Raw genomic sequence first — 54589 nt, 5'->3', positions numbered from 1 at the left:
GATAGGGTGCTGCGAAGCTCCATTCTTCGTCGGACACATCGGTCGGATACCCTTTGCGATCTGCTCTTTTCATCCCGCCAGGATACTAGGTCTCCCGCAAAGTGCCTAACACGCTCTAGGCCGCAAGCATCCAGCGCAGCGTATCCATGAACGGAATCGCCTCGACTTTCGGCACGAGCGTGCGCAACCTGGCGGGCGATCCGGCCAGCATCTTCACATCGGTTTGCCGCACGAAGGCGGGGTTGATCTGGATCTCGAGCTCGTGCCCGGTCAGGTCGCTTGCCGCTGAGAGGATTTCGCGCAATGTGAAGGGAGTGCCGGTACAGACATTGACTGTCTCGGCGGCGGCTTCGGAGTCGAGCAGCGCTTCATAGGCGCTCGCCACGTAGCGCACGTCGGAGAAATCGCGCGCAACATCGATATTGCCGAGTTCAATCGCCGGTTCACGGCGCGCAAAGTGCTCGACGATCTTCGGCACGAGGAAGTTCGATGCCTGGCCGCGGCCGGTGTAGTTGAACGGCCGCACGATCAGGATCGGCAGCCGGTCGAACCAGGTCCGCACCATAGTTTCCATCGCCGCCTTGCTGGCGGCGTAGTGATTGACCGGCGTGACCGGAAAACTCTCGTCGATCGCGTCGCTCGTCACATTGCCGTAGACGTTCGCGCTGCTCGCAATCAACAGCTTGCGCGGCGTGTGACCCACGGCGGCGCAAGCCTCCAGCAGATTCAACGTGCCGAGCACGTTGACGCGGTAAAAGTCGAGCGGATCGTTATGGCCCACGAAGCTGATTGCAGCCAGATGGACGATGTAGTCGGGGCGCGCGATTTCGATCGCGCGCTGGCAGGCGTCCGGCGACGTGATGTCGAGCCTCACGCGAGTGGGCGTTTCGGGCTCGTTGCGCCCGGCGACCGTTTCGATCACAGTGTGGCCTCGGCCGAGCAGGTTATCGACCAGATAGCGGCCAGTGAAGCCGCTCGCGCCGGTTACGAGCGTACGGATGGGTTGCTGCGCATGAAAAGACGACATGCTGTTCTCCGTTCACGAGGGTCATCGTGTTGTGCTGCAATATCGCGCGCGCCGCTCGCCGGGGCGCTTGCCGGCGGCGTCTTGCGCCGCCTGACGCGATACGGGCACTTCAAACGGGCTATTATGTCACGCTAGCATGCTGCACTGCCCAACGCGGCACGCCTCGTGCGTAACAGCATGTATCAAACCGCACTTACTTCCTCGATGACACCCGCCACTCCGTCTTCCGCTTCCTCCGCCCAGCACCCGGTCCCGCTCGCGTTCGGGGATCTGCAAGGTTGCCGCACGCCGTTCCAACAACTGCTCGCCAAGGCCGCGCCGCCGGCCGGCACGCCGCTGTGGTTCGCGGGCGACCTGATCAACCGCGGCGCAGAATCGCTCGCCACGCTGCGCGACGTGATCGCGCTGGGCGAGCGCGCGGTGCCGGTGCTGGGCAATCACGATCTGCACCTGCTGTCGGTGTCAGCGGGGATTCGCAAGTCGAAGAAAGGCGACACGATCGACGAGATTCTCGCCGCGCCGGATGCCGCCGACCTGCTCGAATGGGTCCGGCACCGTCCGCTCGCCCACTTCGACAACGGCATGCTGATGGTCCATGCCGGCGTTCTGCCGCAGTGGGATGCGACCATGACGCTCGAACTCGCCGACGAATTGCAGCGCGCCCTGCGCGCGCCGAACTGGAAGGAGACGCTCGCCGGCTTGTACGGCAATGAGCCGAACCGGTGGAAGCCGGGACTGAAGGGTATCGAGCGGCTGCGCCTGACGTGCAGCGCGTTGACGCGACTGCGCTTCTGCAACGCCGAAGGCACGATGGATTTCAGCAGCAGCGGCGGCCTGAACGCGGCGCCGCCCGGTTGCATGCCGTGGTTCGATGTGCCGTCGCGCGAGACTGCCGACGTGACGGTCGTGTTCGGTCATTGGGCCGCGCTCGGCTTGACCTTGCGCGACAACCTGATCGGACTCGACTCAGGCTGCGTGTGGGGTGAAAAACTGTCTGCCGTGCGACTCGCGCGGAATCCCGCGGAACGCACGCTGACGCAGGTCGATTGCGGTAATTGTCGTGCGCCGGGTGGCGGCAACTAAGGCAGTCACGAAGCGCGGTCACTAAGCGCCACAATTACGCGCGGACAAGTGAGGAAGACAACCAGGAGGGGCAATTGAGCGCGCCAACCAAGGGCGCGACATAAGCGCAGCGACCCGGCCCAACGCCGTTAGGCCGAACGCCCTGATTGATCGACCTCAGTAACCTGATTCGCCTGGTCGGCCACTTCGATCGGCGTTCCCGTGGAGGCGGGTGTGGCGGCCCGCTCCACGATCACCGCACCGCTCAGCGCGGCGCCGCTTTGCATCTGCCGCAACGCCTGCGCGATCACGCCTTCCGCCTCCGCCGCCAGCGTGCGACGGTCCGCCCCCGGCGCGAGCGGCGCGCCCACGTAGACATGCGCGGTCAATGGTCCGCCACGCAGCAGCAGATTCAACGAATCGGCGAGCGACAGATCGTCGATATAGGCCGGCGCGGTGGACTGCCGGCCCTGCGCGTCCTCATACATGATGCACAGCGGCTGCACCGGCACGGACGCCGACACGGCAGCCTGAAACATGTTCGCGTGAAACGGCAGCACCGCGAGTCCATTGGACGTGGTGCCCTCGGGAAACACGCACATCAATTCGCCTGCACCGAGACGGTCGGACAGTTCGTGCATGATCCGCTTCGCGTCGCTACGCTTCTCGCGCTGAATGAACACCGTGTCCAGCTGCTGCGCGAGCCAGCCGACCACCGGCCATTGCCGGATTTCGGCCTTCGAGACAAACGGCGTGGGACGCCACGCGTTGATCACGTAAATGTCGATCCACGAAATGTGGTTGGCGACCACCAACGCGCCGCGGTCGAGCCGCTCGCTGTCGTTATGCACCACGAGCCGCATGCCGCACAGGCGCAACATCTTCAGCGACCATTTGCGATTGAGCGCGTGCCGCGCGTCGGCGCCGGCTTTGGGAAAGCGCGTCGCCACGATCCACATGCCGTGCAGCAGATGAGCGACGAGGCGGGCCTTGCGTAACGCGAGCTTCATGGTCGGGGCGTTCCTTAACGTGCCAATGAGGGGGCCGCTGAACGGCCCGATGCTGCGGACATTAGCGCTGTTCGAATGCGACGTGACCGGACACGATGGTCGCACGCACGCGCGCCGGCAACTCGTAGCCGAGGAACGGCGTGTTGTGCCCCTGGCTCTTCAACGCACGCGGCTCGACGCGCCAATGCGCGTTGCGATCGAACACGCAGAGATCGGCCGCGCCGCCCACGGCGATACGCCCCGCCGCTTCCAGCTTGAGCACGTCGGCCGGCGCCGTGGTGATGCGGTTCAGCGCTTTGGCGAGCGGCACGCCCGCTTCGTCGGCCCACTTCACCGTCAGCGACAGGAACAGCTCCAGGCCGGTCGCCCCGGGCGTCGCTTCGGCGAACGGCAGCAGCTTTTCGTCGTCGTCGACCGGCGTGTGGTCGGAGCAGATCGCGTCGATCGTGCCGTCGACCAGACCCGCGCGGATCGCTTCGCGATCGCGCTGTTGGCGCAGCGGCGGATCGAGCCGGAACTGCGCGTCGAAGTAACCGATATCGAGATCGATCAGATGCACGTGATTCACGGTGACATCGCACGAGACCGGCAAGCCCTCCGCCTTCGCGGCACGCATCAGCGCAATGCCCGCCGCCGACGAGACGTGCGACAGATGCACCCGCGCGCCCGTCACACGCACCAGCTCGAAGATGGTGTGCAGAGCGATGGTTTCCGCCGACACCGGCACGCCCGACAGCCCCAATCGCGACGCCAGCGCGCCGCTCGCGGCCACGCCACCCTTGCCGAGATACGCGTCCACCGGACGCAGCCACACGGTGTAGCCGTAGGTCTTCGCGTATTGCAGCGCGCGCATCAGTACCTGCGTATCGACCACTGGCACGTCGGCCTGCGAAAAGCCGATGCAGCCCGCCTCCGTCAGCTCGACCATCTCGGTGATCACCTGGCCCTTCAGGCCGACCGTGAGCGCGCCGAGCGGATAGACGTGCGCCTGGTTCAGATTGCGCGCCCGGAACTTGAGCATCTCGACGAGGCCCGGTTCATCGAGCGTCGGATCGGTGTCTGGCGGACAGACGAGGCTCGTCACGCCGCCGGCGAGCGCCGCGGCCATTTCGGATTCGAGCGTCGCCTTGTGTTCGTAGCCTGGTTCGCGCAAACGCGCGGACAGATCGACCAGACCCGGCACGACACAGAGGCCGTGGGCGTCGATCGTCTTCGCCGCGTTGAAGTCCGCGGGCGCGTTGCCGATGGCGACGATCTTGCCCGCTGCGATAAAAATGTCCTGCTGCTGTTCGGTGCCCGCTGCCGGATCGATCAGCGTGCCGCCTTGAATATGAATCGTCATCAAATTTGCTCCGGGAAACCCTGCCCCTCACGGGCAAGGAGTGAGAGAAACGCAGCCGCAAGCCTGCGTATCCCGATTATTTATCTCACACAAACATATGATACTGTGTGAAGCATGAACATTAAGCGTGCGTACCGATTCCGGTTCTACCCGACACCCGAGCAGAAAGTGATTCTTGCCAAGACGTTTGGGTGCGCGCGTTTTGCCTACAACCACATGCTTCGGTTGCGTACGGATGCGTGGTATCAGCGTCAGGAACGAGTCGGTTATCACGAAACTTCCGCAGTGCTAACGGCGCTCAAAAAAACACCTGAGCACGCATGGCTGAGTGAAGTCAGTTCGGTCCCGGTGCAACAGGCCTTGCGCCACTTGCAAACGGCATTTACGAACTTCTTCGCCAAACGCGCGAAGTATCCGAATTTCAAGCGCAAGGACGGTGCGCAATCTGCCGAGTACACGACGAGCGCTTTCAAGTGGGATGGTGAGTCATTGAACCTCGCAAAGATGGATGCGCCGCTTGCAATTCGATGGTCACGTACTATCCCGAAAGGTGCAAAGGTGACGACCGTCACGGTTTCGAGAGACCAATCAGGCAGATACCATGTCTCGATGCTGTGCGATGACGCAGTAACCGCGAAGCCAGAGGTATCCGGCAAAGTTGGCATCGACTTTGGTCTCACGCACTTCGCAATCCTTTCTACCGGCGAGAAGATCGCGGTCCCTAACACGTTCCGGAAGAACGAGGCCAAGCTCGCCAAGCTGCAACGGAGTCTAGCGAAGAAGCAAACGGGCTCCGCCAATCGCATGAAGGCGAAGCTTAAAGTTGCACGAATCCGTGCGAGGACAGCAGATTCCCGAAGAGACTTCCTGCACAAACTTTCGAGCCGGCTGATAAACGAAAACCAAGTGATCGCCGTCGAAAGCCTTGCCGTCAGCAACATGAAGAAGAATCGTTGCCTTGCAAAGTCGATCAGTGACGCTAGCTGGTCTGAGTTCACCCGGCAACTAGAATACAAAGCACAATGGTACGGACGCACGTTGATCGGCATCGACAGGTGGTACCCGTCAAGCAAACGATGCAGTGATTGCGGACATGTAGTGCTCAAAATGCCGTTGAATGTCCGCGCGTGGACCTGCCCGGAATGCAGCAGCATCCATGATCGCGACATCAACGCTGCGCGCAATGTTTTGGCCGCCGGACTGGCGGTGTCAGCCCATGGAGAAGGCGTAAGTCCCATGTCTCTGTGAGATGAAGTTGGGTTGCCGTCTGTGAAGTGGGAATCCCCTCCCTGTTTAGAGAGGGGAGCAGTCAAGCGCTGCCTTATGTTCAGCCAAGTTGTGCCTGATTTGTCGAGTGCTTGCCGCGAACGGCTTGTTTGCCGCGGCGAGATCAATCGTGATTGCCCGCGACGATCCCCATCACCGCCATGCGCACCGCAATGCCGAAGGTCACCTGGTTCAGAATCACCGATTGCGGGCCGTCGGCCACTTGCGAATCGATTTCGACGCCGCGATTCATCGGGCCCGGATGCATCACGATCGCGTCGGGCGCGGCGAGCGCGAGACGCTCGGGCGTCAAGCCCCAGCTCTTGAAATATTCCTGCGCCGACGGCAGCAATGCGCCGCTCATGCGCTCGTTCTGCAGACGCAGCATGATGATCACGTCGACGTCCTTCAGGCCTTCGTCGAGGTTGTGAAACACGCGCACGCCCATCTGTTCGAGGCCGCCCGGCAGCAGCGTGCGCGGACCGATTGCGCGCACTTCCGGCACGCCGAGCGTGGTCAGCGCGTGAATGTCTGAACGCGCGACCCGCGAGTGCAGAATGTCGCCGACGATCGCCACGCGCAGCTTCGTGAAATCCTTCTTGTAGTGGCGGATCGTGTACATGTCGAGCAGCCCCTGCGTGGGGTGCGCATGACGGCCGTCGCCGGCATTGATCACGTGCACGTGCGGCGCGCAATGCTGGGCGATCAGATACGGCGCGCCGCTCGACGCGTGGCGCACGACAAACATGTCGGCGTGCATTGCCGAGAGGTTGTTGATCGTGTCGAGCAGCGACTCGCCCTTGCTGGTCGACGACGCGTTGATGTTCAGATTCAGCACGTCGGCGGACAAACGCGTCGCGGCGATCTCGAAGGTGGTGCGGGTGCGCGTCGAGTTCTCGAAGAACAGGTTGAACACCGACTTGCCGCGCAATAGCGGCACCTTCTTCACTTCGCGATCGGTCACGCTGACGAATTGGTCGGCGGTGTCGAGAATGTGATTGACGATCGCCTTCGGCAAGCCCTCGATCGACAACAGATGTTTGAGCTCGCCGTTTTTCGTGAGCTGCGGGTTGCCCTTCAGGAAGCCATAACGGAAGCGCTCGGTGGCGCTATCGGCGGAATCCTTGGGAGCCTGGGTGGCGGTGTTCATGATTTACCTGCTTCTCAAATACGGGCTTCAACGTGATCGGTGTCGATGCTGACTGCGTGTGACGATCCCGAACCGGTCTTCGCGCGCGAGGCTGCGACGACCGGCTCGAAAAATCCTGTTTGCGTGGCGTGGGATGGCTCGATGCATGCGCCAATGGCCACGGGTTCGATGCGCGGCTCGCGCACCTCGCGCCGCATTCAATCGACGCGTGCTTCTGTGTGAAAAGTAAAACGTTGCGAATGAGGCGCGCCGCCTGCTTCGCCGCCGTCCGTGCGGGCCAGCACGAGCGTGGCGTCGGCAGGAACGTTCACCACGCCGCCGACAAAGCGCGCCGCCACCGGCAATTCGCGCCCGCCACGATCGGCGAGCACCGCCAGTTCGACCGACGCTGGGCGGCCGTAGTCGTACAGCTCGTTGAGCGCCGCGCGAATCGTGCGGCCGGTGTACAGCACGTCGTCGACCAGCACGATATGGCGGCCGTCGACCGAAAACGGCAGCGAGGTCGGGCTTGCCTGCGAATGCAGGCCCTTCTTCGCGTAATCGTCGCGATGCAGCGCAACGTTCACCACGCCGAAGCTCGGCAGGTTCAGGTCGCTCGCGAGCCGTTCGGCAAGCCACGCGCCGCCGCTATAGATGCCGGCCAGCACGGCGCCTTCAGCGCCGTCTTGTGCGGCGCCGAGCCTGTCGCCGTACACCGCGCGAATCTGGTCGAGCAACGCGCGATAAAGCGCTTCGGCGTCAATGGAACTCATGATCGTCGGAAAGTCCGTCTAGATATTGCTGGAGGATGATGCTCGCGGCTTCGGCGTCGAGCATGTCGGCGCGGCCGTTGCCGACGCGGATCTCCGCCTTCGCCTCGACCGACGAATAGCGTTCGTCGATCCACGTGACCGGGAGATTGAAGCGGCCGTTCAGCTGATTGCCGAAGCGCTTCGCGAGTTGCGTCATTTCGTGCGGCGTGCCGTCCGGATGCATCGGCAAGCCGACAATCAAGGCGTCTGGCTTCCATTCGGCGATCAGTTTGCCGACCGCCTCGAACCGGTATTCGCGGCTGCGATTCTGCACGATCACGAGCGGCCGCGCGCTCTTCGTCAGCGAATTGCCGACCGCCACGCCGATGCGTTTTTCACCGTAGTCGAACGCAAGCAGCGTCGCCTCACGTCCGGCCGGCAGACTCATGCGTGACCCGCCTCGCCCGAGAGCATGGACAGGTTGATGCCGAGAAGCGCCAATGCGGCTTCGAGACGCTCTTCGGCGGGCACGTCGAAGACGATTTTCGGGTCGGCTTCGACCGTCAGCCAGCCGTTTTTCGAAATCTCTTCTTCGAGCTGCCCCGCTCCCCAGCCGGCATGGCCGAGCGTGAGCAGGAAACGTTCGGGACCCGTGCCGCTCGCCACGGCTTCGAGCACGTCTTTCGACGTGGTCATCTCGAGACCGCCCGGCACCGACATGGACGAGGTGTAAGCATTGCCGTCTTTCGGATCGTGCAGCACGAAGCCGCGCTCGGTTTGCACCGGGCCGCCGAAATACACGGGCACATGGAGAAGGGGTTCGATCTCGAGCTTGAGATCGATGCGACTGAAGAGCGCTTGCAGGTCGATATCGGTCGGCCGGTTGATCACGAGGCCGAGCGCGCCGCGCTCACTGTGATCGCAAAGGTAGACCACCGTTCCTGAAAACGTCGGATCCGCCATGTTCGGCATGGCGATCAGGAACTGGTTGGTCAGATTGATGCGATCGGTACTCTTGGACATAGTTCGGATTTTAGCAAAGACGATGCAGGATGGCGGGCTTTGAGCGTGGAACCGCGATGTGTGCCATGGAGCGTGCCGCGAGCCATCGACGGCGAATCAAGTTGCACTCTATCACGCACGCGGGCGCTCGCCACGGTGCGGCTTCGCGCTGTTTTGCGGCACGGCTGTTGCGTGCCGCCGGGTTGCGCCATGGCGGCCCTGTGCGGGCGCTTACCAACGGGCCAGCGCGCCGAACCTGCGACGGCGGCCGCTCATGCGCCGCCCTGTTCGATCGAACGGGTCAACGCGGCCAGCGCGGCAGTGCCGCCAGCCGGTGCGACACCCGCCGCCACTTTGTGCAGCGTGGCACGCAGCGCCTCCGCGGCCTGCTCGAGCGTGCTCGCCGCCGGTGCGCCGACGATCACATGCGCGCGCACCGCGGGCGTTGACACACCGGCATGCGCGCGACGCCGCCACGCGAGCCCCAGCGCGTCGGCCAGCAGCGCGACATGGCCGAGACCCAGCGCGCACGCGGCGGAGCCGAGACGGTAGGCGGCGTCGCCGGCTTGCAGCGCTTCGCTGGGGTCGGCCTTCTCCGGCTGGTCGGCCGCACGGGCATGCTCGGTCAGCGCGGCGATCGAGGCGTCCGCCGTCTGCAGAAAATCTTCGTACGCGTTCGCATTGACGGTCAGCACGCCCAATTCGCGCGTCAATGCGCTGCGGGTCGCGCTGATCGCCTGCGCCTGTACCGCACCCGCCTCCCAAAGCATTTCCGACGCCTGGGTGCCCGCGACGTGCCAGTCCACCGTCAAGCCATAGTCGTGCAGCACCTCGACCTGATCGGCGTCTTCCGCCGCGGCGCCAAACAAGGCGTAATCGCGCCACAGCAGCGCGAGCGTGGCGCGCACGAGAGAGCGTGGCGCAAGCTGGATCCCGCGCGCATGATCGGCCAGCGCGAGATTGCAACGCGCGTAGAAACGCCGCGCGTCGGTTTCCGCCGCGGCACGGCCGCTGACCCGCAAGGCCTTGGCGCAGGCCTTGGCGAGGCGCCAGAAATCGTAGGGATCCGGGCCGGCCAGTTCGCTGAAAACGGCGTCCAGTTCGTCGAGCGCCGCGTTGGTGACGGCAAGCGCCGCCGCACTGCCGGTATTCGCCTGCGAGCGCAGCACCGGCAAGAGCGCGCGCTCATAGCGTGCCCGCAGATGCGCCAGTTGGTCAGCGGACTGCGCGTGAAGCGAGACGGGCGGCACCGGCCGAGCGGTCAACACAAGATCTTCGAACGCGACGGTGGTGCCGGGCGTGTGCTCGGACAGGTGCGTGCAAAGTGACCGGTAATGGTTGAACAGAACGGGCGAACAGGACAGCTCGCGCAGATTGTGACGCTCCAGCGCGCCGCGGAACTCGCGTAAAGCCGCGCCGAAGACGGGCCGCGCGCTTGCCGCGTCGGACGGGTCGCCCTCCGCGAGGGGAGAAAGCCGCACCAGCGCGTCGGCGAAGCGCTGCGCGCTGAGCCAGCCGGCTCCACGCAATGCATGTGATGCACGCAGCAGCGCCGAAGTGCTCTCGCTGTGCTGTTCGAACGCCAGCAGCGCCTCGGCCAGGGCGAGTTCGGCGGGACGGACGGCGCCGCCGCGCGGATTCGGCAAAGCGTCGAAGGAAACGGGTGCAGCGGATCGAAGGGTCATGGGCAGGCGACACGAAGCTGACGGGCCGTCGCTTCGCGCCGCGCGCCGACTGATCGGCTAACGCGTGAACCGGCGACAGGACAATGACAGACTAACGTTGCGACACGGCGCGCCCAGGGACGTTCCGTATCGACGCATTGGGGCACACTTCAGAGCACGCCTCGCGCGTTCGATCCGGCGCGACGCGCTGGCCGCGAAACACCTGCCAACGCCGCGCCGCAGACACGCGGCGCGCCCCCCGAGGCCGACATGCCGGCCGCCCCCGAACTTCAGATCTGGACCATCTCGAAGTCTTCCTTGCGCGCACCGCACTCCGGACAGGTCCAGTTAATGGGAACGTCTTCCCAGCGGGTGCCCGGCGCAATGCCTTCGTCCGGCAAACCGGCTTCTTCGTCGTAAATCCAGCCGCAAATCAGGCACATCCAGCTTTGATATTCCATTCTTGTGTCGCGTCGTAAAGTCCGTGGAAACGGGAGCCACGATGATACCGTGTTGCCGCCCCAATGCCTAGCATTGACATCCTCCCTGTCATGAGCGACAGGGATTCCTACAGCGCTCAGGCGGTTTCTGCCTGAGTCGCTTCGGTGGGTTCCTGATTCACGGAGCGGCCTGACTGCGCCGTCTCTCCACAGGCTAACAAGCGCTGTCCGCGCTCTAAAACGTTGATCGCGCCGACCACGTCGGCTTGATTCTCATATCCACATGACGTGCACGCAAACCGTGATTGCGTCTGGCGGTTGTCCTTTGACACATGGTTGCAGCGAGGGCACGCCCGACTCGTGTTCTGCGGCGGCACGGAGATGAGGAAACCGCCATTCCACACCAGCTTGTAGTCCAGCTGGCGGCGAAACTCGAACCACCCCTGATCGAGAATGGCCTTGTTCAGGCCAGACTTGGCCCGAACGTGTGTGCCCGGCCGTTCGGCGCTCCCTGCTGCCGATCTGGACATGTTCCGAACCTGCAGGTCCTCGACGCTAACCATCGCGTAGTTTTGGCTGATTGTGGTCGTGGTCTTATGCAGGAAGTCGCGACGGGCGTCACCGATACGGCTATGAATGCGCTGGACACGGGCTCTTGCTTTCTTCCAGTTCTTGCCGAACTTTGCCTTGCGGCTCATGGCGCGCTGGGCCTTACGAAGCCGTAGCTCGTGCCGCCTGAAGCTGTTGAGCGGGGCGTAAAACGTGCCGTTGCTCAGGGTCGCGAAGCGGGCGATGCCCATGTCGATACCAACCATGCCTGCCGCCTTCGGCACAGGTTGTCCAACCTCGCGTTCGGTCTGGATCGACACAAACCACTTGCCGCATGACTGGCTGACGGTAATATTCTTTGCTGTGCCTAGCGCGTGCCGACTATTGCGGTAGCGTAACCAGCCAAGTTTGGGTAGAAAAATGCGGCTATTCGCTTGGTCGATTCTGAATTGTTTCGAGTCCGGATAACGGAAACTGTCTGACCGCCCCTTCTTCCTGAAACGGGGGAAACCTGCGCGCTTATAGAAGAAATTCTTGTAGGCACGCTCAAGGTCTTTTAAGGCGTGTTGCAATGGATGAGTCGGAGCATCCTTGAGCCACGGCGTGTCAGCACCGTTGCGCCATGCCGTAAGTTGCTTCGCCATATCGACATAACTGATGAATTTTCTGCCTGCTTCGTAGTTCTCCTTTTGCAACATTAGCGCCTTGTTAAACACGAACCGGCATGAGCCAGCAAATCCGCACATAGCACGCGCCTGCCCGGCAGTGGGCATGAGTTCGTATTTGTAGGCTTTGAGTCGGTTCATAGCCACGACTATATTACTGGTCAATGAGTACCCACAACGACCTTGGGCATGGCAAGCATTAAATTTTTACGAAGCAGGTGTATCTGGTCCGCCAGACCAAGCACCGGCATGGCGCTTTCAACATGAGACTATTGACGACACCCGCACCGTTTTGGCAACGTGTACGAGTTCGACGGTGAGTCGAGCTCGCGCACCTCTCTTGATGAACTATTCACAGAAAGTGGTTGCGTCAATGCTGACGCAAAGCCTGAGAGGAGCGTCCAGTAGAAAACTCCGAAAAGCTCTCGGCCGATGCATTGCGTCATGGTTCCCGCCCTACTGTGTGGGTCGTAAGTAGTGACGGTGCGCACATTGTCGTCTAGCGTCAGCAGCAGACGCCAACCTTACAGGCGTCGCGACGGTTGCGAAGTCCGCACTAAACCTACCCGGCCTGAATGCGAAGATTTGTGCCGCACTGGATCAGGGGCCGCTAAACATATGACGCGACGACCACATCCTATCCGAATCGTGTCAATCCATATCACAATTCGACTCAATCACGCCCTCGCTGCCGACGAATAGGAAAATGCGCCTTTCCAACGGTTTAGGCCGCATAATTGAGCCGATTGCGCACCCTCCGCGCCCAAATTCAGCTCTTTTTTGTCAATCTTCATGCCCAGCGATACGCCTCCGATCGTCCTCACCTTCGGCCTTTCCGATCCCACCGGCGGCTCCGGCCTGCAAGCCGACCTGATGACCCTTGCCAGCATGGGCTGCCACGGCGTCTCCGTGCTGACGGGCTACACCGTGCGTGACTCGGCGAGCTGCGACGAAGTCACCGGGCTCGACCCCGAAGTGGTCGCGACCCAGGCCCGCATGCTGCTCGAAGACATGCCAATCGCCGCGTTCAAGGTGGGCGCCTGCACTCGCGCGGAAGTGGTGAGCGCGATTGCCGAAGTCGTCGCCGACTACGACGATATTCCCCTGATTCTCGCCCCCGACTTCACGCTCGACGACGAACACGTCCTCTCCGCCGACGAACTGCGCGAAGCAATCGCCGATCTGCTGGCGCCGCAAACCACCTTGCTGGTCGCCGACGCGGCCACGCTGCTCGCGCTCGCCCAGCCGGACGGCGACGCGGAGGCGCCGAGCCTCGACGCCGCCATCTCGCATCTGCTGTCGCAAGGCTGCGAATATATTCTGTCGACGGAGACCGGCACGCACCGCCACGTCAACACGCTTTTCAGCGAAGACGGCCAGTTGCGTCAGGACATGTGGGACCGTGGTAGCCACCGGATCATGGGGCTGACGGATACGTTGGGCTCGGCGATTGCCGCATTGCTGGCGAACGGCCAGGAGCCTGCTGAAGCCGTGCGCGAGGCGCAGGAGTATTTGTACCAGGCCGTGCGCAACGCGTTCCGGCCGGGCATGGGTGCGTATATGCCGGACCGCTTCTTCTGGGCGCGCAGCAGCGACGACGAAACGCCGCCCGCGGCTGGCAAGGACGCGGCGCCGGGCGAAGCGCGGCATTGAGTTTCCTTCGAAGGGTATTGCCCCCACACGGTAAGCGCTTTGGAGGCTATTCAACCTAGCTTATCGGCGCACGAACAACCTGCAACTCAGCAGGTTTTTTCTTTCAGAAATTTTCGGTCGGCGCTGGCGGGCCTGCTCCCGCAGGGTTAACGCGCGCTCAATTGTGTAATTTACCGTTACAACGTCAGTCTTAGCGCCCAGCTAGACTTACGATTCGTAATTCTGTCATATAACACTATGTCCCTGCGGGTTCCATTTCTCTTGCCTGTCCGTGCATGGGACAGCCTCCATGCCATGGCCGCACATTTACAAAGGCGTCTGCAAAATGCAGAGGTCCGACAACAGAGTGCACACTGCGACAGAAATCCAGGGGTATAACCATGGGACAGTCCCACAGTTTTCTACAACGCGTTCACGGCAAAGTGACTACCCGCGACAGGATGCAAATATTCCGCCAAAAGCCAGTCACGATCTGGCTCACCGGGTTGTCGGCGGCGGGAAAGTCAACCATCGCATTCCAACTCGAGCAGCAACTTCTATCACTAGGCCATGCGTGTTACGTGCTCGACGGCGACAATATTCGTCACGGCTTGGCGTGCGACCTCACCTTCGACAAAAAAGATCGACGAGAAAATATTCGACGGGTTGCCCACGTCGCGCAATTGATGAATGACGCGGGTCTCATCGTCATCACGGCTCTTATCTCACCCATGCGCGAAGACAGAGCGATGGCGCGCGACATCGTTGGCCCCGGCAAATTCGTCGAGACATATCTTTCCGCCTCTGTCGAGACATGTGCTCACCGCGACCCCAAAGGTCTTTATGCCAAAGCCCGGGCCGGAGAAATCACTTCATTCACGGGAATATCGGCGCCCTACGAGGCCCCAGACGATCCTGAGTTGAAAATAGACACGGCGATGGAGACGCCGGCAGAGAGCGTCGCGAAAATACTAGCCTACTTGCACGATAACGGCCTAGCGGATCCCGGTCAGGCGGAGTGTTCGTAATATCAGATCGCGTCACGCCAACCCCAAAAGAAAAAACCCGCATTGCGGGTTTTTTCTTTTGGGAAGCACGCCTCGCGGCGCACTTCCCCATGTGTTCCCAACCGGGCCCCGAAACGAGGCCCAATCCGGAATTACATGTCCATGCCCATGCCGCCCATGCCGCCGGGCATGCCGCCAGCCATCGGTGCATCTTCCTTCGGCAGTTCGCAAACAGCTGCGTCGGTCGTCAGCAGGAGACCTGCGACCGAAGCTGCGTTTTGCAGCGCCGTGCGCGTCACCTTCGTCGGGTCGACAACACCAGCGTCGACCAGGTCGACGTACTCGCCGGTTGCTGCGTTGTAGCCGTAGTTGCCTTGGCCAGCAGCAACTGCTGCCACCACGACGCTGGCTTCTTCGCCACCGTTCGTGACGATCTGACGCAGCGGCTCTTCCATCGCGCGCAGCACGATCTTGATACCTGCGTCCTGATCGGCGTTAGCGCCCTTCAGGCCAGCGATAGCCGTACGTGCGCGGATCAGCGCGACGCCGCCACCCGCCACGATGCCTTCTTCCACAGCTGCGCGCGTTGCGTGCAGTGCGTCTTCGACACGTGCCTTCTTTTCCTTCATTTCGACTTCGGTCGCAGCGCCGACCTTGATCACTGCAACACCGCCTGCCAGCTTGGCAACGCGCTCTTGCAGCTTTTCACGGTCGTAGTCCGACGTTGCTTCTTCGATTTGCGTGCGAACTTGCTTCACACGTGCTTCGATGTTCGCAGCTTCGCCAGCGCCGTCGATGATCGTGGTGTTTTCCTTACCCACTTCGATACGCTTCGCCTGGCCCAGTTCAGCCAGCGTTGCCTTTTCGAGCGTCAGGCCGGTTTCTTCAGCGATGACTTGACCGCCGGTCAGGATCGCGATGTCTTCCAGCATGGCCTTACGACGATCGCCGAAGCCCGGAGCCTTGACAGCAACAGTCTTCAAGATGCCGCGGATGTTGTTCACAACCAGCGTTGCCAGTGCTTCGCCTTCGACGTCTTCTGCAATGATCAGCAGCGGACGGCCAGCCTTCGCGACTTGTTCCAGGACCGGCAGCAGATCACGGATGTTCGACACCTTCTTGTCGTGCAGCAGCACGAACGGGTTCTCCAACACGGCAACTTGCTTGTCCGGGTTGTTGATGAAGTACGGCGACAGGTAGCCGCGGTCGAATTGCATGCCTTCGACAACGTCCAGCTCGTCTTGCAGCGACTTGCCGTCTTCGACGGTGATCACGCCTTCCTTGCCGACCTTGTCCATCGCTTCAGCGATACGATCGCCGATCGACGAGTCGCTGTTTGCCGAAATCGCGCCAACTTGTGCGATTTCCTTGTTGGTCGTGCACGGCTTGCTGATCTTGCGCAGCTCTTCGATTGCGGCCGTCACAGCCTTGTCGATACCGCGCTTCAGGTCCATCGGGTTCATGCCCGATGCAACGTACTTCATGCCTTCGCGGACGATCGACTGAGCCAGGACCGTTGCGGTCGTGGTGCCGTCACCTGCGTTGTCGCTGGTCTTGGAAGCCACTTCCTTGACCATTTGCGCGCCCATGTTCTGGAGCTTGTCTTTCAGTTCGATCTCTTTCGCGACCGACACACCGTCCTTGGTGACCGTCGGGCCGCCGAAGCTGCGTTCCAGCACAACGTTGCGACCCTTCGGGCCCAGCGTGACCTTCACAGCGTTCGCGAGGATGTTCACGCCTTCAACCATCTTGGCACGGGCGGAATCACCGAATACGACGTCTTTAGCTGCCATCTTCTAACTCCTTGAATTCTTTGGGATATGACCGGGAAAAGTAGCGGCTTGCGCTTACTTCTGCACCACGGCCATGATGTCTTCTTCGCGCATCACGAGCAGTTCGTTGCCGTCGACCTTGACGGTCTGGCCTGCGTACTTGCCGAACAGAACGCGGTCACCAACCTTCACGTCGAGTGCGATCTGGGCACCCTTATCGTCACGCTTGCCCGGGCCGACTGCCAGGATTTCGCCTTGATCCGGCTTTTCCGCTGCGGCTTCGGGGATCACGATGCCCGACGCAGTCTTGGTTTCTTGATCCAGACGTTTGACGATCACGCGATCATGCAAAGGACGAAGGTTCATACATACTCCTCTCTTGATTGAGACTGAAGAACGCTGAGAAAACCCGGCTGGCTGAGCCAACCGGCGATGTTGTTAGCACTCTCGTGCAGCGAGTGCTAATTATATGGACGGGTGGTGACAAATTCAAGAAGGGAGGGTGCGGAGATTCAGTTAACTTTGAACGCTGTTGGTTGGAGCGTGCATTCCCGAGCAGATCCGGACCACGTCTCGAGCGGCGATTTTCTGCAAAAACAGCGACTTAGGGACGAATCGGTTATCACCCATGTCGCGTGCGCAGTACAACGCAATGCGCTGACTAACTGCATTCGACCGCGCGTTACGGCGGCTTCCCTAGGGAAAGCCCTAGCCAGACCATACGCAAAGCTCCCCGCCGACACGGCAGTCGCTTCAGCCGTTCGACGCCGCAGCATTGTGACGATTGAATGGAAGGAGACGCAACATGGAAAACCTCCTGGAAAAGTGGCTGCACCTTTCCGCGCTGGCTTTGTTGCTCGCTGGCTGCGCGGCGGGCAGCAGCCCGCAAAGCGAAGCGCATCTGAGCACATCGCAGTGCCGCGACCTGGCCGCGCTCAGGAATAACGCCCCTCCGACCGCGGTGCGAAACCGCAGCGAACTGGCTGCTCTCAGGAAAGCGGGCTACGACCCGTCACCGTGGTTCGACCCGCACTACCCGGAGGATCTACAAGCGGCACAGCGCCAGGTCGATAGCTGGTTCCAGGCGGAATGCCAGCAGGCCCCGCCCGCTTGACGGCCAGTTCATTTGAGCTTTAGTTCACCCGACGCGCTTTGGCCGACCTCGCGAAGCGAAAAGTCTGCCGTTCAGGACGCTTAACGGACGTTCGCCGACGCGAGGTGGTTAGCTCACCGCAGCAGGGTCATCTGCACGACTTTAGCGATGACGAGGCAGACAGCGACAATGAGATAGCCGCGCAGCACACCCATCCAGATGCGGCTGGACAACGTCAGCCGCGGCGCCGGCAACTCGTTCAACGGTGGCATGCGCCACGTGTCACGCGCCTCCTTCGGATCGCCCGACACATCGCCGTGAGTTTCGCCATCTGCCGGCTCCTGGCGAAGCTTGCGAAACCCGGTCGTTGCGGCATAGCCCGCGATCGCAAGCAGCGTGCCCCCACCGAGCACCTCGAGGATGGTCTGGCCGGAGATATCTGGGTACATGACCGAAGCGGTGAGGATAATCGACAGCATCACCAGAACCCAGATGACGGCGCCCGTGAACAGGTTCAGCTTCCTCGAATTGACCCACGGACCCAGCACAGCCTTGTCGTTACACAGAAGCAGCAGGAACACCGTCGCACTGGGGAGCAACACGCCAGCAAGCGTTTGCACGGCTTCTGTCAGGAGTCCGAGTGGGCTTCCGGGAATCAGAACGAGCGCCGCAGCCAGCATGACAATGCCAAAGTACACCAGGTAAAAGCCCTTCGCGTCCGTCACGCTGCGGTGAAGCGAGTGGCGAATCTTGAACACGTCGCCGATGGCATATGCGGTCGATAGCGATACCGCCGCCGCGCCGATGATGCAGGCATCGAGCAGCGCCACGGCGAAGATGACGGCCGCCGTGCGCCCCACGTATTTGTCCAGGCCGGCGATGACGCCACCCGCGTCCGTGAAATTGCCAAACTCGGGCTTCCCGGCAAACAGCGCGGCACAGAACGAAATCATCGCCACCGCACCGATCAGCACGAACACAATGCCAATCCACAGGTCTGCTTTTTCGTACTTCATGAAACGCGGCGTGATGCGTTTGTCGACTATGTAGCTTTGCTGGAAAAACAGCTGCCACGGCGCGACGGTAGTACCGACAATGCCGATGACGAGCAGCATCACGTCGCTCAGTTTCGAGTGGGCAGGCCAGTTGGGAATCAGGAAGTCTCGCGTTATCTGGGCAACCGGCGGGTGAACCGACACCAGCACGGGCACCAGCAACAGACTCAGCAGGCACAGCACCAGGGCGAAGCGTTCGAAGCGCCTGAAATTGCCTGTGCTGACAGCAGCCATGGTCAGCGCCGCAGCAATGCAGACGCCCAGAACCTTGGAGACGCCGAAGAATTCGAGCACGAAGGTGATGCCGATGAACTCGGTCACGATAGTGAGCGCGTTCAGGATGAAGAGGTCGACAACGCTGAACGCGCCCCAGAATTTACCGAATCGTTCGAAGATGAGGCGCGCGTGGCCGACACCAGTGACGGCGCCGAGTCGCAGCACCATCTCCTGGTTGACGAAGAGGACTGGCACCAGCAGCAGCATGGTCCACAGCAAGGTGGTCCCATAGTTCTGCCCGGCCTGGGTGTACGTACCAAAGGCGCCGGCGTCGTTATCGCCGACCATCACGATAAGGCCGGGGCCGAGAATGGCAAGCAGCGTACGCAAGCGTGCCCACCAGTTGGTGCGCGGCGCAGTGTCGTGGTGGGCGATCGTGCCCAACGCACCCTTGATGTCGCCAATGTGCGCAGAGTCGAGCACGGCGCTGCGTGGCGGTGAAACGTTAGCTGGAGTGGCCATTTTGTTTTCTTTCCCAATTCTGATTATTAAAAGGAAATTGCGCGCCTCGGCCATACGTCTGGGCGTGCACAGTCGAACGACGGAGCCGCGTGGGTATGGCGGAAATAGTGCAGTGGCTTACGAAACGAGAGCTTTGAGGCGTTGCCAGAATGCAGCGAACCTGTGCGATTCATTGGCATGCAGCGCCAGCATGGCGTCGTAGTGGACGCGCGACTCTTCAACGTGCGGCAGTTTCGACAGAAGGAGGCCGAAGTTCATGATATTTCTCCAGGCGTTGGCTCAACGCGGTTCTCGGAAAGCCAGCGGACATGGAGGTCGGGCGCACTATGCGCGCATCGACGAACGTCTACTCGCTTTCCTCAGGCAAAGGTAAAGGTGAGTGGCATAAGGGATAACTGTCACTGTCCGGCATGGCGGCTCCTTATCGGCGTTCTGGTACGCGTGTTTGCGACACGCGTGCTTATCCACGCGTTGGTTCTCGCCTGAATCGAACAGGCACGAACGAACGCTGCCACGAGCCAACGCTCGCGGCGCGGTGCCATGTAGACGCGCACAAACGCTGCGTCCACATGGCGCTAATCAAGGTGCACGGGAGAGGGATGCTACGGCGCGCACCGTCTGCCTGAAGGCAAGACGGCGGCTGGAAAAAGAGAGCGCGGACGTCCTGCCAGTCAGGCAGCGAAACTATTCGAAGGTCGACTACTGCAGGTGTCCAAGGCATTAGCCCCGTTTGTGAAGATGCGCGAATTTTAGGCGGCGCCTTAATCCAAAGTCAACATGATTTGCTAAGCACCACCAATATAATTTCCCCGCACCACTCAGCCTTTCCGAATGACAGGAACGACAGGCATACGAAAGAAAATACCTGCTTCTGCGGATGTGAAGCAGAACCGTTTGCCCGCTGTATTGGCGGGAGATTCGGAGTGCGCTTTTCGTCACGGTTTTTTTACTTGCGGTTTGCCACGCGTGCCGAATACAATCCGCCCGTCTCATCGAAAGGAGTCCCCCGTGGACACATGCTCTAGTAGTGAAAGTACGCTGCCGGCCCAGGCCGGCGTAGTCACCGCGAGATAGCCGCCGCAGGATCACTCCTTCGCCGCTAACTCGCTTTTGTCGGGTTAGCGCGCTTCATTTACTGACTGGCTTTGCGCCGGTCTGTCAGTAGCACGCTCCCTTTGTTTGGCCGCTTATCGCAAGTCCGCTTGCGAGACGCAGTCACGTCGTCACACGTCGTCCGGCTTGGCCGGGCAGGACGGGGGTGCGCTTATGTTCATCAAATCATTCGTTACGTTTTTCGGCAGCGGCATGCCGGGCCGAAAAACCAGCCGTGCGTTCCGCACTTCGGGCACCTATACAGGCAACCCCCTCACGCCTATCGGGTACGCGATTGTCGCCGTCACGGTCGCTGCTTTCGCGTTGGTCGCGATGTTGTGCACTTCCTCTGTCGGCAATGAACTTGGGCGCTCGTTACGGCTGAGCTGGTGGTTCTCCTGAACCAGGGCAGGTCACGGCCCTGCCTCACATGGTGCGTCATATCGATCAAATAAGCGGATTCATCCGCCTGACAAATCTCGACTCCACTTGTTATGAAGAAAACCCTCAAGACCACATTGCTGATGTTCAGCGCGCCCCTCAGCTTGAGCTGCCTGCTCTCTCTGGGCATTGTGCAGCCCGCGCTAGCCCAGGCGAGCGGCGAAGCCTCGCCTGTTACGACGCCGGCCGAGTCCGCGCCGTCGTCGTCGCCGCTCGCAACGGACGCGATTCAAGCGGAACAGACCCCGCCGGCGCCGACCGGTTTCTGGGACCGTGCGGCACTTTTCGGTGACATGGGTGGCTTGCGGCCCTGGCTCGGCGACTACGGTGTGACCTTAAGTCTGCAAGAAACCAGCGAATACTTGAATAACCTCTCCGGGGGCGTCAAACGCGGTGGCGCCTACGACGGGCTGACGCAACTTGCTGTCGTGGTGGATACGCAAAGGGCGATCGGGCTGCCGGGTGGGACGCTCAACGTTTCGGCACTGCAAATTCATGGCACCAACCTCACCCAGCGCAATTTGCTGACGCTGCAGAGTGCGAGCGGCATCGAAGCCGATGCGACGACCCGCCTGTGGGAACTCTGGTTTCAGCAATCGCTGTCCGGCGGCAAGGTGGATGTCAAAGTCGGTCAGCAAAGTCTCGACCAGGAATTCATGGTGAGCCAGTTCGCGACGCCGTTCATGAACGCGACTTTCGGATGGCCCGTGCTCCCCTCGGTCGACATGCCGGCGGGTGGCCCGGCTTACCCGCTTTCGTCACTGGGTTTGCGGGTACGCGCCAAACCGTCCGACTCGTGGACAGTGCTGGCCGGCGTGTTCGACGGTAATCCCGCGGGCAGTGATGTCGGCGACCCGCAGAAACAGAACAGTCACGGCACGAACTTCAACCTGCATAACGGCGCGCTGTTCATTGGTGAAGTGCAGTACGCGCTCAACCCGGCGCCGTCTGACCCTTCTGACCGGAAATCTGCCGGCCTCCCCGGCACCTACAAACTGGGCTTCTGGTACAACACCGGACAATTCGCCGACCAGCGCCTCGACAACACTGGTGTTTCGCTTGCGAGCCCGGCGACCACGGGTGTCCCGCAGCCTCACCGGGGCAACTACAGTTTCTACGCCGTCGCCGACCAGATGATCTGGCGCCCGAGAGCGGACAGTCCGCAATCGGTCGGCGTGTTCGCCAGAATCATGGGCGCGCCGGGCGACCGTAACCTCGTTGACCTTGGCGTGAACGCCGGCGTGACGTTGAAGGCGCCGTTCAAAGGACGCGACAACGACATTGTTGGGCTGGCGGTGGGCTACGCGCAAATTGGCTCGCACGCGCAGGGCCTTGCCAGCGACACGGCCACGCTGACCACGCCGGGCTATCCGTCGCGCAGCGCCGAGACCATCATTGAGGCGACCTACCAGTTTCAGGTCACACCGTGGTGGCAGATGCAGGCCGACTTCCAATATGCGTTCCGTCCGGCGGGTGGCATCCCGAATCCGGAGAAACCTTCGGAGCGGGTCGGCAATGAAGCGGTCGTGGGCGTGCGCACCACTATCGTGTTCTGACTCGCTGCAATTGGGGCCTTCCGAGTTGTACGAAAATCTCGCGAGAGACGAGAAGGATGACACCCCGAAAGCAGGTGCTCGACGACTAGGCCAGGCCGGAGCTTGCCCGTCGTCAGGGAAATCCCTTGATAATCTGAAAACGAATGACTGCGATCGTCATACCGCTTTCAAAGCGGGCAGCAGCCGGTCGAATTCGCGCCTCACCACGCCGTAGCATTCGCACACACGTTTTTCGAGTCCCGGCCTGTCCAGCACCTCGATATGACCATGGCTGTAGCGAATCAACCCCGCGTCCTGCAATTTCAGCGCGGCCTCGGTGACGCCGGATCGGCGCACGCCCAGCATATTGGCAATCAGTTCCTGCGTCATCTTCAGTTCGTTTGAAGAGAGGCGGTCGATGCTGAGCAGAAGCCACCTGCACAACTGCTGATCGATCGAGTGGTGTCGATTGCATACCGCCGTCTGCGCCATCTGCGTGATCAACGCCTGTGTATAGCGCAGCAGAAGGCGCTGCAAAGGGCCGGCGCGATGAAATTCATCTTTCAGTATCTGGGCGTCGAGGCGATACGCCTTGCCTGCGCTTTGCACGACTGCCCGGCTGGGTGTGGTCTCGCCGCCCATGAAAAGCGCGATGCCGATGAGCCCTTCATTGCCGACGATCGCGATTTCGGCGGATGCACCGTCCTCCATCACATACAGCAGCGACACGATACAGGTGGTCGGAAAATAAACGTAATTGAGCCGATCGCCTGATTCATAGACGACGTTGCCAAGCGGCATATCCACGAGCACCAGATGCGGCGCCAGTCGCTCCCACTCGAGGTCAGGCAGCACGGCCAGCAGATGATTTTCGTTTTCTTGACGACCTCGTGCCATTTCACACCCTCCGCAACTCGCCCGGAACCGCGCCGCTTTCGCCGACGATTTCCTGACGGTAAATATCGATAAAAGGAGAAATGCTCCAACGCCTTGACGGACAGTGCCGAAGCACGAAAACGGGCGGCAAGCTTCACGCGCCCGAAGTCTGGCCGGTATGCAATGGATTATAAGTCGCGTCGAGATGACGGCGCAGATCCGCGCGTTGACGGGACATCGCGTGACGGCGCACGCCTGTCTAATTTCAAAATCGTGCCCGCCAAGATCAACATAAATTGTGCGTTCGAACATAGACCGCGGTCTGTACGTTGTCGTACCGCATTTCTGCGCGCGTTCGCGTAGCATTTACGTTCGAGGGGCCTACATGAGACCGCGAACGCAGCATCGACCATGTATCGGATTTCATCTACGCCGACACCGACTGCGCGATTCGCTATCTGGTCGTGCAGGCCCACACCGGGTGGTCTGGCGGCAGAACCAAACAATTCCCGACGGACTGAGGCGCCGTGCGGACCGCCGCCCTCGTCGAGTCCGGACAGCACCGGATCGATCGGAAGCAAAAGCCTTCAAAAGCACCAAAGGCAGGAGCAGGTCATGAGACAAAACATTCAGAAGTTATATCAAGCGCGCGTCCACACATTCACTCCCGAATGCCTGGAACTGCAGGACGGCACATTTGAATTTCACCTTCGGCATGCGGTGGAAGGCACGCTTCCTTCAGCCGACGAGCACTACGAGGTGGGCATTTTTTCAACGAGCGAGGAAGGCTATGCGGCCGCACTTGCCTATGGAGACAAATACATTGCGGAACATAAATTCGGCATGTAGCAGCGCCCACGCTTATCGGTGACCCGCAAGCCTCAACCAGCACGGACGACAACCAGTTTGGCTGTCGTTCGATCAGACGGACGGCGCTATGGCAGAAAGAATCATTTCAAGCAAGACACACGACGCGTACATGAACGTCACGGATCATATAGCCGATGGCTGGGTGGCAAGTGTACGTATCGTTCCGAAGGGTGCATCGAAGGGCGGCGAGCGCATCGAACTCGACACTGTCTTCGAACGTGAAGATCTCGCATGGGAATCCGTCGAGACGCTAGCGCGTGCCGAGCTCAACAATCTGAAGTAGCGCGCCGCCGCACTTCCAGACCTCGGCATGCACGGCGCAGCGCCCGATGTTGCCGTGCAAAAGCTGATCGACATCAAACTTCTGATGGGTTTTGACCGGCTGTCACGCTGCCGATGTTCAGACCGGGGCCGGCGGAATAAACTGTCGGATGAAACGCGCCATCGTCGGCAGCAAGGTTCACGCTGCGGCGCTTTGAGCGCGGACAATCCAACCCCACGGCGGGGCTCGCCGTCCTGGCGAATTCCTGGAGGCCGACATGTATCAACGCATTCTGGTAGCGATCGACGGCAGCGAGACGTCCGAACATGCATTCGCCAGCGCGCTGCAACTCGCTCGCGACAACGGCGCACAGTTGCAGCCGCTCTATGTGATCGACAACCCATTGATGCCGTACAACGCGTCCGGCTACGATCCGACCATCTTGCGCGACGCCTGCATGCAGGAAGGCCAGCGGTTGCTCGCGGACGCTCTGGCGCGGATGAAGCATGAGAACGTGGCCGGCGAGCCGAGAATCGTCGACGTCGCACCGATCGGCGAAGACATTGCTGAACGGATTCGCATCTCGGCCGACGAATTCAACGCGGACCTGCTGGTGCTAGGCACACACGGGCGGCGGGGATTCAAGCGCATGGTTCTGGGCAGCGTGGCCGAACGCGTCGTGCGCGACGCGCACCTGCCAGTGTTACTGGTGCCGAACCGGCAAGCGCAAACCACCGTCGCGCCAACCGCCAAACGCGGACACGCCGACGTCGCCGCAGCGATGTACGAATTGCGCCGCTAACCGCGGCGCGGCCACTGCGACAAGCCAGGACCGCACGGCCCCTTTTTGCGTCTCGACCCATGAGTAATCCGTACCCTGACACCAGGCGCGAATGCCTCGCCGGCAACCCTTTTCGAAAGCTCACTTCGGGCTACGAATCGTCATAAGTGGCGAAAGTGCCTGCGTTTAGCGGCAGTCAGGAGTGGGGTCTGACCGTTGCGGCTGCAACCTTCGTAAATGAATGCGTGCTTGCGCCGATCGAAGGGTATACAGTCAGTGTACGGGTCGCGTTCGGCGCCCCTTGTTCTGGAATGACCATGCGATCACAAATCAAAGTTGCACCACGTACGAGCGGCACGATGAGCGAATATGCTCTGTCTCGTCAGGCACAAGCACTTCTGCTCGAACAGGCGGACCGGGCACGCGCGGAACAACGGCGGATCAATGACGCGCGCATTGATTCCAACGCGAGCAAGTGGCGCTATTCAGTGGCGTTGGCAGGGAGTTGACCCGGACAGCCGAAGTTGAGGAGGGAAAGATGACCACAGCCACGTGGGGCGTTCTTGTCGGGTGATGTTAATCATCACAGTATCCCATTACAGGTATCGGCAAATTCCGGTGGGAAAGTAAAAAGCAGGCTGGCTGAATAAGAATGAGATGGTCGGCGAAATCAGACCACGTTATGCAGCAAGGCTCTGTGCGCGCAGCGGCGGAGGGACCGGTCCGACATTGGCCGAAACATCAGAATTGCGGAGACTCTCTTCCATACAAAGGACCGATGTGTCGCACCATCAACTCGAACAAGATCTCGTTCATCTCGAACACATATTGCCGCAACTCGTTGCCAACAGTGCGCTCGGCATGGTCTATTGGCGCCAGCGTATTACCGCCCTCGAAACCGCGCAGTCATCGCTTCCCGATGGCGCTCGCAGAGTGACGCGCCTGCTGTCGATGATCAACCATATAGACGGCGCGACGCGCCCATCCTGACGACAGCGTACTGCAGTCTTTGTACCGATAGCGTCGTGCACTCGACGACCCGACTGTCTGCAAACTGAATGCCCCTCAAAGAGTTGGCGGTAACGTGCCAAGTTGCCGGAACACGGATAGCCAGTCCTCCAGGTGCCATGTTTTCGCAATCAGACTTCCGCGCATCTGGTGAAAAGAGTGAATGGCGAATCTGATGTGTTTAGCACTCGCGGCAATGCCAAGCAATGTTCCGGTTTGAGTGCCGCTGATCTCCGCGCGAACGCCTGCGCGGTCGCCGTGAACGAGCACGTCGAGAATAGTCACCTTCATATCAGGCAGCGCTTTGGCGATGTCGTCGAACAGTTGCACCATCTGGTCGGGTCCTGCAATAGCCCCGACGGGCTCGGGAATATATTCCCAATCCGGCGTGACGACCTGCCGCAGCAAGGCAACGCTCTTCTGCTCGAATGCGCGATAGAACCCTTCAATCGCTTGGCGAGCAAGAAGTTCATCGGCGGGCAATGTCATCTCCAATACTCCTGACGAATGTGCGGTAAAGCGTCGACTGACGATACTACACTCTTTCCCTGTCTAATTCAGCGACGTGCCGGCGAGCGGACATGGCAGTGCAAATGCCCGCGACACATCTGTCTTGCCGAAACAGTGATAGTCGCGACACGAATGCTTTCCTGAGGGCCTGCTTGTGCGGCATTGGAGATACTCGCTTGCTCACCCGCCCTGAAATGGATGCGCATGGCACCTAAAAGACAAGCGCAGAAAAAAGAAGGTATTCTTCCTGATCGACATGCCGCATTGAGCCGGGAATGAACGCATGATAATGATGTGACAGAGATTGAGAAGGTGCCGCATGCGATATGAAGCATCGGAAATGTGGATTAACGTCGCAATGCGATACCGACAAAACGCGCTTATAGAAATGGAACGCCAAAACCTTGATGAAGTTTCATAAACTGCCTGGGCGGTATAAGATCTGTGAAAATTTTGAACGTCAACTGTGTCGCCCAGCGGTGCTTCTCATCCTGGTGAGGTGAGGCTAAATGGTCGCGCGAAGCGGCACAACAGCCGACCTGCTTCAGTCATTCGAACCAAAGATTCCCGCTTGCCTCGAGCAGGCAATCGCGCAGTCGCAAAAGCATTCGCTGTACTGCTGTCGGAATTCGCAACGATTCATTCATACTCAATCCGATGCCCAACGACATCCCAGAGCCGCAAGCCATTTGTAACGACGTCACCCGCAGCGCGATCTTTATCGTCGCGACAATCGAGGCCGGCAATGACCAGGCAGAAAAGGTACGCGCATGGTGCGGCGACATCGCCGCTCTCGTGCGCTCTGTCGGCAAGCGGGTTCCCGCCGGCAATCTGTCGTGCGTGTGCGCCTTCGCCTCCGACGCGTGGGACACCCTGTTCGGCGCCCCTCGGCCCGCCTCCCTGCATCCGTTCCGGGAGTTCGGCTCGGGTGAGCGCCGGGCGGTCGGCACGGCGGGAGACGTGCTGCTGCATATTCGCGCCGACCACATGGATCTCTGTTTCGAGCTCGCCACACAGCTACTGGGCGCACTCGGCGACGCAATCACCGTGATCGACGAAGTTCACGGTTTTCGCTACTTCGATATGCGCGCCATGGTGGGATTCGTCGACGGCACGGAAAACCCGACGGGTCGCGCCGCCAATGAATTTACCTTGATCGGTGACGAAGATCCGGAGTTCGAGGGCGGCAGTTATGTTGTCGTGCAGAAATACCTGCACGACATGACGGGCTGGAACGCGCTTTCCGTCGAGACTCAGGAACGCATTATCGGTCGCACGAAACTGTCCGACATCGAACTCGACGAAGCGGTGAAACCGTCGTGCTCGCACAGTTCGCTCACCACCCTCACCGAGAACGGCAAGGAAGTGAAGATACTGCGCGACAACATGCCGTTCGGCAAACCCGGCTCGGGCGAGTTCGGCACCTACTTTATAGGCTATGCCCGCTCGCCCGCGCCGATCGAGCAGATGCTGGAAAACATGTTCGTTGGGCGGCCGCCGGGCAATTACGACCGGCTGCTCGACTATAGCCGCGCGGTGACGGGCGGCCTCTTCTTCGTCCCGTCGGCGACCCTGCTTGAAGAACTCGCAGACCGCGACCCACAAACCGCCGCTGCTGCCGATGTCGAACAGCAGACCGATATGTCTTCGTCCGCAGAGCCGCATGAAGCCGGCTCGTTGAACATTGGCTCTCTCAAGGGAACGTCCCAATATGAATAACCTGCATCGCGAGCTCGCCCCAATCTCCCGTGCTGCCTGGTCGCAGATCGAAGACGAAGTGGCGCGCACCTTCAGGCGCAGCGTCGCCGGCCGTCGCGTGGTCGACGTCAAGGGTCCCGGTGGCACCGAGCTGTCGGGTGTCGGCACCGGGCATCAGATCGCGATCGCCGCGCCGCAGCAGGGCGTCGTGGCGAAACTGGCGGAGGTCAAGAGCCTCGTCGAGTTGACCGTGCCGTTCGAATTGCAGCGCGAGGCAATCGACAGTGTCGTGCGCGGCGCGAAAGATGCTGACTGGCAGCCCGCGAAAGAAGCGGCAAAACAACTCGCCTACGCCGAAGACCGCGCGATTTTCGACGGCTATCCGGCTGCGGGCATAGGCGGGATTCGCGATGGTTCTTCCAATCCGCCGCTCGCCCTGCCGGCCGACGTTAGCGACTATCCGAACGCCATCAGTAACGCGCTCGAACAACTGCGGCTCGCCGGCGTGGACGGCCCCTATTCCGTGCTGCTCGGCGCCGATGCGTACACCGCATTGGGCGAGGCACGCGACCAGGGTTATCCGGTTATCGAGCACATCAAGCGGATTGTGAACGGCGACATCATCTGGGCGCCCGCGCTCGCTGGCGGCAGCGTGCTGTCCACACGCGGCGGCGACTTCGAGTTACACCTCGGCGAAGATCTGTCTATCGGCTACACGAGCCATACCGACACCGTGGTGCGACTTTATCTGCGCGAAACACTGACATTCTTGATGCTGACGAGCGAAGCATCGGTTTCCGTGACGCAGGTGGAATAGGCGGTGGAACGAGCGGATTGAGCCACTCGCTGTTCCGGTAATGGCCTCCCCCGGCTGAATGCCGTTCTGGTCCGGCATTCAGCGCCTTCCTTTGCGCAGTGATGCAATCACAGCATGGTTAGCATAACGAACCCTGAATCCGTCCGTGCATTTCATGAACGGACTGCGCAGAAGGAAATATTGATTTTCCAGTGTTAAGCATTGGCGGATCGACCCGACACGTATCACCGGAACGCCGTCACTTGCCGGCCTCGCGACGACTCTGTTCCTCGACAGTGAAAATAGCTTCCGGCGTGACTTCGAGCCGAGCTTTCGGTATCGGAAGACCGCTCCCGTCGGAAAGACCGTAGGTGCCTTCCTTGATCTTCTGCAACGCGCGCTCGATGTCCGCGATGCGGTGGTCGTTCACGTCACGCAGCGCCTGGTTGACCTCCTTCTGGGCCATTGACTGCGCTTCGTCCTCGTACTCCTCCGCTTCATCGCCATGCTGCTCCTGCGTTGCCTGCTCGTCCGCGAGCGTGTTCTCCTCCCCGCCCAGCAGTTCCCGGCGAAGCGCCTCGAGGCGCTCGCGCTGCTGCGCGATGAACCCCTCACTCAACTCACCCTGTTGCTCCGCCATGATTCTCTCCCTTGCGTCGATTCGCTTTGCACGCGGTAGCGTGAAGCGTCACTCACCCGACTCCCGAAATGCGTGGCCATTCAGCTTCCCGTCTTGAAGTCTACGAGCAAGTCATGCCCAAGTGAAGCTGGGCTTCGCCGATGAGAGCGATTGATGGCATGCGCGCGGCGCTTTGCTGTTCAGGCTGAATATCCCGCTGTCGGCATGGTGGAATTACGGCATGATGGATTCTTATGAGAAGCATGCGCGCTGAATGCGGGCGGATGTCGATCACGAACGCTGCAAAGGAGAAAACGATGCCAACATGCACAGTTTCTTACGGCGAGTTTGAAATCGTGGTGCGGCCTGAACTTAACAAGCGCGGCGCCTGGGTTGCGAGTGTGAGCGTCAGCCGAGGCGCGGGAGCCGCAGTCTACGACCGTCCGATGACGACCCAACCGGAATGGCTGACTGAAGAGGAAGCCACGAGAGACGGAGTCGAATGGGCTTACCGGTTCGTCGATCAAGACTTGAACGCGCGACAACCCCACTCCAGCGTTGCCGAGCGCTCCCGAGCGGAAACCTGGTTCCGTGACGTCGAGCAATCGCGCAGCGCCAAGCCCACCCCATAGCAACCACAGGGACGGAACATCGTGCCCGGTGGGCTTGCGAAGCTGGCGTGAGACCAGGGGCACTTAAAATACGCGCCCGTCTTCCGTCAGCCACGACAAGCCAGGTAAGGTTGGTCATCATGCACCGCCAGAACAGGAATTTCCCGGGTTTGACGACGCCCGCTTCGACTAGCCCGCCGCTCCCGGCACCGCCGGCATGCCCAGGGATAGCCCTGACTTTCCCGCCAATTCGCGCCGACGTGTCTTGATTCGACTGCAGGATGGCGGTTTCGCGCGCTATGGCAGTGTATTGCGTCGACAATACACGGTGTTACGCTCAGGAAAGCAGCCTTCGCGGCAGTGAGCCGCCGTTCAGCGGCAAAATCAGCAGCTATCAGAACATACCGCGAAGCGCGATTGCCTACGAGAGGCGAAACATCGCTGCGGGAGCGACTGCGATGCAAATCAAAACATATACCGTACTGACGCTAGTGGTGTGTAGCAGTGCTGCCTTCGCATGGCAGCCGCTCACCTATCCGATTCGAAGTCAAAGCCCTTACCAGCGCAGTATCGACAACGCAACGTGTTACGCGGCGGCGAACAAGCAGACCAAGGTCAACATCACCCGGGAACCGCAGATTCCGCCACGCAAGCCGGCTGCGACCAAGACCTCGTCGACGGGTGTGCCGTCGCGACCGCCATTGCCCTCCAGCAGTTTCTCGAGCGCGCCGATTGGCGCGAGCATGCCGGCGGCGGCCGCCGCAACAGGCGCAAGCGCGCCCGCCGCGACCACGGCTGCTACGGCGCCGACCAAAGGTGCTTCGGCGCCCAAGGCGGCGAGCGCTCCGGTGGCGGGAACCACGACCACGGCGGCTACGACGGCATCGTCGACATCTGCGACAAGCGCGGAAAACGGCGCCTCGGAAACGGCGGCCGCGAGTGCGGCCCAGGTGGCTGCGGCATCCGGCGTGAAGCTCCCGCCTCTGCCGGCGCCCGAGCCGCCGATGACACAGTATTGGGCCGCGTATGGCGCGTGCATGCAAGCGCGGGGTTACGTAGTCGCACAGTAACCTTGCTTGCAAGCTTCGTTACGGTGCCTTGTTTTTCTGATTGTGGCGCCGGCATTCGACGCCCCTTTGCGACACGGCGATGCTTAGCGACTTGACCTCCGATCAGCACGATCCATCCCGATGCGGACACCGCGGTGTCCCGCTAGCAGGTCGCTTCACGCCTTGTCCTTCGTGTCATCAGTGGCCGCACGAGTCGCTCGGCGCGCGCGCTGCCCCGCGTTCTTCCCTGCAAGTCCCGTTACACGAGCCGCTGAACGACTCACAGCCGCTGGTGGACCGCCGACTGCCCATCCGCAAGATCTGGAGTCCGTCCTCGCGCGCGCTGGTCAATCCTTATGAGTTCGTCGAGAAACCCGTCGTCGCGGTGCCCACGTATCAACGGTTGCGCCAGCCACTCGTGCTGACCGCGTCGGTGCTGGTGGTGACGTCCGCGGTGTATCTGGGTTTCATCCGTAGCAATGACTCGAAGGTCGGCGCTCCTATTGGGGTCTCCGGCAAGGTGCAGACACAGAGTGTCGCGCCGCTTGCCGTCTTGCCCCAGAAGTCCGCGCCGGCGGGCGCTCAGCGATCCGCGACCGCCCCGCCCCAGAAACCCGCGACCATCCTCGCGCAAAAGCCCGTTGTCGCTGTCCCGCAGAAGCCCGTTGCCGCGCTCGCGCAGAAGCCCGTTGCCGCTCTTCCGCAGAAACCCGTGGCGAGCGTGGCCGCGCAGAAACCTACGACGGTCGCCGCGCTTCGGCCCGCGCCGGCGCGTTCCCCACCGATTCCGCCACCGGCCGCTTCACCGCCGCTCGCGCGCCGCGTCGCATCCGTCGACCCCGGCGCGAAAAGCGATTCGGGCGGCCAGTCAGGCAAGCCACCGGATAAGGTACGCGCGGACGTGTCCCGGCATCTGCGCGCCGCGCGCGCCAATCTTCAGGAAAACAATTTATCGGCAACCAGAGCGCGCCTTGCGGCGGCGATTGCCGCTCAACCGGATAATCGCGACGCGTTGAATATACGCTCGACGCTGAGCGCGCGCGAACAGCAACGCGATGCGTTACTGAGTCTCGCGCGAGGCTGCGGATATATCGCGCGATGGACGTGCGTCTCGCACAATGCCGGCACCGCGCTGCAGATCGATTCCAGCAGCAAGGAGGCCCAGCGTCTAGTGACGCTTGCGCAGCGCGAGACTGAACTCCAGATGCCGCCTGCCGCGGAACCTGCGCCCGAGTCGGCACCCGACACACGCGACCTGACCAGCCATCACTAATGGCACAGTCAGTTGCAAGCCGGTCATGAACCAATGCCGACGAGCGCTTGCGGGTGACTCGCCCTAGCGGGCCGACACTGCAAGGCTCACCTGACGCGCGATCGCGCGATAGCGGTCGGCGGTATCCCTGAGCGTCAGGCCAGTCAGCGAACGTTGCGCCCGCTCCTGCCCCAATGCGGCAATCACTGCGTCGGCGTAGCACTGCACATTGTCCGTATCGATCAGCTGGACACCCGGAAAGCCGTTCGCGAAGGCGAAGGCCGGAATCTTGCTCGCCACGATCGGCACGCCGGAGGCCAACGCCTCGAGAAATGCCACACTGTGCGCCTCGGATTCCGACGGCATGACGAAAACGTTCGACTCGGACAGCACACTGGCGACGTCGGTGCGCGGGCCCGCAACCACGACGCGTTCCGCAATGCCAAGCGTTTTCGCCAGCGCAATGACCGCGCGTTGATAGTCCGGGTCTTCGACCACGCCGTACAGCACGAGACGCGCGTCTTTCCCCCGCCTGAGTACTTCGCTGAAAGCCCGCAACGTCGCCAGTTGATTCTTCACTGCCGCGTACCGGCCGATCTGCACCACCTGCGCCGTACGGCCGTCGCGCTCCGCGCCGTCAGTGAACGAAAAGCGTTCGAGGTCCACTCCGTTTGGCACCACGGTCATGGATGGATGCGGCCCGATGGCCTGCACGTAGTCCGTCACGCCCTGCTCGGAAACGCCGATCACCACGCGGGCACGTCCCGAGAGGATATGCTCGACGCGCCTGAACAGCGGGCGCTCGAAGTCGTTGGTCGCCGAATGCATGACGTACACCACCGGCACGCGCAGCGGCAACGCACGCGCGTAGAACGAGGGAATGGTCGCGTGCGCAAAAATCACATCCGGGCGAAAGCGCCGCACCGCGGCGAACAGATGACATAGCTTGATGAGCGCGCGATGCCGCCGCTGCGGAAACACGCACGCCACGCCATGGCGCTCCAATTCGTCCTGCAGGGGCGCGAATTCCGCATGCGCCGGCAACAGCGAAGCCACGCACACCGCCATGCCCTCCGCGCACTGGTCGAGCGCGAGGTCTTTAGCCAGGACTTCGGCTCCCGACAGGCGCGGTGCAAGGACCAGATGAAATACGCGCATCATGAAGTCCTCGTCGTCAACGTCCTGAACAGCATCCATGCGGCGGCGCAGCCGAGGCCGAGCGTCATGGACCAGGCAATGCCCGTCACACCCCACCAGTGAACGGCGGGAGGCGCGCTCAGCAGCAGCACCACGACCTGGATCGCCGATGCATGCACGGTGGCTTTCGCGTCGCCCACCGCGCGCAGATAAGCCACCAGTACCGCGATCAACGCACCGATCGCCATGTTGATCACGAGGATTTTGAAGAGCGGCACCGCCGGCAGCCACGCTGCGCCGAGAACCAGCGAGAAGAGCGGCTCGGCGACCAGCCTCAGCAGCGCAACGAAACCGGCGAGCCCGATTGCGACCACCAGCAGATAGATCTTGATGACGCGCGCCGCCGACTGCGGATTGCGCCGGTAATGCGCCGCGAACGTGGGGAACAGGTATTGCGACATGGCGATGGCGGCGTCCGCGAGCAGCATCTGTGCGAGCCGCGACGACATCTGATAGCTGCCCAGTTGAGCCGGCCCGAGCAGCTTGCCGACCACCACCTTGTCGAACTGGTTGAGCAGCAGGTTGATCACGCTGCTGGCCCAGATCCAGCGGCTGAAGCCGACATAGTGGCCGATGCCCGACCACACGGGGCGGATCGGCGGGCGAGGTTTCATGGTCGCCCAGGTCAGCGTGCTCTTCAGGCTTTCGCCCGCCACGAGGCCGAGCAGCACGGAGGCAGCGCCCGCGCCGAAATACGCGAGCACGAGCCCGACCGAGCAATCGACGAACGCCGCCGCCACCTCCACTCCGGCGATGTGCTGAAACCGCCGCTCGCGCTGCACCACGTAGTAAGCGGGCGAAGCCAGCCCGCGCAGTAAAGGCAGCAGCGCGGCGAGCTGGATCAGCACCAGCGAGCCGTTCAGGTGAAACTGGTCGCTCAGCAACGGGGCGAGCGCGACCAGCAGCAGCGAGATGAGCACGCCTCGCGCCGTCAATGTCGTCCACAGCGCGCCGAGTTGCGAGCGCGACGGCGGATGTTCGCCTTGAATGACCGCTTGCGCCAGCCCGGTGTCGGACAACGCCTCGGCAATCGCCACCGCGAGCAAAGCCACGCTCACGCTGCCGATCGCCGCCGGTCCGAGCATCCGCCCGATCGCAAGAAATTTGATCGCTACAAGTCCACGCACAGCGAACTGTTGCAGCAGGACCCACGTCGCCGCACTCGCGCCGAAGCTGCCCGCCATCGAGAACGCCGGAAGCCTGATCGCCCGCAAGCTATCTCTCCGTCGAATCGCAGCGCCGGTGAATCGGCCACGCACAGCGATTTCACGCATCGCTGCAAACGCCGCCGGCGCATAATTAGTTAGATTGCACCAGCAAGCTGGCGAAGTTTTTCATCGAATTCCATGCACGACCATACCGCGAGAGAATCGCCGACAACCGCCATCAGCTAGGCGGGTTCCGCCGCGGCCAACACCCCCTAGTACGTTAACCAACAAAGCGGGTCAAATTAGTGCTTCTACCCATTCCGGCGGTGCTAACGTTGCTCAGCCGACGCCGTTCAGGAACAGGCGCACGAGTACTTTTCACCCAACGTAAATGGCTGCCGACGCAATGGAACAAGACTACGTCCTGATTGTGGAACCGAATCTGACCGGGCACCGCTGGCGCTATGTCGAGTGGACCATGCAGGCTTGCGCGGAAGCGGGCTATCCGTGCATGCTCGTGACCGAATGTGCCAACGAAGACCACCGGCTCGCGCGGCAAATCACCGCCGCCAACCGCCCGGACCAGCAGATCGCTTTCGTCGATCCCGAGGAGCGGCCGCGCAGCCGCCTGCGCGAGCCCAACGAATACTGGCGCTTTCACCGCTACTTCAAGCGCGTGTATACGATCATCAGCCGCATGCAGTCCATCCGTCTCGTGGTGGTGCCTTACGTCGATTACTTCTTTTATTCGCTGCCGTTTCTCGGCTCGCCATTCGGCGACACGCCGTGGATCGGCATCACGATGCGCGCGACGTTTCATCACCACAAGGTCGGCATCAAGGCGCCCGATCGTCCGCTCGTCAATGCGGTCAAGTCGCAGCTATTCAAGCGCGCAATCCGCACCACCGGCCTGCGCACGCTGCTGACGATCGACCCCACGCTGCCCGAATGGGCGGCCCAGAACGCCTGGAAACACAGCGCGGCCATCGCCTATGTGGCCGACCCGTTTCCCGATGAGCAGGCGGAGGATCCGGCGCTGGCCCGCAACCGTCTGGGGCTCGATCCCGAACAACGCTATTTGCTGGTGTACGGCGCGATCACTGAACGCAAGGGCATCTACGAACTGGTTCATGCGCTCACGCGACTCGAGCATGCACCCACGTTGATCGTCGCCGGCGAGCAGGATGCGGGCACGCGCCACTTCATGCGCAACCATGTGCGCAGCCTCAAGCCAGCACCGCTGGTGCTCGACACATTCATCTCCAACGATTTGGAGCGCGATCTGTTCTCCGCGTGCGACGCAGTCTGGCTCGGCTATAAGGGGCACTACGGCATGAGCGGCGTGCTGGTGCAGGCGTACCGCTTCGGCAAACCCGTCATCGCGACGGAAGACGGTCTGATCGGCTGGTTCAGCCGGCGTTGCGAATTGGGGCCGATCCTGAGCGACCTGAGTTCCGCGTCAATCGGCCGTGCGATCACCGAGACGATGACCTCCTGGCCGCACGCGCCTGAAACCGTACCGGGCGCCCGCGAGGATCTGTTGTCACGGCATACGCTCGGGCAGTTCAAGCAGACCTTGCTGCAACAAATGGCCTGACTGCACCGCAGAGGTCTTTCAAAAAAACGCAAGGCGTCCATCATTACGATGGACGCCTCGCCATTTGTGGCATTTGTGGCATCGGTTAATTGGCCGGATACACGCGTAACCGGCCGCATTCCCCCTGCTCAGGACAACTGGCCACCCGCCGCAGCGGCAGGCACCTGCTCGCGCACCGAACTGCTGCGCTTTTCCGGGAACAGCGCGTTGCGCATCAGCAGGAACGGGTACTCGATGGCGCGCGTGGTCACGTAGCCGATCGTAATCGCAATCGCAAACTGCGCCGCAAGCGCGACAACCCAGATGAGGCTCGGCGCGAGACCCAACGCGGTCGCTTTGCGAATCAGCATGTCGCCGGGCGCGAGCGCGAGCGAATGCCACAAGTAAATACCATACGAATAAAGGCCGATCCACGCCACGCCGCGATACAGCCACGATTGACGCAGCGACCCGGAGTACTCCAGTACCAGCACGATCAACGCAGCGAATCCGATCGCCTGGATCGTATAGCCGATGCTTTCATCCAGCGCGAGATTCTTCGTTGCGAAGGCGAGCCATGCGCAAAGCAGGACGACGCTGAAGATCAGCAGCCACTTGCGCTTCGCGAGTTGATGGTAGACGCCGGGTTTCATCCAGTAGATCGCGGACAGAATCACGCCGACCAGCAAACTGTCGATCCGGTATTGCGTATACGCGAAAGCCGCCTCGAGGTTGCCGCCTGCCACGGCGAAGCAGCGCGCGGTGAGCACTATCGCGCAGATGCCGGTGAGCACGCTGACGATCGTCCAGGCGCCGAGACGCCAGCGCGCGAACAGAAGCAGAAGCGCGGGCAGCACCAGATAGAAGTGTTCTTCGACGGCAAGGCTCCACGTCTGCGTAATCGAGGTGCCCAGATAGTTCTGCAAGTGGGTCAGGTTCTGGATCAGGAAGGAATTCCACGGGTGGCGTCCGGCCAGCACATGAAAGACGATCAGCACGTAATACGCGGGCCAGATGCGGAAAATCCGCCGGATGATAAAGCGCCTTGCGTCGACGTGCCCGGTCTCGGCGTACTGTCGAAGCAGCAGGCCACCCACCAGAAAACCGCTGAGCGTGAAGAACAGATTCACGCCTTCGCGGCCGAAATTCTTCAGCGGGTACTCAATAATCTGAATGAGGTAATTGCCGGTGTGAACAGCGTGAAAGTGAAAGCCCATCACCATGATGATGGCGATGCCGCGCACGAAGTCCAACTCGACCGCCCGCCCGGCTGTTGTGGGTCCCGCCCCGCCGAATAATTTCATGTTGTTCCCCCTGTCGACCAAAGTTGGCGCTTGAGCGCTTTTAGCCCTACTCTGATCCCATGCAAGATGGTCGCTGTCGTCGTTCACGGGCGCGTGGCCCTTTTTGCATCTTCGGTGTCGGCAAGCGTGCGTGCGCGCCAACTTCAAGGCATTGGCCGACAAGATACGCAAGTTTGCGCGCGTCTTGCAGAGCATGCGCTTTCCGCCGACGCCAGAACCCAGGCAATGCTCGACGAATGCGGTCCAGCCAACTAACAGCGCGGGAGATTCCTTCAAAATAACCCGATGCGAGACCGTCCGCTATAGACCGACGGCGGATCGAAGGCGACGGGGAGGAATCGGTAATGCGCCATCAGTATGCAACGCCCTGGATATGGATTTTTCTGCTACCGCTTGCGTTCGACTATAAGGCGACCGACGCGAATACCGGCCACTTCGCGCAGTTCATCTTCGTCCTTCCGGCGATCGCCGCGGGCATTGCGCTCCTTCTCATCGCACCGCGCTTTCGCGAACGTTCGCGGCTACGCTCGGCCGTGACGTGGAGCGTGATGCTGTGCGTGTTCGGCAGCATCGTCGCGCAACTGGTTCAGGATAACGACACCGGCAACTACTTGCGCGTGCTGTTGCCATTCGTCCTCTTCATGCTGGGCTATCTCGTGGCATGTCGCCCGTGGAGCGAATTCCGCATCGCCCAGTTCGAAAAAGCCCTGTTCGTTGCCAACGTCATCAGCCTCGTGTTCACCCTGGTCTACGGCATGGCGACCGGCGGCGGTCTCGACGACGTGCGCTTCCGCATCCTCTCCGTGACCTTACTGGGTTTGCAAGGCGTGCTGCTCCACGAATTCATCGTGGCGAAGCGTTTTTCCTTTTTTACCGTGTCGGTGTTCGCTCTGAGCGTTGTCATCGAGCTGCTGAGTGTGACCCGCAGCGCGATGATCGGCACCGTGCTGCTCTTCCTGATCGCCATGGCGCTCAGCGCGCCGTCTATCCGGCATATCTGGCGCGCGACGAGCCGCACGATCATTATCAGTGCCGTGCTCGCCGGCGTGGCCGGCGTTGCGGCGCTGAGTTTCCCGACCGTCGCCGAACACTGGACGCAGCGCATTTTCTTCTCCGAAGAGACCCGCTCCGGCAAGGATCCGACCACCGTCACGCGTCTCGCGGAAATGCGAGACCAGTACGACCAGGTGACGGCGGAACCGGAGACGCTGCTATTCGGCGAAGGCTACGGTCACTACTATCGCTACTCACCGGTCTATCTGCCTGACCTCGCCGGTCAGATCAGCGAGAAAGACTTCTACGCAATCAGCGAGTGGGCCGCGGGACACAATTTCTGGGTCTATCAGTTCTTCGCGGGCGGCCTGCTGTTCGGCCTCGCCATGCCGTTGGTCACGCTCGCGGCGCTGGCGATCTGCTTCTTTTCGTATCGCTACTGGCGCTCTGTCGTGCCCGACGCGCCGATGTTGCCGGTGCTCGGGCGCGCCATCATGCTGTTTGCCGCGTTGCCGGCCACGTCGATCGGCGGCAATCCGCTCGGCCCGCGTTTTTCCGGCCTGATATTCGGCGTCGCGCTCGGCTTGATGATCGCCACTCACGCGCGCTTGCAGCGCGCGCTGCCGGCTCGCGCGCGACGCTTGCGCCGTCCGCCGTCTGTACGGGCGGAGGCAATGCCCGAACTGCCCGGCCGAATCCAACCCGGTATGGGCCGCGCCGACCTCCCGGCCACGCTCGGCATGTCGAGCACAGCCAATACCGGCACCGACTCCCGCCAGTACGGCGCGCTGGTCCCGCACACGCCGCAGAGGCACCGCTCCAACCGACCCGGTATCATTCGATGAAAATCCTCCACCTGCTTGCAAGCGTCGACCCACGCGCCGGCGGTCCCGTTGAAGGCGTGCGCCGCAGCGGCGTGGCCATGCAGGAAGCCGGGCACGAGATCGAAGTGGCGACGTGCGATGCGCCCAGCGAGGCCTACCTCGCGGCTTTCCCGTTCCCGGTCCACGCCTTCGGCCCGACCCGCGGCCGCTACAGCTTCAGCGAGCGCCTCGCGCCCTGGCTTGCCGCCAACGCGAAGCGCTTCGACGCGGTGATCGTCCACGGCTTGTGGCAATACCACGGCTTCGCGGCCTGGAAAGTCCTGCACAACAGCGAGGTGCCGTATTACGTATATGTACACGGCATGCTGGACCCGTGGTTCAAGGAGGCCTACCCGCTCAAGCATCTGAAGAAGTGGCTGTACTGGCCGTGGGCCGAGTATCGCGTGTTGCGCGATGCGCGCGCCGTCATCTTCACGACGGAAGAAGAACGCACGCGAGCGCGCCAATCGTTCTGGCTGTATCGGGCGCACGAACGCATCGTGCCGTTCGGCACGGCGGTGCCGCAACTCGAAGCCGCGCCGCTGCGCGAAGCATTCCTGCAGGCCATCCCCAGCTTGCGTGGCAAGCGCATCGTGCTGTTTCTCGGCCGCGTGCATGCGAAAAAAGGCTGCGATCTGCTGATCGACGCATTCGCGCGCATTGCCAGCCGCGATCAGACGTTGCACCTCGTCATTGCCGGTCCGGACGAAACCGGCTGGGCCACGACACTGCGCACTCAGGCGCAGGCGGCCGGTGTCGCGCATCGCGTGAGTCTGCCGGGGATGCTGCAAGGCGACCTGAAGTGGGGCGCTTTTCATGCGAGCGACGTGTTCATTTTGCCGTCGCATCAGGAGAATTTCGGCGTGGCGGTGGCGGAGGCGCTCGGCTGCGGCCTACCGGCGCTGATCTCCGACAAAGTCAATGTGTGGCGCGAGATCGAAGCGGACGGCGCCGGACTGGTGGCCGCGGATACAGTCGACGGTACGGAAAAGAATCTCGTACGCTGGCTCGAACTCGACAACACCGCTCGCGAGGCGATGCGCGCGCAGGCGGCTCGCACATTCAATGCGCGCTTCCGGGTCGAGACCATGGTCAGCGCACTGACCGCCCTGCTCGAATCCAAGGGCCGCCATGAAGACGTGCGTGACAATACGCTCACCACACTGCGCGAAGCAACCCAGCAAAGCCGCTGAACGCGCGGGGCTAGTCACGCGGCGCGCAGTACGCGCACGCGCCTGGCTCATGACACCGCGACGCCACAGCGCACAAAGTTCCAACCAAAATTGAAAATGGCGCGCCTGGGGCGCGCCATTTTTCCCTCGCCTTCATTGCGCGTTCACTGCTCCTTCATCAACGGCGTCAAGGTCGATGCCGCGATCGGCAACGTATCGACTTGAGACGGCGCCTGAAGCGACATGCTGGCGCTGTTCGCGGCGTCGACGCGATTGGTGCCGACGAGATCCGGCAAATCGAGTTGCCGCTTCAGATGACCGGCGAGGCGCAGCGACAGCGCGGCAATCGTGATGGTCGGGAAATTGGCGCCGACGGTCGGAAACACCGAGCTGCCGCCAATGTACAGATTGCTCATGCCATGCACCTTGCAATCGCGATCGACCACGCCCTCGCGCGGCGAATCGTGCATGCGCGTGGTGCCCATGTGGTGCCACGTGCCTTCGAGTTTCACCGGCCACGTCCGGCCTTCGAGCGGCTCGTCGAGCGTGACGTCCGCGACGTTTGCCATCTGCAATTCCTGCGCGAGCAACTGGAACGTCTTATCGAAAGTGCGCTGCACCTGTTCGCCGAGGCGCCACTCCACGCGCACGCGCGGCATGCCGAAATGGTCGCGCTTATCGGTCGACAACGTCACGCGGCTATCCGGATCGGGCACCGCTTCGACGATCGCCTGCAGCGTGACGTCCGTGATTAGCGCGGGCCATTGCAACAGCCGCGTCAAACCGAAGCCGACGGTATGCAGCGGATGCGAAATCATCGTCTCGATGTCGCGCTTCAGGCTGCGACCCGGCTGATCCTTGCCCATCAGCGCTTCCTTGAAACGGATCAGCGCCTCGGAACCCGCACTGCCTTCGCCGTACCATTTCGAGTAAAGCCAGACACGCGAATTCAGCAGTTTCTCGCGTTCCATCCACTCCTGCTTTGGCGCGAACTGGGACGAGATCTTCGTACCGTGCGCCGACACCGCCGCATTCTGGTAGTGATACTTGATGTCGTACAGCTTGTTGCGCGTGACGCCCGGACGAAAGCGCACTTTGCCCGACATCATGCGCGGATGATCCATGAAGTAGCGGCCGACCAGATCGTTGGCATTGCCAAGACCGGCGGCCTGCACATTGTTCGACGCGAGCAGCAGGCGCGCGTTTTCGATGCCACCTGTAGCCAGCACGAAAATCCTCGCGGTCACCGAAATTCGGCGGCCGCTGATCGTGCCCACTTTCACCCTCGAAATCGTCGTGCCTTGTGCGTCGGCGTCGATATTGAGCACGTTTGCATGCAGGAACACACGCACCGTCGTGGAGCGCGACAGTTCCTCGCGATACGTCTTGCCAAAGCGCACCGGCGGGCTGAACTGCGCGACGGTGTCACGCATATCGCCGGTGGCGAGCGGCAGACGGCGCACATCCTGGCGCCCGATCTCGCGCTCCCAGTAAGCGGGGTCGAAATTCTGCGGACCGAGCTTCAGCAGCTCATGCGTGCGCGCATAGTAGGGCGCGAGTTCGTCGAGACCGAACGGCCAGCCGCTGTGCGCAATCCAGTCGCGCTTTTCGAAGTCCCAGGGGTCGAGCGGGCGGCACCAGCCGCCCCAGCAGTTGCTGCTGCCGCCAAAGTACCGGCTACGCGAGCCGTCCGCGAACGTATAGGGAAGCCCGACGTTCTCGCCTCGATACAGGTCGCGGGTCGCGTCGTCAGGTCCGAAGCCACCGCTTTCGAGCACGCAGGCGTCGATACCCGCCCTGGACATTTCGAGCGCAAGCGTAATTCCGGCAACGCCTGCACCGATGATGCAAACCGTCGTTTCAACAACCGTGTTTTGTTCAACAGTACGCGTATCGATGAACATCCCCTACTCCCGATCTTCTTCACGCATTTTTTGAGCGCGTCACGATCCGCCGGCCACGGCCGGCAACCATGTTACGCAAACGTCGCAACCGGGCTCTGCAGGCGTGCCGCCTCGGGTGCCGCTCACCCTATCGCGCGACAATCCCCTTGCGGCAGCCCACATTCCGGCACTGCGACCTCGGCCTCCTCAGCGTACGAACGCTGTGGTTCTACGTCTGTGGGTCAGGTCACGGAGTCGAACCGTTTCCTGATGAAGCGGCACGGATTTCCACCGTACACGCCCTCCGCGTCCAGCGACCGATGCACGACCGACAAAGGCGTCACGACCGCCGAACGGCCAATCGTCACGCCCATTTGCACCACGCATTTCGACGTGATCCAGACGCCATCCTCGATGATGATCGGTGCAACGTGCAGATCCATCGTGGTGCTCATGTCGTGTGAGCCGGCGGTGAGGAACGTGCCTTGAGAGATGCACACGTTCGAGCCGATGCGAATCAGCGTCTGGTTGTAGATCCAGACATCGACACCGAACCAGCAGTTGTCGCCCACCTCGAGATTCCACGGCGCCTTCACGCGCACCGGATGCACGAACCGGCAACCTGTACCGATCTTCGCGCCGAACAGCCGCAGCAAGGCGACGCGCACACCGGAGAACGGCAGCAGTTTGTTGTTGATCACACAGGCTTCGAGCACGAACCAGATCAGTTCGATCAGCGCGCCGCGCCGCGCCTGATAATTTCCTTTGCCGGCCTGCGCCAGCTCGATGACGCGACCGTCTTCGCGCACGGCATCGGCCTGCGGCATGCGGCCGATATGGGGATCGTCGGCAATGTTACCCATCAGCTTTCTCCGAACCACGAACAGTGGTAAACATACGCAGGCATGCCAGGCAAATTCCTTACATTATGTTGCGGCGCCTTGCGGGACTTTTCACTGTGGCCGCGCCGGCAAGCGTTTTGGCGGCTACACGCGTACTGGCTGGCGCACGATAGCTTTATCCCGACCGCATCTCCTTGGGGAACAAGATGAACACCTCGCTTCGACACACTGCTACCTGGATGTTTCTCGCGATCGGATCGTGCGCGATGCCGGCTTTCGCGCAGAAGGCCGCACCCGAACCCGCTCCCGCCGCGACCGCGGTCAACGCCTACGGTGTCAACGCACAGCTTCCCGCCAACCGGCGCGCCGCGCATCGCGACAGCGAGAAGGCGTTGCTCGGCTCGCCGAACCCCTACGGCACGGACAACGTGCAAGGCAATACCGACGACGCCCAGCGCGCCGCGTTGCTCGATACGCAACGCATGACCGTGCTGGGTGGGGGTCAGGGTGCGCAACCGGCGGTCGGCAAGGGCCAGCGCAAGGCGCCCGCCGCGGCCAACGGCCAGGTGCGTGTAGCAGGCCAGCCGGGCCGTCCGAATCCGGCTAACGCGCTGGCGGCGGACGGCACCGCGAAAACCACCTATGCCGATCCCTACACGTCGGGCAAACGCGGCGTCTACCGTTCTCCGTGGTGAAATCAGCTTCATGATGAGGCCGCGGTCCGGATCAATCCGGCGCGGCTTCCTCCGCCGTGGCCGGCTTGTGCCGCCGCCGGCCGGATCCACCTGAAGCGCGCGGGCCGACCGGGGGTGCCGCGCCTTTCGATTGTTGTCCTTCCGACTTACGCAACAGCACCGCGAGCCGTTCTTCGAAGGTGCGAATCGTCGACTCCGGCGAGAGCGCGCGCTCCGCATAATTGCGCGCGGCTTTACCGAGCGACGTGCGTCGTTCCGCGTCGCTGGCGAGCACCGTGATCGCCGCCGCCAGCGCCTTCACGTCGTCCGGCGGCACGACCACGCCGCGTGGCGCCACGGCTTCGTAGAGCGCCGTGCCACGGCGCGCCATCGCGATGGTCGCGCGCCCGCTTGCGAACATCCCGGTGAGCTTGGAGGGCATGACGAGATCGGCCGCGTCGCCGCGTTGCGGAAGCACGTGTATATCGGCGAGATTCAGCAGTTCGTTCAGGCGCTCGACCGGTTGCAGCGGCAGGAACACGCAATTCGTCAATCCCGAGCAGCGTTCCAGCAGATTCTCTTTGGCGGCGCCGCTGCCGCAGAACACGAAGGTGAGGTCCTTGCGCGCGGCGAGCGCGACCGCCGCATCGGCGAGCGTTTCGATGCCCTGCTTCGCGCCCATGTTGCCGGAGTACAGAATCACTTTCTGTTCGGCAGGGATTCCGAGGAGACGCCGGAATTCGCTCGGCCGCCCAAGCGGGAAGATGCTCGACACGTCGACCCAGTTTGGCAGGCACACCACCTTCGATGCGTCGACGCCCTTGGCCGTCGCGCGGGCGCTCATCTGCCGCGTGATCGACGACACCGCATCGAAGCGCCGAAGCAACGCGCTTTCGATCCAGCGTGCCGTGCGAGCCGCGCGTGGGCTTTTCAGCAGGCCCAGATCGAAAGCCGCATCGACCTCGTAGTCTTGAATATGCAGCCATGCGCTTGCGCGCGTGAGGCGCGCGAGCATGAGCGAGCCCGGCGCGCACATCAGGGTCGGCGCGATCAGCATCACCGCATGGGGGCGCCACAGCAACTGCCGTGCGAGCAACGGCAACGAGGTCGCCGCGAATGTCGCCAGATGCAGCATGCGCTTCAGGCCGCTCGGACGCGACGGCACCCACAGCGGCGCGCGCCAGATGGCCACACCGTCGCGCGTCTCGTGCTGATACCGCCACGACGCGTAGCCCTCTCCGACACGCCACTCCGGATAGTACGGCGGCGCGCACACCACCCGCACTTCATGCCCGCGGTTGGCCAGCAGCACGGCCATTTCCGCCGTGTACTTGCCCACCCCCGTCAGTTCAGGCGCATAGTTGATGCCGTAGATCAGTATCTTCATCGTGACTGCCAGTGCGAGTGAGGGCGTCGTGCGCGCGACGTGGCTAGGCGATAGCGACTCAGTCGCTCAACATCAACGCACAGCCGCGGGCGATGTTGGCAGCAGCGGAAGGCGGGTCGAAACGGCGAATCACATCCATGCACCGGCGCGCGGTGCCGCCCGCATCGGCGAACGCTTCCATTGCCTTGAGCATGGTGCGCTGCAGCCCGGCAACGTCGCCCGCGGTAAACGCGTAGCCGCTCACCCCGTCGATCACCAGTTCCGGGACGCAGCCACAACTCTCGCTGACCACCGCCGGGCAACCATGCGCGAGCGCTTCGTTGACCACCAGTCCCCACGGTTCGCTGTAGCTCGGCAGCACCATGCAGGTCGCGCCGTAATACTCCTGCGTAAGCGGTTCGTCCTGCAGACTGCCGACGAACGTCACCGCGTCGCCGAGTTCGAGCTCGGCGACCTTCGCATGCAAGGCTTCACGCATCGGGCCCGTGCCGACAATGCGCAGCTTCGCCGCCGGAACACGCCGCCGCAATCCGGCGAGCGCCTCGATCAGCGTGCCGATGCCTTTCTCTTCGGACAGACGCCCCACGAACAGAAACACCGGCTGATTGCCCGCGCGAGCGGCAACCCGCTCGACCAGCGCACGCTCCGGCGAAAACGAACCCGGCAACGCCGCCGCCTGACACGGCACGAAAATCTTCTCGCGCTTTGCACCGAGGGAGAGCAGATACTCGCGGCTGCGCTCGCCAAACCCGAAATAGCCGTCGCACAGCGAGAAAAACACGCGCTTGGGAATTGACGTCAGCAGCTTCTTGGGCCGGTCGCGCGCGGTCGAATCGCAGAACACCGCGCGCCGTTTACCGGTCACGATGCAGGCCGCGAGCATGGCCCAATATTCCGGGCGGTGATAGCCCGGCAGCACAATCAGGTCCGACTTGGTGCGCAAGACTTCCCACGTGAGGCGCGCGATCAGCTTCATGGTCGGCACGTCTTCGTAGCAGCCGTCGAACAGCTTCTGCATCGGATAGCGATGAAACGAATAATCGACGTCGGAAAACCCGACACGGTCATGCTCCGTATCAGCGATCTGCACCATTGAATAGCGAATCGCGCCTGAAGCCGAAATGTTATGCAACGCGGAAAACACGACACCCTTGTGGCGCGACCACACGACGTTGTGAAAGATCGTGACTGACGCTGTCATTTTTATGCCACTCCTCGAAAATTCGTCCTGCGTGCATGGCGCGTTCCGCGCTCGCACAGCGTCCCCAGCTAGTCATTTCAAAGCCGCGCTGAAGCGGCAACCCGTGCGGCTATACCTCGACGGCGGCAGCGGGTGTCGAACCGGCATGGGATTCAACGAAGTCCCGGTACGTGGATGCGATCCCGTCCTCCAGACCGATCGTTGCGCGCCAGCCCATTTGCGCGAGGCGCGAGACGTCGAGCAGCTTGCGCGGCGTGCCGTCGGGTTTCGAGGCGTCGAACACGAGTTCACCGTCGAAGCCGGCCACCTTGCAGATGCATTCGGCCAGCTCGCGAATCGACAGGTCTTCACCCACGCCGACATTGAACAGGCCTTCCGTCACGTTGTGCTCGAGCACGAACAACGTGGCCGCGGCCAGATCGTCGACGTGCAGGAATTCGCGGCGCGGCGTGCCCGAACCCCATACCGACAGCGTGGCGTCGCCGTTCACCTTCGCTTCATGAGCCTTGCGCAGAAGCGCCGGCAACACGTGGCTGCTGTTCAGATCGTAGTTGTCGTTCGGACCGTACAGATTGGTCGGCATCAACGCCACGTACTGGGTGTTGTACTCACGGTTGTAGGCTTCGCACAGCTTGACGCCAGCGATCTTCGCGATCGCATAGGCGTCGTTGGTCGCTTCGAGCGGCGAAGTCAGCAGATACTCCTCGCGGATGGGCTGCGGACACTGCTTCGGATAAATGCATGACGAACCGAAAAACACCAGCCGCTCGACCTTGGCCCGGTACGCCGCGTGAATCACGTTGGTTTCGATCACCAGGTTTTCATAGATGAACTCACCCGGGCGCGTCGCGTTCGCCAGAATGCCGCCCACGCGCGCGGCCGCGAGCAGCACCACGTCGATCTGTTCGCTTTCGAAAAAGCGATTCACGGCCGTCTGATCCGTGAGGTCGAGCTGCTGCCGCGAGCGGGTGATCACATTCGGATACCCCTCGGCGGCAAGACGCCTGACCAGCGCGGAGCCGACCATGCCACGGTGGCCCGCAACGAAAATGCGTGCTTGTTTGTTCATCGCAAGTTACTCGTGATGTTCCAGCGCCGTAAATCCGGCCAGCGTGACGAGCGCGTCACGTCGTGCAATCTGATAGTCCGAGCGCACCATTTCCTTGACGAGCGAGGCGAACGACGTGGTCGGCTGCCAGCCGAGCTTCGCATGCGCCTTCGACGGATCGCCGAGCAGCGTCTCGACTTCGGCGGGCCGGAAGTAGCGCGGATCGACGCGCACGATCACGTCGCCCGGCGACATCTTGATCTCGCGCCCTTCCACTTTCTCGACGATGCCGATTTCATCCACGCCGGTGCCTTCGAAGCGCACGGTAACGCCAAGCTCGGCGGCCGCGTGCTGCACGAACTGACGCACGCTGTACTGCACGCCCGTGGCGATCACGTAGTCCTCCGGCCGCTCCTGCTGGAGCATGCGCCACTGCATCTCGACGTAATCGCGGGCATGGCCCCAGTCGCGCAGTGCCGACAGATTGCCGAGATACAGCGTCTTCTGCATGCCCACCGCGATACGCGCGACGGCGCGCGTAATCTTGCGCGTGACAAACGTCTCGCCGCGCACCGGCGATTCGTGATTGAACAGAATCCCGTTACAGGCATAGAGGCCGTAAGCCTCGCGATAATTGACCGTGGTCCAGTACGCGAACAGCTTGGCCACCGCATACGGGCTGCGCGGATAGAACGGTGTGGTCTCCGACTGCGGCACCTGCTGCACGAGGCCGTACAGCTCCGAAGTGGAAGCCTGGTAGAAGCGCGTCTTTTCTTGCAGCCCGAGAATCCGGATCGCTTCGAGAATCCGCAGCGCACCAAGGCCGTCCGCGTTAGCGGTGTATTCCGGCTCCTCGAACGACACCGCAACGTGGCTCTGCGCGGCGAGGTTGTAGATCTCGTCGGGCTCGACACGCTGAATCACGCGCAGAAGGCTGGTCGAGTCGGTCAAATCCGCGTGATGGAGAAAGAGTCGCTGGTCCGGATCGTGGGGATCGCGGTACAGGTGATCGATCCGGTCTGTATTGAACAGGGATGACCTGCGTTTGATGCCGTGTACGTCGTAGTCCTTGGCGAGCAACAACTCCGCCAGATACGATCCGTCCTGTCCTGTGATGCCGGTGATCAGCGCGACCTTACGTTTCATGGAGCATTCTCCTCGTTAACCTGTGCAATCCCAGTGCCATAGCCCGGTGCCATTAGCCTCGTGAACTTCGTCGAACCGCCGGCCGTCGGCCGCCGTCTCAACCGGCGATACTGTCGTACCCGTAATAACCGCCCTGATAGCCCGAGCCGAGGAACGCCCCTTCCTGCGGCACGTCGGTCAGCAGCACGCCTTTGAGCGGCACGCCGCCGTTGCGCAGCCGCTTGGCCGTCTCCATGACCTCGTTGAGCGGATGACGGCCGTGGCGCACCACCAGCAACGTCGTGCCCGCGTACTTGCCGATCAACGTCGAGTCGGTCACCGCGAGAACCGGTGGCGTATCGACGATCACGAGGTCGTAGTGCGACTTCAGTTCTTCGAGCATCGTTTCGAAGCGCTTGCTCATCAGCAATTCGGCAGGATGCGAGGGCAGCGTGCCCTTGGCGAGCACGTCGAGACCCGGCAGCACGTCGCGCTGGATCATCGCGCTCAGGTCGCCGCCGCTCAGCACATCGGACAGACCCGGCTGATGCGCGACACCGAAATGCGAGTGCACGTCGCCGCGCCGCATATCGCCGTCGATGATCAGCACGCGCTTGTTCGCCGAGGCCACCAGCGCCGCCAGGTTCACCGAGAGGAACGACTTGCCGGAATCGGGCCGCGAGCCGGTGATCATCACCACGTTGTTCTCGGCGTGATCGAGCGAGAGCTGCAGCGAGGTGCGCAGATTGCGCACGCCTTCCACGGCGATGTCTTCCGGCGCCTGCTGCGCGAGCACGTGCAGCCCACGACGGCGCAGCATGACGTTCTCCTGCAGCTTCAACTGGGTCTGGCTGCGCGGCACCACCGCGAACACCGGCACGCCGAGCATGCCTTCGAGTTCGTCCGGCCGTTCCACGCCGCCGTACATGGCGCGCTTGAAGAAGGTCAGCAGAATGCCGAGCACGAGGCCGCCGCCGAGCGCGATCAGGATCGCGATCACGCGCTTCGGACGCACGGGTTCGTCAGGTGCTTCGGCGAAGTCGACCACGCGCACGTTGCCCACCTGGCCCGCTTTCGCCACGCGCAGTTGCTGCGCGCTGTTCAGCAGATTGGTGTACAGCTCCGTATCGACGTGCACGTCACGCAGCAGACGCAAAGCGGTCTGCTCCGTATCCGGCATCACCGCTACGCTGCGGTTCATGTTCGCCGCGGCGCCTTGCAACGCGGCGATCTGCGCGTCGAGGGCGGCCACCGCCGGGTGATTCGCCGTGAAGCGTTGCGACATCTCCGCGCGTTGCTGCTGCAGATCCATCAGCTTGGTCTTGTTGTCGACGATCTGTTGCAGCAACAGGCGGCTTTCTTCGCCCAGGTCGACCGTGCCGTGCGTATTGCGGAACTTGTTATAGCGTTGCTCGGCGTCGTCGAGTTCCTTGCGCAAGCCCGGCAGTTGCTGATCGAGGAAGGCGAGCATGTGCTCGGCTTCGGTCGAACGGCTCTCCACATCCTGACGCACGAATTCGCGCGCCATGCTGTTGACGATCGCCGCGGTCAAGCCGCTGTCGCCGCCTTCCAGGCTCGCGCGGATCACGCCGGACTGCAACGTGGTTTCCTGCACCACGAGCGCCTTTTGCAGGCGGTCCACCGTGCTCAGCGTCGAGGCGCGCTGCAGTTCGAAACGCGAGCCGGCGGGGCCGACCAGCTTGTCGACGCGCAGTGTGATCGGGCCGTCGGCGGTATCCGTTTCCACGGTCTCGCCCACTTTGCCCGACAGAATCGCGATACCGTTCTTGTCGCGCAGCACATACGAGCCGTCGGCGCCGGAAACCAGCGTGAAGGTCGTGTCGTACATTTCCTTCGAGGTGTCGAACTGCGACACCGAAATGCTCTCGTCACCCCAGGCATAGCCGGACAGGTTGATGAACTGCGGCAACTTGAAGCCCCATTGCCCGTTCACCAACCCCGCGATCATTCCGCCGATGAGCGGAAAATAGCGCGGCCCGGCCGTGATATCGAGGTGCAGTTTCTTGACGGTTTCTTCCGTGACGAGACGCGACTTCAGCAACTCGATCTCGGCCGCCGTCGAAGGCTTGGTGTCGAACATGCCGGTAAGCGGCGGCAAGGAATCCTTGCCGTTCGCATTGGCATTGGCCGTCTTGTCCTCGACGTGGAACAGGACATCCGCGCGGTAAGTCGGCGGCGCGAGGAAAGCGTACGCGCACCCCAGCGCGAGCGCGATCAGCATCACCATCACGATCGTGCGCCAACCTCGCACGATCGTACGCAGATAGTCCGACAGATGAAGCTCGTCCGGTCCGGACACGTCGGTGTAGCGGTTTTCGAAGTTGATTGCCATTTTCTTCACCCAACAAAGCCCGGCGGTTCAAGATCACGTTGCACGGTTGTTATTTCGCGAGGACCACGCCCGTTACAGCCGCATTGATCGCCGGCAGCAGCAGGTTCAACACACGGTTGAAGCGGACCAGACCGCCTTGACCGACGTACACCACGTCCTTCGGCTGCAGTTCGAACTGGTTGGCGAGCACCATCGACACCGGCGAGGTCGCATCGAGGTGGTACACCTCGGGCTTGTCGCTCGTCGAATTGCGGATCACGAACAGTTGCCGGGCCGCAGCCGTGTTGGAGTCGAAGCTGCCGCTGTCGGAAATCGCCTGCGAAAGCGTCAACGAACCGTTGCGCATCGGCAGGATGGTCGCCGGCTTGTTGACCTCGCCCATCACGTAGACGCCGCTGTCTTCACGCGAAGCCACACGCAGTACGTCGCCCGGTTGCAGATAGATATCCGACGGATTGCGGCCACGCTTGATCAGATCGTCCAGGTTGAGCTGATACGGCACGCCGTTGCGAATCAACACCACGCGGCTGCGATCCGCATTCGCGCTAAGACCGCCGCTCAAGCTGATCGCGGTCGTGAGCGACATCGGAATGTCGTTGACCGATTGGGCGCCCGGCGTGCGCACTTCACCGTCGACATACACCTGCGCCGCGCGGAACGAGGCCACCCGCACCGTCACTTCCGGCTTCTGATACACCTTGCTCAGACGGCGCGACAGGTCCTTCTGGATCGAGGCGACGTCTTTGCCGGCCACGTGCACGGTTCCTGCATACGGAAACTGCACATCGCCGTTTTCGTCGATCAGGAAGCCAGGTGCGGCATCCGTCGCCTTCGGGTTCTGTGCCGGCTGGCCGAGCGCGGCGGCGAGTTCCGGGTGATCCCACACGACAATCTGCAGCACGTCGCCGGGGCCGACCTTATAAACGGTCGGCTTGCCGAACAGTGCGACCATTTGCGGCGAAAGCGGCGCGGCGCTCTGCGCCTGGCTCATCTTGCGCAGCATCGTGAGGTTGATGTCGGTGATCGGGATCTGTTGTTGCGTGTTCGCTTCGGTACTGAAATCACCACCCGTGTCCTGAATTGCGGCAGGCGTGATCATCCGCTGGCCCGGTGCGATCCCGCATCCGGAAAGCAGTGCTGCAGTAGCGAAAACCAGGAGACTTCCCGTGCGTAAACCAAGCGAGCTCATGATGTTTCCTCCGTGCGCCACGGCGTGTTCCTCGAGAGAGGTAGCGTCTGGCGTTTTGTTAACCACTTAGTAAGCGTTTCGATGCACCAGTCCGGCGACTATCGTCGCGCCGATAATCCGCATGTCGAGTGCGAACGACCAATGTCCCAGGTAATACAAGTCATGTTCCACCCGACGTTCCATCTTCTCGATGCGGTCGGTCTCGCCACGAAAGCCGTTGATCTGTGCCCACCCCGTGATCCCCGGTTTAATCCGGTAGCGATTGATATAGCCCGCGACCACTTTCTGATAGAGGTCGTCGTGCTCGAGTGCATGGGGACGCGGTCCAACGACCGACATGTCGCCAAGCAACACGTTGAAGAATTGCGGCAGTTCGTCGAGGCTCGTGCGGCGCAGGAACGCGCCCACTTTGGTGACGCGCGGATCGTTGCGCGTGGCCTGGCTGACGGTGCCTTTTTGCTCGGTATGCAGACGCATCGAGCGGAATTTGTAGATCGTGAATACCTGGCCGTCCGCGCCTTTGCGTTTCTGTTTGAACAGGATCGGACCGCGCGAGGACAGCTTTACCGCGATCGCAATCGCGAACATGACGGGAGCGAGGGCGATCAGCGCCGTCAACGCGAACAGACGGTCGAAGATCTCTTTCTTCAGCATGGAACTCGCCGACAGCGGCGAAGCCACCAGGTTGATCGCCGGCACGCCGAGCAGATCGATCACGCCGCTGCCCTCGAAGAGCGCGAGGCTGCGCACGTCCGGCATGAAGCGGATGTTCACCAGATCGTCGCGGAATTCACTGACCAGCGAGCAGATCAGCGGCTCCTCGCTGAGCGAGAGCATGAGCCACAGTTCGTGTACGTCATTGGTGCGCATATAGCCGGCCAGCGCATCGACCGTGTCGAACACCGGCACGCCTGGACTCGTGACCGGAGAAACATCCGGGCGCGCGTTGAATACCGCCGTGGCGCGAAAACCGGTGGTCGGCGCGGCGCCGATCCGGCGAATGATGGCGTCGCACTGCGAGCCGCTGCCGACAATGGCGACCTGATGCAGATTCAGGCCGGCGCTGCGTGCGCGCGCCAGCACGGCATGCGTCATCAGCCGGTACGCGATCAGCAGGCCGCCGGTCACTGCCGTCCAGTACGAGAACCACAGACGCGACACGAAGTCGATACGATGCAGCGAATACATCAGCACGAGTGCGCTGCCCTGCACCATCAGCCATGCGAGCGAGACCTGGCCCGCCAGCGCCAGCTTGGAGCGGCCGCGCCATGATTCGTAGACGCCGAACGCCGGAAAGATGGCCAGCGCGAAGGCGGCGGAAAACATCACGAGCGCCCAATAGAACCCGGATTGAGCGAGGTAATCAAAACGGATCTGCGACGCCACCACCGCACCCGCCAACACCAATGCAACATCAAAAACTCGCGCGAGCAAATCCTGAAACTTGCGCATTTTGGTCACCTCGTTCTTGCCGTTCTTGTCTGCAGTTGAATCCGGCGTGCTGTTTAGGAGCAGCGGCCGTAGTTGTCGTTGAACCTCACAATGTCGTCCTCACCGAGATAGGTGCCTGACTGGATTTCAATGATTTCGAGCGGCACCTTTCCCGGGTTTTCGAGCCGGTGGCGGGTGCCGAGCGGAATGTAGGTCGATTCGTTCTCACTCAACAGGAACTGCTCTTCACCGCGCGTGACGAGCGCCGTGCCACGCACGACGACCCAGTGTTCGGCGCGGTGGTGATGCAATTGCAACGACAGTTGCGCACCGGGCGTGACGACGATGCGCTTGACCTGGAAACGCTCGCCATGGTCGATCGAATCGTAGAAACCCCAAGGGCGGCGCACCTTGCGATGCGCGTCGGCCTCCGGCGCGTGCTGCGCCTTGATGCGCGACACCAGCCCCTTCACGTCCTGCACGTGCGAGCGGTCGACCACCAGCACCGCGTCGGCGGTCTCGACCACGACGACGTTAGTGGTGCCCACGCAGGCAACGAGGCGCCCTTCCGAATGCGCGTAGCTCGATACCGCCCCTT

At 61.9% G+C, this 54589-nt stretch carries 50 protein-coding genes (1 of these 50 only partly in view); 20 read left to right on the top strand and 30 right to left on the bottom strand.

What is annotated here, in order from left to right:
• Positions 1-115: 115 nt before the first annotated feature.
• Positions 116-1027 (bottom strand): NAD-dependent epimerase/dehydratase family protein, encoded by a 912-nt coding sequence (locus tag AC57B1_RS08135; RefSeq protein WP_496417186.1) that lies wholly within the window; start codon positions 1025-1027, stop codon positions 116-118.
• Between the two features lie 204 nt (positions 1028-1231).
• Between AC57B1_RS08135 and AC57B1_RS08130 the strand changes: the two genes are divergently transcribed.
• The gene (locus tag AC57B1_RS08130) at positions 1232-2110 is read left to right on the top strand and encodes a symmetrical bis(5'-nucleosyl)-tetraphosphatase (protein ID WP_408480570.1); all 879 of its coding nucleotides are present in this window, start codon (positions 1232-1234) and stop codon (positions 2108-2110) included.
• 128 nt (positions 2111-2238) lie between these two features.
• Here the strand turns inward: AC57B1_RS08130 and AC57B1_RS08125 are convergent, their stop codons facing one another.
• Together AC57B1_RS08125 and AC57B1_RS08120 are read right to left on the bottom strand one after the other, a co-directional pair.
• On the bottom strand, positions 2239-3099 hold the full coding sequence (locus tag AC57B1_RS08125; RefSeq protein WP_408480572.1) for a lysophospholipid acyltransferase family protein: 861 nt from the start codon (positions 3097-3099) through the stop codon (positions 2239-2241).
• Positions 3100-3160: 61 nt separating this feature from the next.
• Entirely contained in the window at positions 3161-4441 is a 1281-nt protein-coding gene (locus AC57B1_RS08120) for a dihydroorotase (protein ID WP_408480573.1), read from the bottom strand.
• A gap of 114 nt (positions 4442-4555) precedes the next feature.
• Between AC57B1_RS08120 and AC57B1_RS08115 the strand changes: the two genes are divergently transcribed.
• A complete protein-coding gene (locus tag AC57B1_RS08115; RefSeq protein WP_496417185.1) occupies positions 4556-5689 on the top strand; it encodes an RNA-guided endonuclease InsQ/TnpB family protein in 1134 nt (377 codons plus the stop codon).
• Between the two features lie 142 nt (positions 5690-5831).
• Here AC57B1_RS08115 and AC57B1_RS08110 read toward each other — a convergent pair whose 3' ends face one another.
• The 7 genes from AC57B1_RS08110 to AC57B1_RS08080 form a co-directional block, all read right to left on the bottom strand.
• The gene (locus AC57B1_RS08110) at positions 5832-6857 is read right to left on the bottom strand and encodes an aspartate carbamoyltransferase catalytic subunit (protein WP_012431924.1); all 1026 of its coding nucleotides are present in this window, start codon (positions 6855-6857) and stop codon (positions 5832-5834) included.
• A 197-nt stretch (positions 6858-7054) separates the two neighbouring features.
• Entirely contained in the window at positions 7055-7609 is a 555-nt protein-coding gene (gene pyrR, locus AC57B1_RS08105) for a bifunctional pyr operon transcriptional regulator/uracil phosphoribosyltransferase PyrR (RefSeq protein ID WP_091796544.1), read from the bottom strand.
• Entirely contained in the window at positions 7596-8036 is a 441-nt protein-coding gene (ruvX, locus tag AC57B1_RS08100; RefSeq protein WP_496417184.1) for a Holliday junction resolvase RuvX, read from the bottom strand. Before ruvX ends, pyrR begins: the two co-directional genes overlap by 14 nt.
• Positions 8033-8611 (bottom strand): YqgE/AlgH family protein, encoded by a 579-nt coding sequence (locus AC57B1_RS08095; RefSeq protein ID WP_007178990.1) that lies wholly within the window; start codon positions 8609-8611, stop codon positions 8033-8035. The genes ruvX and AC57B1_RS08095 overlap by 4 nt, the downstream gene beginning before the upstream one ends.
• 251 nt (positions 8612-8862) lie before the next feature.
• Positions 8863-10275, bottom strand: a complete 1413-nt coding sequence (locus tag AC57B1_RS08090) for a FimL-related protein (protein WP_408480576.1) — start codon at positions 10273-10275, stop codon at positions 8863-8865.
• Between the two features lie 269 nt (positions 10276-10544).
• Positions 10545-10715 carry a rubredoxin gene (locus AC57B1_RS08085; RefSeq protein WP_006047743.1) on the bottom strand — a complete coding sequence of 57 codons (171 nt, stop codon included), beginning with the start codon at positions 10713-10715 and terminating at the stop codon, positions 10545-10547.
• A gap of 116 nt (positions 10716-10831) precedes the next feature.
• Positions 10832-12049: an RNA-guided endonuclease InsQ/TnpB family protein gene (locus AC57B1_RS08080; RefSeq protein WP_496417183.1), complete on the bottom strand. Its 1218-nt coding sequence runs from the start codon at positions 12047-12049 to the stop codon at positions 10832-10834.
• 651 nt (positions 12050-12700) lie between these two features.
• Between AC57B1_RS08080 and AC57B1_RS08075 the strand changes: the two genes are divergently transcribed.
• Together AC57B1_RS08075 and cysC are read left to right on the top strand one after the other, a co-directional pair.
• The gene (locus AC57B1_RS08075) at positions 12701-13561 is read left to right on the top strand and encodes a hydroxymethylpyrimidine/phosphomethylpyrimidine kinase (RefSeq protein WP_408344531.1); all 861 of its coding nucleotides are present in this window, start codon (positions 12701-12703) and stop codon (positions 13559-13561) included.
• A gap of 380 nt (positions 13562-13941) precedes the next feature.
• Complete coding sequence (cysC, locus tag AC57B1_RS08070; protein WP_496417182.1) at positions 13942-14568, top strand: adenylyl-sulfate kinase; 627 nt, start codon at positions 13942-13944, stop codon at positions 14566-14568.
• Between the two features lie 131 nt (positions 14569-14699).
• Here cysC and groL read toward each other — a convergent pair whose 3' ends face one another.
• A complete protein-coding gene (groL, locus tag AC57B1_RS08065; protein ID WP_091796573.1) occupies positions 14700-16340 on the bottom strand; it encodes a chaperonin GroEL in 1641 nt (546 codons plus the stop codon).
• Positions 16341-16394: 54 nt separating this feature from the next.
• A complete protein-coding gene (gene groES / locus AC57B1_RS08060) occupies positions 16395-16685 on the bottom strand; it encodes a co-chaperone GroES (RefSeq protein ID WP_007178996.1) in 291 nt (96 codons plus the stop codon).
• Positions 16686-17124: 439 nt separating this feature from the next.
• Here groES and AC57B1_RS08055 point away from each other — a divergent pair, with 439 nt between their 5' ends.
• Positions 17125-17433: a hypothetical protein gene (locus AC57B1_RS08055; RefSeq protein WP_496417181.1), complete on the top strand. Its 309-nt coding sequence runs from the start codon at positions 17125-17127 to the stop codon at positions 17431-17433.
• Between the two features lie 113 nt (positions 17434-17546).
• Here AC57B1_RS08055 and AC57B1_RS08050 read toward each other — a convergent pair whose 3' ends face one another.
• A complete protein-coding gene (locus tag AC57B1_RS08050; protein WP_496417192.1) occupies positions 17547-19205 on the bottom strand; it encodes an Nramp family divalent metal transporter in 1659 nt (552 codons plus the stop codon).
• A gap of 117 nt (positions 19206-19322) precedes the next feature.
• Positions 19323-19463 (bottom strand): hypothetical protein, encoded by a 141-nt coding sequence (locus AC57B1_RS08045; protein ID WP_408185914.1) that lies wholly within the window; start codon positions 19461-19463, stop codon positions 19323-19325.
• Positions 19464-20791: 1328 nt separating this feature from the next.
• On the opposite strand from AC57B1_RS08045, the gene AC57B1_RS08040 reads away from it, so the two are divergent.
• Positions 20792-22294 (top strand): carbohydrate porin, encoded by a 1503-nt coding sequence (locus AC57B1_RS08040; RefSeq protein WP_496417180.1) that lies wholly within the window; start codon positions 20792-20794, stop codon positions 22292-22294.
• 156 nt (positions 22295-22450) lie between these two features.
• Here AC57B1_RS08040 and AC57B1_RS08035 read toward each other — a convergent pair whose 3' ends face one another.
• Positions 22451-23170, bottom strand: coding sequence for a Crp/Fnr family transcriptional regulator (locus AC57B1_RS08035; protein ID WP_408345317.1), 720 nt, complete (start codon positions 23168-23170; stop codon positions 22451-22453).
• A gap of 594 nt (positions 23171-23764) precedes the next feature.
• On the opposite strand from AC57B1_RS08035, the gene AC57B1_RS08030 reads away from it, so the two are divergent.
• From AC57B1_RS08030 to AC57B1_RS08010, 5 genes are all read left to right on the top strand, one after another.
• Positions 23765-23998: a hypothetical protein gene (locus AC57B1_RS08030; protein WP_408344457.1), complete on the top strand. Its 234-nt coding sequence runs from the start codon at positions 23765-23767 to the stop codon at positions 23996-23998.
• 88 nt (positions 23999-24086) lie between these two features.
• Positions 24087-24302, top strand: coding sequence for a hypothetical protein (locus AC57B1_RS08025; RefSeq protein WP_496417179.1), 216 nt, complete (start codon positions 24087-24089; stop codon positions 24300-24302).
• A gap of 256 nt (positions 24303-24558) precedes the next feature.
• A complete protein-coding gene (locus tag AC57B1_RS08020; RefSeq protein WP_496417178.1) occupies positions 24559-25083 on the top strand; it encodes a universal stress protein in 525 nt (174 codons plus the stop codon).
• 146 nt (positions 25084-25229) lie between these two features.
• Positions 25230-25571: a hypothetical protein gene (locus AC57B1_RS08015; protein ID WP_408344448.1), complete on the top strand. Its 342-nt coding sequence runs from the start codon at positions 25230-25232 to the stop codon at positions 25569-25571.
• A 148-nt stretch (positions 25572-25719) separates the two neighbouring features.
• Positions 25720-26052: a hypothetical protein gene (locus tag AC57B1_RS08010; RefSeq protein ID WP_496417177.1), complete on the top strand. Its 333-nt coding sequence runs from the start codon at positions 25720-25722 to the stop codon at positions 26050-26052.
• A 75-nt stretch (positions 26053-26127) separates the two neighbouring features.
• Here the strand turns inward: AC57B1_RS08010 and AC57B1_RS08005 are convergent, their stop codons facing one another.
• A complete protein-coding gene (locus tag AC57B1_RS08005; RefSeq protein WP_496417176.1) occupies positions 26128-26559 on the bottom strand; it encodes an ester cyclase in 432 nt (143 codons plus the stop codon).
• 678 nt (positions 26560-27237) lie between these two features.
• Here AC57B1_RS08005 and AC57B1_RS08000 point away from each other — a divergent pair.
• Positions 27238-28299, top strand: coding sequence for a Dyp-type peroxidase (locus AC57B1_RS08000; RefSeq protein WP_496417175.1), 1062 nt, complete (start codon positions 27238-27240; stop codon positions 28297-28299).
• On the top strand, positions 28292-29095 hold the full coding sequence (locus AC57B1_RS07995) for a family 1 encapsulin nanocompartment shell protein (RefSeq protein WP_408185922.1): 804 nt from the start codon (positions 28292-28294) through the stop codon (positions 29093-29095). The genes AC57B1_RS08000 and AC57B1_RS07995 overlap by 8 nt, the downstream gene beginning before the upstream one ends.
• A 238-nt stretch (positions 29096-29333) precedes the next feature.
• Here the strand turns inward: AC57B1_RS07995 and AC57B1_RS07990 are convergent, their stop codons facing one another.
• The gene (locus tag AC57B1_RS07990) at positions 29334-29714 is read right to left on the bottom strand and encodes a TraR/DksA family transcriptional regulator (protein WP_408344439.1); all 381 of its coding nucleotides are present in this window, start codon (positions 29712-29714) and stop codon (positions 29334-29336) included.
• Positions 29715-29977: 263 nt separating this feature from the next.
• Between AC57B1_RS07990 and AC57B1_RS07985 the strand changes: the two genes are divergently transcribed.
• The 3 genes from AC57B1_RS07985 to AC57B1_RS07975 all read left to right on the top strand — a co-directional run bounded on the left by AC57B1_RS07985 (position 29978) and on the right by AC57B1_RS07975 (position 32626).
• Entirely contained in the window at positions 29978-30325 is a 348-nt protein-coding gene (locus tag AC57B1_RS07985; protein ID WP_496417174.1) for a DUF6566 family protein, read from the top strand.
• A gap of 437 nt (positions 30326-30762) precedes the next feature.
• Positions 30763-31374: a hypothetical protein gene (locus tag AC57B1_RS07980; RefSeq protein WP_496417173.1), complete on the top strand. Its 612-nt coding sequence runs from the start codon at positions 30763-30765 to the stop codon at positions 31372-31374.
• Positions 31375-31645: 271 nt separating this feature from the next.
• Positions 31646-32626, top strand: a complete 981-nt coding sequence (locus tag AC57B1_RS07975) for a hypothetical protein (RefSeq protein ID WP_496417172.1) — start codon at positions 31646-31648, stop codon at positions 32624-32626.
• Positions 32627-32689: 63 nt separating this feature from the next.
• On the opposite strand, the gene AC57B1_RS07970 is transcribed toward AC57B1_RS07975, so the two are convergent.
• Together AC57B1_RS07970 and AC57B1_RS07965 are read right to left on the bottom strand one after the other, a co-directional pair.
• Positions 32690-33763: a glycosyltransferase family 4 protein gene (locus AC57B1_RS07970; RefSeq protein WP_408345314.1), complete on the bottom strand. Its 1074-nt coding sequence runs from the start codon at positions 33761-33763 to the stop codon at positions 32690-32692.
• Positions 33763-35016, bottom strand: a complete 1254-nt coding sequence (locus AC57B1_RS07965; RefSeq protein ID WP_496417171.1) for an oligosaccharide flippase family protein — start codon at positions 35014-35016, stop codon at positions 33763-33765. Before AC57B1_RS07965 ends, AC57B1_RS07970 begins: the two co-directional genes overlap by 1 nt.
• Before the next feature lie 340 nt (positions 35017-35356).
• Here AC57B1_RS07965 and AC57B1_RS07960 point away from each other — a divergent pair, with 340 nt between their 5' ends.
• Entirely contained in the window at positions 35357-36547 is a 1191-nt protein-coding gene (locus AC57B1_RS07960; RefSeq protein WP_408344424.1) for a glycosyltransferase, read from the top strand.
• Between the two features lie 128 nt (positions 36548-36675).
• On the opposite strand, the gene AC57B1_RS07955 is transcribed toward AC57B1_RS07960, so the two are convergent.
• On the bottom strand, positions 36676-37830 hold the full coding sequence (locus AC57B1_RS07955; protein WP_408300956.1) for an acyltransferase family protein: 1155 nt from the start codon (positions 37828-37830) through the stop codon (positions 36676-36678).
• A 344-nt stretch (positions 37831-38174) separates the two neighbouring features.
• Here AC57B1_RS07955 and AC57B1_RS07950 point away from each other — a divergent pair, with 344 nt between their 5' ends.
• Both AC57B1_RS07950 and AC57B1_RS07945 read left to right on the top strand, forming a co-directional pair.
• Complete coding sequence (locus AC57B1_RS07950; RefSeq protein WP_496417170.1) at positions 38175-39668, top strand: O-antigen ligase family protein; 1494 nt, start codon at positions 38175-38177, stop codon at positions 39666-39668.
• Positions 39665-40879, top strand: coding sequence for a glycosyltransferase (locus AC57B1_RS07945; RefSeq protein ID WP_408344415.1), 1215 nt, complete (start codon positions 39665-39667; stop codon positions 40877-40879). Before AC57B1_RS07950 ends, AC57B1_RS07945 begins: the two co-directional genes overlap by 4 nt.
• 143 nt (positions 40880-41022) lie before the next feature.
• On the opposite strand, the gene AC57B1_RS07940 is transcribed toward AC57B1_RS07945, so the two are convergent.
• Both AC57B1_RS07940 and AC57B1_RS07935 read right to left on the bottom strand, forming a co-directional pair.
• On the bottom strand, positions 41023-42762 hold the full coding sequence (locus tag AC57B1_RS07940; RefSeq protein ID WP_408344412.1) for an FAD-dependent oxidoreductase: 1740 nt from the start codon (positions 42760-42762) through the stop codon (positions 41023-41025).
• A 221-nt stretch (positions 42763-42983) separates the two neighbouring features.
• Positions 42984-43604: a DapH/DapD/GlmU-related protein gene (locus tag AC57B1_RS07935; RefSeq protein WP_091796596.1), complete on the bottom strand. Its 621-nt coding sequence runs from the start codon at positions 43602-43604 to the stop codon at positions 42984-42986.
• A gap of 185 nt (positions 43605-43789) precedes the next feature.
• On the opposite strand from AC57B1_RS07935, the gene AC57B1_RS07930 reads away from it, so the two are divergent.
• A complete protein-coding gene (locus AC57B1_RS07930; RefSeq protein WP_408344406.1) occupies positions 43790-44278 on the top strand; it encodes a hypothetical protein in 489 nt (162 codons plus the stop codon).
• Between the two features lie 31 nt (positions 44279-44309).
• Here AC57B1_RS07930 and AC57B1_RS07925 read toward each other — a convergent pair whose 3' ends face one another.
• The 8 genes from AC57B1_RS07925 to AC57B1_RS07890 all read right to left on the bottom strand — a co-directional run.
• The gene (locus AC57B1_RS07925) at positions 44310-45644 is read right to left on the bottom strand and encodes a glycosyltransferase WbuB (RefSeq protein ID WP_408344403.1); all 1335 of its coding nucleotides are present in this window, start codon (positions 45642-45644) and stop codon (positions 44310-44312) included.
• A 58-nt stretch (positions 45645-45702) separates the two neighbouring features.
• Positions 45703-46845 carry a glycosyltransferase family 4 protein gene (locus tag AC57B1_RS07920; protein ID WP_091796599.1) on the bottom strand — a complete coding sequence of 381 codons (1143 nt, stop codon included), beginning with the start codon at positions 46843-46845 and terminating at the stop codon, positions 45703-45705.
• 109 nt (positions 46846-46954) lie between these two features.
• Positions 46955-47914, bottom strand: a complete 960-nt coding sequence (locus AC57B1_RS07915; RefSeq protein WP_408344401.1) for a GDP-L-fucose synthase family protein — start codon at positions 47912-47914, stop codon at positions 46955-46957.
• 6 nt (positions 47915-47920) lie between these two features.
• The gene (gene gmd, locus AC57B1_RS07910; protein WP_408344398.1) at positions 47921-49039 is read right to left on the bottom strand and encodes a GDP-mannose 4,6-dehydratase; all 1119 of its coding nucleotides are present in this window, start codon (positions 49037-49039) and stop codon (positions 47921-47923) included.
• A 97-nt stretch (positions 49040-49136) separates the two neighbouring features.
• Positions 49137-51371 (bottom strand): polysaccharide biosynthesis tyrosine autokinase, encoded by a 2235-nt coding sequence (locus AC57B1_RS07905; protein WP_496417169.1) that lies wholly within the window; start codon positions 51369-51371, stop codon positions 49137-49139.
• 49 nt (positions 51372-51420) lie between these two features.
• Positions 51421-52560 carry a polysaccharide biosynthesis/export family protein gene (locus AC57B1_RS07900; protein ID WP_496417168.1) on the bottom strand — a complete coding sequence of 380 codons (1140 nt, stop codon included), beginning with the start codon at positions 52558-52560 and terminating at the stop codon, positions 51421-51423.
• Between the two features lie 66 nt (positions 52561-52626).
• On the bottom strand, positions 52627-54012 hold the full coding sequence (locus tag AC57B1_RS07895) for an undecaprenyl-phosphate glucose phosphotransferase (protein ID WP_496417167.1): 1386 nt from the start codon (positions 54010-54012) through the stop codon (positions 52627-52629).
• A gap of 53 nt (positions 54013-54065) precedes the next feature.
• Positions 54066-54589 carry the end of a mannose-1-phosphate guanylyltransferase/mannose-6-phosphate isomerase gene (locus AC57B1_RS07890; protein ID WP_496417166.1) on the bottom strand. Its footprint extends 1036 nt past the window's final position, so the window shows 524 of its 1560 coding nt (coding positions 1037-1560); the start codon falls outside the window, past its right edge; the stop codon is at positions 54066-54068.

The organism is Paraburkholderia sp. BGA-UO-ETr-F21, assembly GCF_059567925.1.
The sequence above is the reverse complement of the archived record's forward strand: the minus strand, read 5'-3'. Positions and strand labels throughout refer to the sequence as shown.

Coding starts and splice junctions, on each gene's coding strand:
- AC57B1_RS08005 (WP_496417176.1), bottom strand. CDS start 26,559: ATGACATTGCCCGCCGATGAACTTCTTGCTCGCCAAGCGATTGAAGGG.
- AC57B1_RS07925 (WP_408344403.1), bottom strand. CDS start 45,644: ATGAAGATACTGATCTACGGCATCAACTATGCGCCTGAACTGACGGGG.
- AC57B1_RS08025 (WP_496417179.1), top strand. CDS start 24,087: ATGGCAGAAAGAATCATTTCAAGCAAGACACACGACGCGTACATGAAC.
- AC57B1_RS08000 (WP_496417175.1), top strand. CDS start 27,238: ATGCCCAACGACATCCCAGAGCCGCAAGCCATTTGTAACGACGTCACC.
- AC57B1_RS07990 (WP_408344439.1), bottom strand. CDS start 29,714: ATGGCGGAGCAACAGGGTGAGTTGAGTGAGGGGTTCATCGCGCAGCAG.
- AC57B1_RS08080 (WP_496417183.1), bottom strand. CDS start 12,049: ATGAACCGACTCAAAGCCTACAAATACGAACTCATGCCCACTGCCGGG.
- AC57B1_RS07995 (WP_408185922.1), top strand. CDS start 28,292: ATGAATAACCTGCATCGCGAGCTCGCCCCAATCTCCCGTGCTGCCTGG.
- AC57B1_RS08135 (WP_496417186.1), bottom strand. CDS start 1,027: ATGTCGTCTTTTCATGCGCAGCAACCCATCCGTACGCTCGTAACCGGC.
- AC57B1_RS08010 (WP_496417177.1), top strand. CDS start 25,720: ATGGTCGGCGAAATCAGACCACGTTATGCAGCAAGGCTCTGTGCGCGC.
- groL (WP_091796573.1), bottom strand. CDS start 16,340: ATGGCAGCTAAAGACGTCGTATTCGGTGATTCCGCCCGTGCCAAGATG.
- AC57B1_RS07935 (WP_091796596.1), bottom strand. CDS start 43,604: ATGGGTAACATTGCCGACGATCCCCATATCGGCCGCATGCCGCAGGCC.
- AC57B1_RS08030 (WP_408344457.1), top strand. CDS start 23,765: ATGAGACAAAACATTCAGAAGTTATATCAAGCGCGCGTCCACACATTC.
- AC57B1_RS08095 (WP_007178990.1), bottom strand. CDS start 8,611: ATGTCCAAGAGTACCGATCGCATCAATCTGACCAACCAGTTCCTGATC.
- AC57B1_RS08020 (WP_496417178.1), top strand. CDS start 24,559: ATGTATCAACGCATTCTGGTAGCGATCGACGGCAGCGAGACGTCCGAA.
- AC57B1_RS08050 (WP_496417192.1), bottom strand. CDS start 19,205: ATGGCCACTCCAGCTAACGTTTCACCGCCACGCAGCGCCGTGCTCGAC.
- AC57B1_RS07945 (WP_408344415.1), top strand. CDS start 39,665: ATGAAAATCCTCCACCTGCTTGCAAGCGTCGACCCACGCGCCGGCGGT.
- AC57B1_RS08075 (WP_408344531.1), top strand. CDS start 12,701: ATGCCCAGCGATACGCCTCCGATCGTCCTCACCTTCGGCCTTTCCGAT.
- ruvX (WP_496417184.1), bottom strand. CDS start 8,036: ATGAGTCTGCCGGCCGGACGTGAGGCGACGCTGCTTGCGTTCGACTAC.
- AC57B1_RS08040 (WP_496417180.1), top strand. CDS start 20,792: ATGAAGAAAACCCTCAAGACCACATTGCTGATGTTCAGCGCGCCCCTC.
- groES (WP_007178996.1), bottom strand. CDS start 16,685: ATGAACCTTCGTCCTTTGCATGATCGCGTGATCGTCAAACGTCTGGAT.
- AC57B1_RS08115 (WP_496417185.1), top strand. CDS start 4,556: ATGAACATTAAGCGTGCGTACCGATTCCGGTTCTACCCGACACCCGAG.
- AC57B1_RS08090 (WP_408480576.1), bottom strand. CDS start 10,275: ATGACCCTTCGATCCGCTGCACCCGTTTCCTTCGACGCTTTGCCGAAT.
- AC57B1_RS07905 (WP_496417169.1), bottom strand. CDS start 51,371: ATGGCAATCAACTTCGAAAACCGCTACACCGACGTGTCCGGACCGGAC.
- AC57B1_RS07915 (WP_408344401.1), bottom strand. CDS start 47,914: ATGAACAAACAAGCACGCATTTTCGTTGCGGGCCACCGTGGCATGGTC.
- AC57B1_RS07955 (WP_408300956.1), bottom strand. CDS start 37,830: ATGAAATTATTCGGCGGGGCGGGACCCACAACAGCCGGGCGGGCGGTC.
- AC57B1_RS07930 (WP_408344406.1), top strand. CDS start 43,790: ATGAACACCTCGCTTCGACACACTGCTACCTGGATGTTTCTCGCGATC.
- gmd (WP_408344398.1), bottom strand. CDS start 49,039: ATGAAACGTAAGGTCGCGCTGATCACCGGCATCACAGGACAGGACGGA.
- AC57B1_RS07950 (WP_496417170.1), top strand. CDS start 38,175: ATGCGCCATCAGTATGCAACGCCCTGGATATGGATTTTTCTGCTACCG.
- pyrR (WP_091796544.1), bottom strand. CDS start 7,609: ATGAGTTCCATTGACGCCGAAGCGCTTTATCGCGCGTTGCTCGACCAG.
- AC57B1_RS07920 (WP_091796599.1), bottom strand. CDS start 46,845: ATGACAGCGTCAGTCACGATCTTTCACAACGTCGTGTGGTCGCGCCAC.
- AC57B1_RS07895 (WP_496417167.1), bottom strand. CDS start 54,012: ATGCGCAAGTTTCAGGATTTGCTCGCGCGAGTTTTTGATGTTGCATTG.
- AC57B1_RS08110 (WP_012431924.1), bottom strand. CDS start 6,857: ATGAACACCGCCACCCAGGCTCCCAAGGATTCCGCCGATAGCGCCACC.
- AC57B1_RS07970 (WP_408345314.1), bottom strand. CDS start 33,763: ATGCGCGTATTTCATCTGGTCCTTGCACCGCGCCTGTCGGGAGCCGAA.
- AC57B1_RS08120 (WP_408480573.1), bottom strand. CDS start 4,441: ATGACGATTCATATTCAAGGCGGCACGCTGATCGATCCGGCAGCGGGC.
- AC57B1_RS07960 (WP_408344424.1), top strand. CDS start 35,357: ATGGAACAAGACTACGTCCTGATTGTGGAACCGAATCTGACCGGGCAC.
- AC57B1_RS08085 (WP_006047743.1), bottom strand. CDS start 10,715: ATGGAATATCAAAGCTGGATGTGCCTGATTTGCGGCTGGATTTACGAC.
- AC57B1_RS08055 (WP_496417181.1), top strand. CDS start 17,125: ATGGAAAACCTCCTGGAAAAGTGGCTGCACCTTTCCGCGCTGGCTTTG.
- AC57B1_RS08130 (WP_408480570.1), top strand. CDS start 1,232: ATGACACCCGCCACTCCGTCTTCCGCTTCCTCCGCCCAGCACCCGGTC.
- AC57B1_RS08045 (WP_408185914.1), bottom strand. CDS start 19,463: ATGAACTTCGGCCTCCTTCTGTCGAAACTGCCGCACGTTGAAGAGTCG.
- AC57B1_RS07980 (WP_496417173.1), top strand. CDS start 30,763: ATGCAAATCAAAACATATACCGTACTGACGCTAGTGGTGTGTAGCAGT.
- AC57B1_RS08035 (WP_408345317.1), bottom strand. CDS start 23,170: ATGGCACGAGGTCGTCAAGAAAACGAAAATCATCTGCTGGCCGTGCTG.
- cysC (WP_496417182.1), top strand. CDS start 13,942: ATGGGACAGTCCCACAGTTTTCTACAACGCGTTCACGGCAAAGTGACT.
- AC57B1_RS07985 (WP_496417174.1), top strand. CDS start 29,978: ATGTCGATCACGAACGCTGCAAAGGAGAAAACGATGCCAACATGCACA.
- AC57B1_RS08125 (WP_408480572.1), bottom strand. CDS start 3,099: ATGAAGCTCGCGTTACGCAAGGCCCGCCTCGTCGCTCATCTGCTGCAC.
- AC57B1_RS07900 (WP_496417168.1), bottom strand. CDS start 52,560: ATGAGCTCGCTTGGTTTACGCACGGGAAGTCTCCTGGTTTTCGCTACT.
- AC57B1_RS07940 (WP_408344412.1), bottom strand. CDS start 42,762: ATGTTCATCGATACGCGTACTGTTGAACAAAACACGGTTGTTGAAACG.